Origin of the sequence: Kitasatospora sp. MAA4 (assembly GCF_029893355.1) — a bacterium.
Taxonomy (GTDB): Bacteria; Actinomycetota; Actinomycetes; order Streptomycetales; family Streptomycetaceae; genus Kitasatospora.
Map to the genome: position 1 here is coordinate 1 of NZ_JARZAI010000024.1, position 55,361 is coordinate 55,361.

Consider the following 55,361-nt stretch of genomic DNA (forward strand, 5'->3'; position numbering starts at 1 on the left):
TCTGGCGTTGACTTTTGGCACGCTGTTGAGTTCTCAAGGAACGGACACTTCCTTCGAACTGCCTTCGCAGTATCTCCGGGCGCTTCGTTCGTTCTTCGATCAGCTTATCAGACTTGTTTCACCCCGTTTTACCGGAGTTTCACTTTCCCGACTCGCTTTGCCGCCCCTCTCGGTGCGACTCCGGAACTGTACGGGGATCCGCCCGCCACAAGCAAATCGTCCCTCCCCGGACTCCCGGGAAGGGACGATCGGCACGTCAGAACAGGTACGACGACCCTAGGCCGTGCGTCCCATCTCCTCCTTGATGGCTTCCGCGAAGGCGTCGATGTCCGCCTCCGTGGTGTCGAAAGCCGCCATCCAGCGGACCTCGCCGGTGTGCTCGTCCCAGAAGTAGAAGCGGTACCGCTTCTGCAGCCGCTCGCTGACCTCGCGCGGGAGCAGCGCGAAGACGGCGTTGGCCTGGACCGGGCGGACGATCGTCACGCCGTCGATCCCGCGCACCGCCTCGGCGAGCCGGGTCGCCATCGCGTTGGCGTGGCCGGCGTTGCGCAGCCAGAGGTCACCGGTGAGCAGGGCCTCGAACTGCACGGAGACGAAGCGCATCTTCGATGCGAGCTGCATCGACATCTTGCGCAGGTACTTGATGTTCCGGACCTTCTCCGGGTTGAGCACCACCACGACCTCGCCGAACAGCAGGCCGTTCTTGGTGCCGCCGAAGGAGAGCACGTCCACCCCGGCGTCGGTGGTGAACTCGCGGAACGGCCGGCCCAGCGACGCGGCGGCGTTGGCCAGGCGCGAGCCGTCCATGTGGACGAGCATGCCGCGCTCGTGCGCGTGCTCGCAGATGGCCCTGACCTCCTCCGGCGTGTAGAGGGTGCCGAGCTCGGTGCTCTGGGTGATCGAGACCGCCAGCGGCTGCGCGCGGTGCTCGTCGCCCCAGCCCCAGGCCTGCTGGTCGATCAGCTCGGGGCTGAGCTTGCCGTCCTCGGTGGGGATGGTGAGGAGCTTGATTCCGGCGACCTTCTCCGGCGCGCCGCACTCGTCCACGTTGATGTGCGCGCTGCCGGCCGCGATGACCGCGCCCCAGCGCGGCAGCAGGGCCTGGAGCGAGACCACGTTGGCGCCTGTCCCGTTGAAGACGGGGTAGGCCTCGGCCTGCGGGCCGAAGTGGGCGCGGAAGACGTCCTGGAGGTGCTCGGTGTACTGGTCCTCGCCGTACGCGACCTGGTGCCCGTCGTTGGCGAGGGCTATCGCGGCGAGGATCTCCGGGTGGACGCCGGCGTAGTTGTCGCTGGCGAACCCGCGCACGGCGGGGTCGTGCCGCCGCTGCGCGTCCGTGGGGTGGGTCATCGGGCTGTCAGCCACTGGTGCTGTCCGTTCAGTTCTGCCGCGGGGCGGGACCAGAGGTCCGCCAGGGTGTCGGCCAATTCGGCGGTTTCGGTGTAGCCGGTGAACTTGGCCTCCGGCTTCTCGGCCCGCATCTCAGGACTGAGCAGGGCCTTGATCACCAGGATGACAGCCGCCGCGGTCGGGACGCCGTCCGCCTGGGTGGTCTCCTTCACGAAGGAGTTGGCCATCGCCAGGGTCCAGGCCTCGGTGGCGGCCTTGGCGGCCGCGTAGGCGGCGCCGCCCGAGGTGGGCTTGTGAGCAGCAGAAGCTGAGATCATCGCGAACCGGCCGGCCTCGCTGCGCAGCAGGGCTGGCTGGAAGGCGAGCGAGGTGTGCTGAAGCGTGCGGACCACGGTGTCGTGCAGGAAGTCCCAGTCGTCGATGCGCGACTCGTGGAACGACTTGGCGCCGCGCCAGCCGCCGACCAGGTGGAACAGGCCGTCGACCCGGCCGTGCTCGGCCTCCAGGTGGTCGGCCCAGTCGTGCACCTCCTGCGGGTCGAGCAGGTCGATGACCTGCCCGCTGATCTTGGCGCCGGGGACGCCGACGCGTACCGCGGCGATCGCCGCGTCCAGGCGCCGCTGGTCGATGTCCGCGCCGATGACGGTCGCGCCGCCGGCCGCGAGGCGGCGAAGTGTGGCCTGGCCGGCCGGGCCACTGGCGCCGGCGACCGCGATGACCTTGCCGTCGAGAGTGCTCATGCGGCGACCTCCTGGATACCGGCGCCGGTGATGCCGGTGGTGGCGGCGATGACGCCGCTCAGCTTCTTGGACAGGGCTTCGAAGAACATGCTCAGCGGGAACTCGTCCGGCAGCACGGCGTCGCACAGGGCCTTGTTCAGCGCCTTGCCGTCGGCCGTCGCCAGCGGGAGGGCGGACGGCCCCTTTGCCCAGGTGGAGGCCGGGTGCGGGGTCAGGTACCGCGAGACCAGCTCGTAGGCGGCGATCCAGTGCGCGGTCTTGGGCCGGTCGATGCCGGCGCGGTAGAGCGCCTCGATCTCGCCGCAGAGCGCGTTGGTGACCTCGGCGACGCGGTCCCAGTCGATGCTCAGGCGGTTGTCGCGCCAGCGCAGCGCGTCGTGCTTGTGCAGGTAGGCGAAGAGCAGCTGGCCGCCGAGGCCGTCGTAGTTGCGCACCCGGTCGCCGGAGACGGGGAAGCGGAACATCCGGTCGAAGAGGATCGCGTACTGGACGTCGCGGCCCTGCTCGTAGCCCTCGGCCTCCAGGCGGACGGCCTCCTTGAAGGCGGTCAGGTCGCAGCGCAGCTCCTCGAGACCGTACATCCAGAACGGGCTGCGCTGCTTGATCATGAAGGGGTCGAACGGCAGGTCGCCGTGGCTGTGGGTGCGGTCGTGGACCAGGTCCCACAGGACGAAGGTCTGCTGCGAGCGCTGCTGGTCCTCCAGGAGCGCGGCGGCGTCCGCGGGGATCTCCAGGCCGAGGGTGGCGACGGCGGAGGTGGTGACGGCGCGGAAGCGGGCGGCCTCGCGGTCGCAGAAGATGCCGCCCCAGGTGAAGCGCTCGGGGGCCTTGCGGACGGCGACGGTCTCGGGGAAGAGCACCGCGGAGTTGGTGTCGTACCCGGCCGTGAAGTCCGTGAAGGTGATCGGGACGAACATCGGGTTGTCGAAGCGGGTCCGCTCCAGCTCGGCCAGCCAGTCCGGCCAGACCACGCTCAGCAGGACGGCCTCCAGGTTGCGGTCCGGGTTGCCGTTCTGCGTGTACATCGGGAAGACGACCAGGTGGTCGAGACCGTCGACTCTCTCGGCCGCGGGCTGGAAGGCCAGCAGCGAGTCCAGGAAGTCGGGCTCGCGGTACCCGGTGTCGGCCCACTTGCGCAGGTCGGCCTGGACAGCCTCCAGGTAGGCCGCGTCGTGCGGGAAGTGCGGCGCCAGCTCGCGGACGGCCTCCAGGACGGTGCTGACCAGCGGGTCGACGGTGTGCCGCTGGACGGCGGCGAGGTCGATCGAGCCGTCCTTGGACTGGAGCGGGCGCAGCGCCTCGACGGCCTGCTTCAGCCGCTGCCAGGCGGGGTGGTCCTTGGAGAAGGCCGCTGGGAGGTCGGTCGCCCCAGCCAGCCTCGGCGAAAGATTCTGCACAGGAGACCTACTTCCACAGGAGTAACTGAATCAAGGACACGATAAGGACGAAAGGTTCTCCTGTTCAAGTCGTGTTCTGTGAGAAATTCTGTACGCAGCGTGTCGTCCACCGGGAAGCCTTCCGGTCGTCGGCCTCCCCTCCCCCTCTCCGAGTGAACCCGCCGGACCTGCCCCTCGCCAGGCGTGCAACGGGCTGCGCGCTGAACGGCGCACCTCCGTACGCCCCTGTGCGCGCCCTGCTGGCGGGGCCGCCGAGCGGTGATCGTGGTCGGTATCCCCGTACCGGCGGCGAAGAGGGGGGCCGATGTACGGACCAGCCGTTCTCAGCTGGTTGCTCGCGGCGGTGGCCGCCGTCGCCGGAGGGCTCTGCCTGCTCCGGATGCGCGCGACGGCCGCCGGCCGAGCCGCGCCCGGGACCGGGGGTCCGGACGGACTGGGTCGCGAGTCCGACGCGGCGGAGGCCGCGATGGGCCTGGGCATGGCCGCGATGATCGCGGCCGGCGACCGTCTGCCACCGCCCCTGTGGGCCTGGCTCTTCGGGCTGCTGGCCGCCGTCTCCCTGCTGGCCGCGGCCGGTGGCGGGACGGCCCGGGTGCGGGCGCACCGCCTGCACCACAGCGTCGGGGCGGTGGCCATGGTCTACATGACACTGGCGATGGGCAGCGGACGCCCGCACCCGGGCATGGCGATGCCGATGGGCGCAGCGGTCGGCCTGCCGGCGGTCACCGGCCTGCTGCTGCTCTACTTCGGCGGCTACGCGCTCTGGACGGGCAGCCGTCTGCTCACCGTGACCGGCCAGCACCACGGCGCCGGGCCGGCGGGCTCCCTGCTCGGCGCCGGCGGCCTCCCCAAGGCGTGCCGACTCGCGATGGGCGTCGGGATGTTCGCCATGCTGCTGACCCTCTGACAAGCGCAGGGCGGATGCCGGTGCGTGGCGTTGGTCACTGCGGCGTTGAAGCGGTTCCACGGCGCCCGCGGAGCGCCTAGGTTGAGCCGCAGCGTTACTTGCGCCTTCTCTCCCCTGGGGAGCCCCTGCCATGACGGCCCTGCTCGGCCTGCTGCTGCTCGGTGTGCTGCTGTCCACCGCCGGGCCGGCCGTGCTGGCGCGTGCCCGCTGGGCCGAGCGCGAACCCGTCCTCGCCCTGTTGGTCTGGCAGTGCCTGGTGGTGGCCGTCCTGCTGTGCTGCGTGCTCAGCCTGCTGCTGGCCGTCTCGGCGGCGCTGCCGCAGGTGCGCTCGCTCTTCTTCTCGGGCGCCCCGCACGGGGTGGAGGCCGCCTACGGGCTGGCCGGGGCCGAAGGCTGGGGCCGGTTCTGCGCGGCACTGCTGGCGCTCGGCGGGCTGCGGACCGCGCTCTCGCTGCGCCGGGAGGTCCGCTCGGCACGAGCGTTGCGCGACCACCGGCACGCCGAGCTGTCGCACCGCGCACCGGAGTTGCCGGCCGGCATCGGCGCGCTGCCCACTGAACGCGAGCGGCTCATCGTGCTGGAGAGTCTGCGGCCCGAGGCGTGGTCCCTGCCGGGGCCGGGCGCCCGGCTGGTGGTCACCACCGGCGCGCTGCACCGGTTGTCGGACCGGGAGTTGGCGGCCGTCCTGAGCCATGAGCGCGGCCATGTCCGGGCCCGGCACCACTGGCTCTCGCAGTGCGCCCAGGCGCTGGCGGCCGGCTTCCCCGGGGTCGGGGTGTTCAGCGCCTTCCGGGACCAGGTGGGCGAGTTGGTGGAGCTGGCGGCGGACGACCGGGCCGCCCGCCGGCACGGGCGGCTGACCACAGCCCTGGCGATGGTCGAACTGAACGCCGAGCGGGGGGTGTTCGAGCTCTCCTGCCCCGGGCAACTGGCCCAGGCCCCGCGCCGGGTGGACCGGCTGCTGGCCGGCGAGCCGCGACTGACGGCGCTGCGGCGGCTGCGGCTGACGGTGGTCGGGCTGGCGGCGCCGGCCGCGGTGGTGCTGCTCGCGGTGGCGCCGGGGCTCAGCGCGCTGCACTGAGCAGCCGCAGCTGTTCTCAGGTGGGCTGACGGGCTGTCAGCGTCCGTTCCAGGACCGCGCGGTGGAGCGGACGGGCGGCCTCGTAGCGCTCGCGCCCGGCGTCCGACAGTGAGACGTAGATGCCGCGCCGGTCCAGCTGGCACATCACCCGCTCGACCAGTCCGGCCTTCTCCAGCCGGCCGATCAGCCGGGAGAGCGCGCTCTGGCTGAGGTGCACCGTCTCGGCGAGCTCCTGGACGCGCAGGTTCGCGCCGTCCTGGCCGGGCACCGCCTCGGCGAGCCGTTCCAGCACCTCGAACTCGCTCATGCCCAGGCCGTGGTGCTCGCCCAGCTCGCGATCGAGCGCACAGGTGGTGGCCGCGTGGCGGGCCAGCAGGTCACGCCACTCGCAGACCAGGGAAGCCGTCTCAGCCGAGTCAGGTGTAGACACATCCGCATGCTACCACATGCATGAGCACTATATGTGTTCACATTATAGTTACTTGCATTGAGTGCACATGCATGTAATCTCTGCCCATGACCACAGCGCCGCTCGACGGAACAACCACGCGCCCGCACCGACCTGTTGACGAACCATCCGGCCCGCAACGCTGGAGCCCACGGCTCTGGGGCACCCTCATCGTTCTCTGCACCGCCCTCTTCCTGGACGCGCTGGACGTCTCGATGGTCGGCGTCGCACTGCCGTCCATCGGTACCAGCCTCAGGCTCTCCACCTCCACCCTGCAGTGGGTGGTCAGCGGCTACGTGCTCGGCTACGGCGGGCTGCTGCTGCTCGGCGGACGCGCGGCGGACCTGCTGGGCCGGCGCCGGGTCTTCCTGCTCGCCCTCGGCGTCTTCGCCGCCGCCTCGCTGCTCGGCGGCCTGGTCGACAACGGCGGCCTGCTGATCGCGGCCCGCTTCCTCAAGGGCGTCAGCGCCGCGTTCACCGCACCGGCCGGCCTCTCCATCATCACCACCACGTTCGCCGAGGGCCCGGCCCGCAACCGCGCGCTGTCGATCTACACCACCTGCGGCGCGAGCGGCTTCTCGCTCGGCCTGGTGCTCAGCGGCCTGCTCACCTCGGCCGGCTGGCGCTGGACCTTCCTGAGCCCCGTCCCGGTCGCGCTGATCGCGCTGGTCTTCGCGATCCGGCTGATCCCCCGCCCCAAGGCCGCCGAGCGCGGCTCCGGCGGCTACGACGTGGCCGGGGCGATCACCGGCACCGGCGCACTCCTGCTGCTGGTGTTCACCGTCACCGAGGCGCAGAGCGCCGGGTGGGCGAGCCTGCGGACGATCGGCTCGCTGGTGGTGGTGGCCGTGCTGGGCGCGGCCTTCCTGCTGATCGAGACGCGCACCGCGCACCCGCTGGTGCGGCTCGGGATCTTCCGCAACGGCAGCGTGGCCCGGGCCAACGTGGCCGGTCTCACGATCATGGGCAGCTACGCGGGCTTCCAGTTCATCGCCACCCTCTACCTCCAGCGGCTGCTCGGCTGGTCGGCCCTGGAGATGGCCTTCGCCTTCCTGCCCACCGGCGCGCTGGTCGCGCTCTCCGCCCCCAGGATGGGCGCCATCGTCGACCGCTTCGGGACCAGCAGGCTGCTGCCCGCCGGATCGCTCGCCCTGCTCCTCGGGTACGCGCTCTTCCTGCGAATGGACGCGCACAGCTCCTTCCTGGTCCTGGTGCTGCCCAGCATGCTGCTGCTCGGCATCGGCTTCGCGCTGGCCTTCCCGTCGGCGAACATCGCGGCCACCGACGGGGTGGCCGACGACGAGCAGGGGCTGGCCTCGGGGTTGGTCAACACCGCCTTCCAGGTGGGCAGCGCCCTGGTGCTCGCGGCTGCCACCGCCGTCATCACGGCCGGCAGCCACGGCGGGACCAGCCCGCAGGCCCAACTCGCCGGCTACCGCCCCGCCTTGCTGCTGGTCACCGGCGTCGCGCTGATCGGCGTGAGCGTCACGGCGATTGGTGCCGTGCTGGACCGCCGGCGGGCCGCGGCCGTCCCGACCGCCGCGGTGCCCGACTACGACTACAGCCGGGCCGCCGGCCCCGGCACGCCGCAGGCCGCGCCGCTCGCCGAGGCGGCGGACCGGGTCTGACCCGTCCGCGTCGGGACCGCGTACGTCGTGCCGGCGCCCGCCGGGCAGCCCCCTGCGCTGCCCGGCGGGCGGCGGACTCACCAGTCCCCCCGCGCTGGTGAGGCCGCTGCCGGCTCCGTACCGGGCCGGCGCATGCTCCCAAAACGGGCGAATGCCATCGGCAGCCCGCTTCGAGAAGTATATTGGCCTGGAGCCAATCAACGTACGGAGCTGACACGATGGCACCTCGCGGGGAATCGGTCAACGAGGAGATGCGCCGTCGCTCACGTGTACGCATCATGCGGGCCACTGTGGACCTCGTGGACCAGCGCGGATACGCCGCCACGACGCTCGCGGACATCGCCGAGGAGGCCGGACTCGCCCGCGGCCTGGTGTCGTACTACTTCGAGGGCAAGCGGCTGCTGATGCAGGCGGCGACCCACCGGCTGATGCACCTTCGGCTGGCCGAGGAGCTGGGCAGGCTGGCGCCGAACGCCGCCGCCCGCGAGCGGCTGGCCTGCGTGATCGACACCGTGCTCAACCTGGCGATGGACCACCCGCGGGTGATGCGCTCGCACCTCGCGCTGATCCTGGACCCCGATGTCGGGGGCTTCGTCCAGGATCCCGAGCAGCAGCAGCTCGGCGCGATCCTGCAGGACGTCCTGGCGGGTTGGGGCGTGGCCGAACCGGCCGCCGAACACGCGCTGCTGCGCAGTGCGTTGATGGGCGCCTGCATCGGCCTGCTGCTGCCGGGGGCGCCGACGGCGCTGCCGCCGATCCGGGCCGACCTGTTCGCCCGCTACGGCCTCGCCTGGGAGCTGGGCACGCCCCCGCAGCCGCAGGCGCCGCCCCGGCCGCAGCTGGCGCCCTGGCCGTAGCGGCCAGGGGCCGTCAGCTCTCGGCCAGGATGGTGGTGAGCAGGTCGATGGTGCGCTCCGGGGTGAGGCTGTCCACGCAGAGCCGCTCCATGACCTGGACGTAGGCGTCCACATCGTCGCGCTTGTCCAGGTAGAGCGCGCTGGTCAGCTGCTCCAGGTAGACCACGTCGGCGAGGTCCTGCTCGGGGAAGCGCAGGATGCTGAACGCGCCGCTCTCCCCCGCATGGGCACCGAAGCGGAACGGCATCACCTGGATCACCACGTTGGGCTGCTCGGCGACGTCGATCAGGTACTGGAGCTGACTGCGCATCACCTTGGGCCCGCCGACCGGTCGGCGCAGCGCCGCCTCGTCGATCACGGCCCACAGGCGCGGCCCCTGACCGTCCGTCAGAAGCCGCTGGCGGCGCAGCCGGAGGCCGACCATCCGGTCGATCTCCTCCTCGCTCAGCACCGGCCGGCTCTGCCCGAAGACCGCCCGGGCGTACTCCTCGCACTGCAGCAGGCCGGGAATGAACTGCACCTCGTAGGTGCGGATCAGTGCGGCGGCCTCCTCAAGTCCCACGTAGGTCTGGAACCAGCCTGGCAGCACGTCGTTGAAGCTGTGCCACCAGCCGGACTTGTTGGCCTCGCGGACCAGGCCGAGCAGCGACTCGCGCTCCCCGCCGTCCTCGACGCCGTACAGGCTGAGCAGGTCGGCGACGTCGCGCTCCTTGAAGCTGACGCGGCCGAGCTCCATGCGGCTGATCTTCGACTCGGAGGCGCGGATGGCATAGCCCGCGTCCTCGCGGGTGATGCCATGGCTCTCGCGCAGTCTGCGCAGCTGGGAGCCCAGGAGGATCCGGCGCACCATCGAGCCGCCGCCGGGCTGAACTGTGGTCATGCCGTGGAAACCTCCGACTCGGGAAAACAGCGCACAGTCTGCCATCAACTGGGCGCTCACAGTGCCTGTAGTGGCAGATGGATCTATCAATTCGGCATCGGCACGTCCATCGGCACATCCATCAGCACGGTCAGATGCACGTGCATCCGGCTTCTGCATATGCCAATAGTGCGACTGCACGTGAATCGACTCTTGCATCTGCCGTGAGCGCAGAGCACGATGGTGCACGTGCACATGCACAACCCCTGAGACATCCGCGGGCTTCGCCGTCGACCCCACGCGCGACTTCCGCACACCTGCCGGGCGCGTTCCCGCGTGTCCGGATCGTTGTGCGGCGATCGTGTCGGATCGAGGCGACGGCGCAGCGGCCGAGCGAGTCGGAGGTGACCGGCATGACCCCGCCGGGTCCAGCCGTGTCCGCCCCCTTATGGGAGGAGCTCTTCATGGGCACCGGTACGGCCTTGGCGGTCGATCCCGACGTCGTCACCTGTACGCTCGCGCCTCGCTACGAGGCCGTCAGAACGGCCCGCGACTTCGCCCGAACCACCCTGCGGCAGTGGGGACTCGACGATCTCTTCGACGATGTGGCCCTGGTGGCCTCCGAGTTGGTGACCAACGCGCTGCGGCACGCGATCGGTGAGCCCACCGCCGCCGACCTGCGGACCGGCTGCAGCCCGTCCCGCATCGCGCTCCCGGCCCAGCCGGGGCCCGCGCAGAGCCTGGACAGCCGGCTGCCGATCCGAATAAGCCTGGTGCACCGAGCACCCCAACTCGTCTGCGCGGTGAGCGATCCCAGCAGCGACGGACCGGTGACCCGGGAGGCCGACTTCGTGGCCGAGTCCGGGCGGGGCCTGCACCTGGTGGACTCCTTCAGCCGCTCGTGGGGCTGGCACCCGCTGGCCGGGGCCGGCAAGGTGGTCTGGGCGCTCTTCGAGGCCGACGACGCGCCGGCCACCGGGTCGGAACACTCCCTCGACCCCGCGTCAGCCGGACGCCACCGCCGGTCGGCCTAGGCGCCCCCGCCGTGCAACGAACGCCGCGCCCGTGCGCGGCGTTCTTTTGTTTCCCGCGTCCCACCCGACCCACGGGCAGGGCCGCGCCCCACGGCCGGCCCCCGGCAACGCCGAACGCCGTCGCGGCACCTTCCCCCACGACGGCGTGTCACCCGCCGGCACGCTCAGCCGACCAGGTGGTCGAACTCCCCGTCCTTCACGCCGAGCAGCAACGCCGCTATCTCGGCGCGCGTGTAGATCAGTGCCGGGCTGTCCGGGAAGCGGGAGTTGCGCATGGCGACCTCGCCGCTCGGGAGTGCCGCGAGCTCCACGCAGTTCCCCTTCGAGTTGCTGTACTGGCTCTTCTGCCAGACCACGCCATCGAGGTCCGCAGCCGCCATGCCGTTGTACGTGTGGTGCATAGAAATCTCCCAAGAGCCTGGAGTGCTCGTACCGCTCGGCGACCGCCCGCTCCGTCCGCCGGCCGCCTTCCGGCTCGTGCGGGCAGGGCTGATGCCTCACTTGTCGTGATGATAACTCCAGTGCACGTGCATCGGCATGTGATTTTGCGCGTGCACGCGCTTGTACGGGACGTGACAATCGTTGGCGCCTCGGGTTCACCTGACGGTGCGTAAGTGGACATATGATCACTATTCAGGCAGGAGCCGGTGACCGGCCGTTGATCGCGAAGCATGCGGCACACGAACGGAGCGCGGCCGGGATGGCGATCAAATGATCAACAGTGCAGCGAATTACTCACGCACCGTCACATCGCCCAGGGCGAACGGGAGACTTGATGGCATATGTCTCATTTGTCGGGCAGATGAGGGGGGCCAGGACTGCTGTGGTGGCAGCCGAATGCGGACGACACCCTCCAATGTCCTACGATCTCGCCATGAGCACTGCTGCCACCCCGGGCGCACCACTGCCCGTCCGCACTCCAGGCTCCCGTGCGAGGGGGCGCCACCGTCGGCCCGAGCGGCCGGAGGTGCCGACCGGCGCTCCCGGCCTGGTGCTCGCCGTTCCGGCCGCGACGACGCCCGAGGCGTTCGCCGTGGTGGAGGAGATCCTCTCGGTGATCCGCGGCGAACAGCCGGGCATCGCCGTGGCCGCCGGTCTGCTGACCGTCGCCGAGGCCGATGCCGACGCTGACGCCGTGGACGGCGGCGCGCCGCAGGAGGACGCCTTCGACGCCCTGGACAGCTTCGTGAGCTTCGGGCTGCCGTCCATGGACCGCTCGCTGCCGAGCGTGGCCGAGCTGATCGCCGCCGAGGTCGAGGCGGGGCTGCCCGCCCCGGTGCTCGTCCCGCTGCTGACCGGCCCGCACGACTGCCTGACGGTCCTGCACAAGCTGGCCGCCGAGAGCGGCGCGACGGTGACCGACGTGCTCGGCCCGCACCCGCTGCTCGCGGAGGCGGTGCACGTGCGGCTCTCCGAGGCCGGCCTCGCCCGCGCCGACCGCGCCCGGCTGTTCGCCATCGCCACCTCGGCCGACGGCGTGGTGCTGACCACCGCCGGCGGTGAGGAGGCCGCCGCGGCGGCCGAGATCACCGGCGTGCTGCTGGCCGCGCGCCTCGCGGTGCCCGTGGTGGCGGCCGCCCTGGACGTCCCCGGTGCCGTGCTGGCCGCCGTCGAGCACCTGCGCGCCACCGGCTCGCAGCGCCCGGCGCTGGCGCCGCTGGTGATCGGCCCCGAGGTGGACGCCGAGCTGCTGCTGGCGGCCGGCGAGGAGACCGGCTGCCCGAGCGCCGAGGCGCTGGGCGGCTACCCGACCATCGGTCAGCTGGTGGCCGCCGGGTACCTGGCCGCGGTGGGCGCTGTGGCCGCGGCGGAGGCCGAGCAGGCCGAGGCCGACGAGCAGACGGAGCAGTAGAGCAGCACCTCACGACCCGTAGGACCTGTGGGCCGGTCAGCCGCCGAGCGGACGACCGGCCCACAGTCATATCCGCGCAGGGACAGAACGGACATAGCGCACTTCTCGGGCCCCCGGCGAAGCGTCAGACCGCCCGGCGGGCAAGCCCGGGCGAGGAGTCCTTGGTCCCGAGCCAAGGTCACGAACCGGCCACGGCCGGCGCGGGCGACCCGCCCGCGAGCCGGGATCGGAGGGCTCGGGCCGGATGCGACGTCAGCTGACCTCGGAGCTGAGAGGGCGGCAATTCCGTTGCCGGCGCGACCGGTTGCCGGTGATGGAACGGACCCGAACGACCCTTTCCGCAGACGGCCAGTCAGTTGATCTCCCCCCTGATGCAAAAGGGGCCACTGAGGCCGGTGTGACCGGCGTCACAGGTGTTTGCGGTTTCAACTTAAGTCTGTCTAACGTGCTCCCGTTCGTGGTCACACGGACCCAGCAATCCGGACGCCGAATCCTGCCACCGGACCACTGGCACGCAAGCACGCACCACGGCAGGAGCGGGGGAACCAGGTAAGCCGCCCCGGGCCGGTCCTCGGACCGACGACCCGGAGCTAGGGGTGAAGCCGTGCTCAGCACGGCCGGGCAACTCCAGCCCGAATCCGACAGCTCACCTCGTAGGCGTAGGAGAGGAACGCGACTTCATGCTGCCCATCACTGGTACGAACCGCTCGACCCGCACCCGTCGCGTCATCGCCGCGACCGGCCTCGTGGGACTCGGCCTCAGCCTCCCGTGCATCACCGCCACCACCGCCTCCGCCGCCCCCGTCTCCACCTGGGAGAAGGTCGCCCAGTGCGAGAGCAGCGGCGACTGGAGCATCAACACCGGCAACGGCTACTACGGTGGCCTCCAGTTCAGCGCCTCCACCTGGGCCGCCTTCGGTGGCACCCAGTACGCCCCGCAGGCCAACCAGGCCACCGAGGACCAGCAGATCGCCATCGCCGAGAAGGTGCTCGCCTCCCAGGGCCCCGGCGCCTGGCCGGTCTGCTCCATCCAGGCCGGCCTGACCGCCGGTGGCGCCCCCGCCGCGGTCAACACCGCCGCCTCCTCGACCCCCGCGCCGGCCGCCCCGGCCGCGCCGTCGACCCCCGCCCCGGCCGCCTCCGGCCAGAGCAGCGCCACGCAGCACTCCGGCTGGCAGCACACCGCCGCCCCGGCGGGCGACGCCGACTACACGGTGGCGGCCGGTGACTGGCTCTCCAGCATCGCGCAGAGCCACCACGTCGACGGCGGCTGGCAGCACCTCTACGACCTCAACAAGTCGGTGCTGACCCACGGTCCGAACACCATCTACCCGGGCCAGCACCTCTCGCTCGGCGGCGCCACCGCCACCCCGGCCGCGGCACACCGCAGCGACTGGAACGGCAGCTGGAACGGCTCGACCACCCCCGCCCCGGCCGCTCCCGCGACCCAGGCCGCTCCGGCTGCTCCGGCCGCCAAGACCACCCCGGCCCCGGTCACCGGCAGCATGGCCGCCGCGGTCGCGTTCGCCGAGTCCAAGGTCGGCCAGGCGTACATCTACGGCGGCACCGGCAACGGCGGCTGGGACTGCTCCGGCCTGACCCAGGCCGCGCTGGCCCAGGCCGGGATCTCGATCCCGCGCGTGGCCGCCGACCAGGCCGCCGCCAGCACGCACGTCTCGCTGGACGCCCTGCAGCCCGGCGACCTGCTCTTCTGGTCGAACAACGGCGCCGACTCGGGCGTCTACCACGTCGGCATCTACGTCGGCAACGGTTCGTACGTCGAGGCCGCCAACCCCAGCGTGGGCGTCCACATGGAGACCATCGCCAACTGGGCGCCGGACTTCGCCGGTCGGGTCTGAATCACAACCCGCTGACACGGCTACGGCCCGCCTCCCCCTGGTTCAGGGGGCGGCGGGCCGTCCGTCGTGACCGGGCGTCACGGCTTGCTGGGTTCGCCGGCCACCGCGTCGTAGAGCCGCAGCCGCCGGCGCCGCGATTAGCCCGCGCGGTGCGTGTTGGCGCCCGTCGAGCCGCGCATCACCAGCTCCGGCTGGAACATGAACTCGCCGCGCTGGGCCGAGTTCCCGCCGACCTCCTCCAGCAGGGCGTCCACGGCCGCGGTGGCCATCGCCTCGACCGGCTGGCGGATGGTGGTGAGCGGCGGCTCGGTGAAGGCGATCAGCGGCGAGTCGTCGAAGCCGACCACCGAGACGTCCCCCGGCACGCTCAGCCCGCGCTGGCGCACCGCGCGGATCGCGCCGAGCGCCATCATGTCGCTGCCGCAGACGATCGCCGTGCAGCCCCGGTCGAGCAGCGCGCCGGCCGCCGCGTGGCCGCCCTCCACGCTGAACAGCGTGTGGTGCACCAGCGCCTCGGCCTCCTCGGCGCTCTTGCCGAGCACCGACTGCATGGCCGCCGTGAAGCCCTCGATCTTGCGCAGCACGGGGACGTAGCGGCGCTGGCCGACCGCCAGGCCGATCTGCTCGTGGCCGAGCTCCGCCAGGTGCTGGACCGCCATCCACATGGCGGCGCGGTCGTCCGGGGAGATGAACGGCGCGGCGATCCGCTCGCTGTAGCCGTTGATCAGCACGAACGGCACCTGGCGGCCGGTCAGCTTGGCGTACCGGTCGTGGTCGGCGGTGGAGTCCGCGTGCAGGCCCGAGACGAAGACGATGCCGGCGACCCCCCGCTCGACCAGCATCTCCACCAGTTCGTCCTCGGTGGATCCGCCCGGCGTCTGGGTGCAGAGCACGGGCGTGTAGCCGTGCCGGCTGAGCACCTGCTCGATCACCTGGGCCAGCGCGGGGAAGATCGGGTTGCTCAGCTCCGGGGTGATCAGCCCGATCAGGCCGGCGCTGCGCTGCCGCAGGCGGGTCGGCCGCTCGTAGCCGAGCACGTCGAGCGCCGCAAGGACGGTCTGCCGCATGGTCGCGGAGACGCCTGCCTTGCCGTTGAGGACGCGGGAAACGGTGGCCTCACTGACCCCCGCCTGCGCCGCGATGTCCGAAAGTCGCGCCGTAGTCACGATCCCAGAGCCTATTGCAACCATGTCAGACCGCCCACCAGATGGTGCTGTTCGCTGCCAGAACCGTCTCGCCCTCCACCGCCACGGCCTCGGTGGAGGCCAGCAGGATGCGGCCCGGGGCCGTCATCCGGACCGGCTCGGCGCCGGTGTTGACGGTGCACACGAACGAGCCGGCCGCCGAGTCGCGGCGGAAGACCAGCACGTCGGCGGGGGCGTCCAGCCAGGTCACCGCCGTGCCGGCGCCGAGCGCCGGGTGCTCGCGGCGCAGCGTCAGGGCGCTGCGGTAGAGCTCCAGGGTGGAGGTCGGGTCGCCGGTCTGCACCTCGACGCTGAGTCCGGCCCACTCGGCGGGCTGCGGCAGCCAGCTGGGGCCGCCGGCGGTCGGGCCGAAGCCGTACGGCGCCTGCTCGCCGGACCACGGCAGCGGGACCCGGCAGCCGTCGCGGAAGCCGTCCTGGCCGCTGGCGCGGAAGAACGACGGGTCCTGGCGCACCTCGTCGGGCAGGTCGGTGACGTCCGGCAGGCCGAGCTCCTCGCCCTGGTAGAGGTAGGCGGAGCCGGGCAGCGCGAGCATCAGCAGGGTGGCGGCGCGGGCCCGGCGCAGGCCGAGTTCGCGGTCGCCGCGCTCGCGGATCTGGGTGCCGCCGGGCGGGTTGGCGAAGCGGGTGGCGTGCCGGGTGACGTCGTGGTTGGAGAGCACCCAGGTGGCCGGCGCGTGCACCGGACGCATCGCCGCCAGCGAGGTGTCGATCACCGTGCGCAGCTCGGCGGCGTCCCAGGAGGTGCCCAGGTACTGGAAGTTGAAGGCCTGGTGCAGCTCGTCGGGGCGCACGTAGTTGGCGGTGCGCTCGACCGTCGGGGTCCACGCCTCGGCCACCGCGATCCGCTCGCCCGGGTACTCGTCCAGGATCCGGCGCCAGGTGCGGTAGATCTCGTGCACGCCGTCCTGGTCGAAGAACGGCATCACGTCGTTGCCGAGCAGCTTGAGCTGGTCGTGGGAGCCGAGGTCGGGCAGGCCGGGGGCCTTCACCAGGCCGTGCGCGACGTCGACCCGGAAGCCGTCGACGCCCATGTCCAGCCAGAAGCGCAGGATCGAGCGGAACTCGTCGCCGACGGCCGGGTGGTCCCAGTCGAAGTCGGGCTGCTCGGGGGCGAACAGGTGCAGGTACCAGTCGCCGGGGGTGCCGTCCGGGTTGGTGGTGCGGGTCCAGGCCGGGCCGCCGAAGATGGACTCCCAGTCGTTGGGCGGCAGTTCGCCGTCGGTGCCCTGACCGGGACGGAAGTGGTAGCGGTCGCGCAGCGCCGAGCCCGGGCCCTCGCGCAGGGCGCGCTGGAACCACTCGTGCTGGTCGGAGGAGTGGTTGGGGACCAGGTCGACGATGATCCGCAGGCCCAGCGCGTGCGCGTCGCGGATCAGCGCGTCGGCGTCCAGCAGGGTGCCGAACATCGGGTCCACCGCGCGGTAGTCGGCCACGTCGTAGCCGGCGTCGGCCTGCGGGGAGGCGTAGAAGGGCGAGAGCCAGACGGCGTCCACGCCCAGGTCGCGCAGGTACGGCAGCCGGCTGCGGACGCCCGGCAGGTCGCCCATCCCGTCGCCGTTGGAGTCGGCGAAGCTGCGCGGGTACACCTGGTAGATCACCGCGTCCCGCCACCAGCCTCTCGGCTCACCGGAGTTCGCGTCCGCCGTGCCGAGTGCGGCGGCGGGTGCGGGGGCAGCGGCGGCAGGCCGGGAGGCGTCGGCCAGGTTCTGGGTCATGGACGGGATCCCTTGGGGACTAGGTGTCGCACCGGCCGCCGTAGCGGTGCGGCGGTGCGCGGCAACAGGCAGAGTACTGGGAGGGGCTGACGGTGCGTCAGGGAATTCGGGTCACGACTTCGCGGCACCTGCGGTCAGTCCGGTGACCAGGTGCTTCTGGACCAGGTAGAAGACCGCGGAGACCGGGATCGCGATCAGCACGGAGGTGGCGGCCATCAGGTTCCACTGGCTCTCGTACTGGCTGACGAAGGTGGTCAGGCCCACCGCGAGGGTGTACTTGTCCGAGCTGAGCATGAAGGTGGAGGCGAACGGCACCTCGGCCCAGGCGGTCAGGAAGGTGTAGAACGCGGCCACCGCCAGGCCCGGGCGGGCCAGCGGCAGGATCAGCCGCCAGAAGGTGCCGAACGGCGTGAGCCCGTCGACCCGGCCGGCCTCGTCGATCTCCACCGGGATGGTGTCGAAGTAGCCCTTGAGCAGCCAGGCGCAGTACGGCACCGCGGTGCTCGCGTAGACCAGGATCAGACCGCTGTAGGTGTCCAGCAGACCGAGGTTGGCCAGCGTGTAGTACATCGGCACGATCAGCACGGCGATCGGGAACATCTGGGTGATCAGCAGCGACCACATCAGCGGGCGCAGCCCCGGGAAGCGCATCCGGGAGACCGCGTAGCCGGTGGTGGCGGCGATCAGCACACCGAAGACGGTGGTGCCGCCGGCCACGATCAGCGAGTTGCCGAACCAGCTGAGGAAGTCGGTCTGGCCCAGCACCTTGCCGAAGTTGGCGAAGGTGGCCTTGCCGAGGATGTCGCCCGGGTGCAGGTAGTCGGTCTTGTCCGGGCCGAGCGCGATGAAGAAGAGGTACAGCACCGGGAAGACCGCGACCAGGGCGGCCAGGATCAGGATGCCGTGCGAGAGCGCGGCGGCGGCCGGGCTGCTCTGGCCGCGCGGGCGCACCCGGACCGCCGGGCGGGCGGTGGCCGCGACAGCCGTTGCGGCCTTGGTGGGGATATCGGTGGTGGTGCTCAACGGAGGCCTGCCTTCCATCAGATGACGCCCTGGTCGTTGCGCTTGAGCCAGCGCTGGTAGAAGGTCGTGAAGACGATCAGGATGGAGAGCAGGATGATCCCGTAGCTCGCCGACTGCGCGTAGTCGCGCGGCTGCTGGCCGAAGCCCAGCTGGTAGGCCCAGGTCACCAGGATCTGCACGTCCGGGGCGTTGTTGCCGAACAGCAGGAAGATGATGACGAACTGGTTGAAGGTCCAGATCACGCCGAGCAGGATCACCGTGCTGCTGACCGCGCGCAGGCCCGGCAGCGTGACGTAGCGGAAGCGCTGCCAGCCGGTGGCGCCGTCCATCTCGGCCGCCTCGTACAGCTCGGCGGGGATCGACTGGAGGCCGCCGAGCAGCGAGACCATCATGAACGGCACGCCGCACCAGGTGTTGACCAGGATCGCCGCGGCCTTCTGCGCCAGCGGGTCCTCCAACCAGCTGGGCTGGGGCAGGTGCAGGGCGCCGAGCAGGGTGTTGACCATGCCGCCGTCGGCCAGCATCAGGCGCCAGGAGAAGACGGTGACGAAGGTCGGCACGGCCCACGGCAGGATCAGCAGCAGCCGGTAGGCGGTGCGCCCGCGCAGCTGCCGGTTCATCAGCAGGGCGAGGCCCAGGCCCGAGCCGTAGGTCAGGGTGACGCAGATGACCGTCCACAGGATGGTCCACACGAAGTGCGACCAGAAGCGGTCGTAACTGCCCTGCCCCCAGAGCACGTCGGCGTAGTTCTGCAGACCGACGAACTTGAAGGTGTCGGGGATGTGGTTGACACCCACCGTGTGGCCGACGTTGAGGCTGTTGGCGTCGGTCAGGGTCAGGTAGATCCCGCGGCCGAGCGGGTAGGCGACCAGCACTCCGAGCACGATGACGACCGGCGCGGCCATCGCGTAGGCGTACCAGTGCCTGCTGTACGAGAGCTTGAGGCGCTCCACCATCTGAGACACACCTTTTCCAGAGGTCCGCAGCCTCGCTACGGCGAACGTGCTTGCTGTGCGGGTGGCCGCCCGGCCTGCGGTGCTCGCGGGCCGGGCGGCTGGAGGGGTTCCTACTTGCCGAAGCCCGGGAGGAGCTTGGCGTAGTCGGCCGCGGTGGAGTCCAGACCGGCCTGGGTGCTCTCCTGGTTCTGCAGGATCTTGCCGAGGTTGGTCCCGATCGAGGCGAACAGCGAGCTGTACTCCGGCAGTTCGGGGCGCGGCTGGGCGACCGGCAGGATCGCCTGGAAGCCGGCGATGCCCGGGTCGGCGGTCAGCGCGGGGGTGTAGGCGTCCGAGCGGGTCGGCAGGGTCGAGTTCTTCTGCGCGATCTCGGTCTGGCTGGTGGCCGAGGTCATGAAGGCGGCGAACTTCTCGGCGGCGGCCTGGTGGGCCGCGTCCGAGCCGGCGTAGACGGCGATGTTGTGACCGCCGGTCGGGGCGCCGGGCTTGCCGGCCGAGCCGGCCGGGACGGCGGCGATGCCGAGGTTCGTCTTGTCGGTGAACGCGGAGCCCTGGTAGATGTTGGTGATCTCCCACGGGCCGTTGATGATCGCCGCGACCTTGCCGGTGTTGAAGGCGTCCATCATGTGCGCGTAGCCGTCCGAGGTCAGGTCGGCCTTGACGGTACCGGGCGACGTGAACAGGGACTTGTAGGTCTCGACGGCCGCGGCGGCCTGCGGCGAGTTGATGGTGATCTTCTTCGCCGGGGTGTTCACCATGTCGGTGCCCTCGCCGAAGAGCAGCGGCATCGCGTAGTAGCCGTCGCCGGCCCGCATCTCGAAGCCGTCCACGCCGGTCTTGTCCTTGAGCGTGGCGGCGTCGGCCTTCAGCTCGTCCCAGGTGGTGGGGGCGGCGGTGATGCCGGCCTTGGCGAACAGCGCCTTGTTGTAGAGCAGGCCCAGGGTGTCGGTGACCAGCGGCACGCCGTAGGTCTTGCCCTGGAAGCTGGCCTGCTTGAGCAGGCTGGGCTGGAAGGCGGCGGAGTCGGCCAGCGCCGGGGTGCCGTCCAGCGGGGTGAGGTAGCCGGCCTTGGCGAAGGCGGCGGTCCAGCCGACCTCGGAGCGGAACACGTCCGGGGCGCCCTTGCTGCCCATGGCGGTCTGCAGCTTGTTCTGCGCCGAGTCGAACGGCACGTTGACGAAGTTCACCTTGATGTTCGGGTTGGCGGCCTCGAACTTCTTCGCCAGGTCCTGGTAGGTCGGCGCCTCGTTGGTGGCGTTCGAGGTGTCCCAGTAGGTGATGGTGACCGGGCCGTTGCCCGCGGTGGACGAGCTGGAGCCGCTGCTGCCGCAAGCCGCGAGAGAGACCGCGAGGGCCGCAACGAGGGCAGAGGCCGCGATGCCACGCCGCATGAGAACTCCTTGGAGGGGGTGGGGGTCCCGGGGATGGGTGGGGGACGCGCATAATGGCCGTCCCGTGCCGACCTGACTGGCTGGGCCGTCGGGCTTGTGCAGGAACGTAACAGCGATGCAATCGCTGCTGAAAGTCCTTGCAGCAAGTTTCTTGCAGGATTCCGGGGATCGTTACATCCGCGTGTCCGGAGAGTTGCCGAGGCGCGTCCTGCCGTCTTCGGGCCCTGCCGGCCCAGGAGAAATCGGGCTGTCCTTGACACCACAGGCCCGCTGGCCTTGGGATTGGTCTGTTCGCCCCCACCCAAAGGGCGGACGAAGCCCTGGCCGGCGCAGTCCAGGGCCAGTCGCTCAGGAGGCGCACTATGGCGTACTACCGCACCGTCGGCACGGTGCCGCCCAAAAGGCACACCCAGCACCGGAACGAGGACGGCGGCCTCTACTACGAGGAGCTGATGGGTGAGGAGGGCTTCTCCTCCGACTCCTCGCTGCTCTACCACCGCGCCATCCCGTCCGCGCTGGTGGACAGCCGCATCTGGGTCCTGCCGCAGGGCAAGCCCGAGCCGAACCACCCGCTGAAGCCCTTCCACTTCAAGCTGCACGACCTCTTCCCCGGCGAGGAGTGGCGCCAGACCGACGCCGTGCGCGGCCGCCGGGTCGTGCTGGCCAACGCCGACGTCCGGATCGCCTACGTCGCCTGCGGGCAGCCCTCGCCGCTCTACCGCAACGCCATAGGCGACGAGTGCGTCTACGTGGAGTCGGGCACCGGCACGCTGGAGACGGTCTTCGGGACGATCGAGGCCGGCCAGGGCGACTACCTGATCGTGCCCCGGGCCACCACGCACCGCTGGGTGCCGACCGGCGACCAACCGCTGCGGCTCTACGCGATCGAGGCCAACAGCCACATCACACCCGCCAAGCGCTACCTGTCGAAGTTCGGTCAGCTGCTGGAGCACGCGCCGTTCTGCGAGCGCGACCTGCGCGGCCCGGTGGGACCACTGCTCTCAAACGAGAGCGGTGATATCGAGATCTACGTCAAGCACCGCGGCAACGGCAGCGAGGGCGTGGCCGGCACGGTCTTCGTGACGCCCACCCACCCCTTCGACGTGGTCGGCTGGGACGGCTGCCTGTACCCGTACGCCTTCAACATCAGCGACTACGAGCCGATCACCGGCCGGATCCACCAGCCGCCGCCGGCCCACCAGGTCTTCGAGGGCAACAACTTCGTGATCTGCAACTTCGTACCGCGCAAGGTGGACTACCACCCGCTGTCGATCCCCGTCCCGTACTACCACTCCAACGTGGACAGCGACGAGGTGATGTTCTACTGCGGCGGCGACTACGAGGCCCGCAAGGGCTCGGGCATCGGCCAGGGCTCGATCTCGCTGCACCCCGGCGGCCACACCCACGGCCCGCAGCCGGGCGCCTACGAGCGCAGCATCGGCGCGGAGTTCTTCGACGAGCTGGCGGTGATGGTGGACACCTTCCGCCCGCTGGAGATCGCCGAGGGCGGCCGGGCGAGCGACGACGGCACGTACGCATGGAGCTGGAGCGGGCGCGGCCCGCAGGACGGTGGAAGCAAGTGACGGCCCTTCAGACCTGGGTCCCGGTTCCCGCGGGTTCCGACTTCCCGGTGCAGAACCTGCCCTACGGCGTCTTCACGCCGCTGCGCGGCGGCCACCCCGTGGGCGAGCCGCGGGTCGGCGTCGCGATCGGCGAGCGCGTGCTGGACCTGGCCGCGATCTGGGCGGGCACCTCGCTCGGCGCCGCGCTGGCCACCGGCTCGCTCAACGCGTTCCTGCGCCGCGGGCCGGCCGAGTGGGCCTACGTCCGCGAGCGGGTCACCCGGCTGCTGACCACCGAGGACGAGCGCCGCCTGGTGGAGGCCAACCTGCACCGGATCGACGAGGTGCAGCTGCACCTGCCGATCGAGGTCGCCGACTACGTCGACTTCTACGCCTCGGAGAACCACGCCACCAACCTGGGCCGGATGTTCCGCCCGAACGGCGAGGCGCTGCTGCCGAACTGGAAGCACCTGCCGGTCGGCTACCACGGCCGGGCCGGCACGGTCGTGGTCTCGGGGACGGACGTGCGCCGCCCCAGCGGCCAGCGCAAGGGCCCGGACGACGCGGCGCCGGTCTTCGGCCCGTCCGTGAAGCTGGACATCGAGGCCGAGGTCGGCTTCATCGTCGGCGCGGGCTCCGCGCTCGGCGAGGCGGTGGGCGTGGACGACTTCGCCGAGCACGTCTTCGGCGCGGTGCTGGTCAACGACTGGAGCGCGCGCGACGTCCAGGCCTGGGAGTACGTGCCGCTCGGCCCGTTCCTCGGCAAGTCCTTCGCGACCTCGATCTCCGCGTGGGTGGTCCCGCTGGCCGCTCTGGAGGCCGCCCGGGTGCAGACGCCCGTCCAGCTGCCCGAGCCGCTGCCCTACCTGGTGGAGAAGCAGTCCTGGGGCCTGGACCTCCAGATCGAGGTGGACGTCAACGGGCACACCGTCTCGCGTCCGCCGTTCGCCGGCCTCTACTGGTCCCCCGCCCAGATGCTGGCGCACATGACGGTCAACGGCGCCTCGCTGCGCACCGGCGACCTGTACGCCTCCGGGACGGTCTCCGGCACCGAGGCCGACCAGCGCGGCTCGCTGATCGAGCTGACCTGGAACGGGCGCGACCCGCTGACCCTGCCCGACGGCTCCACCCGGACCTTCCTCGAGGACGGCGACACCGTCACGCTGCGGGCCAGTGCCCCCGGCGCGGACGGCGTGCGGATCGGTTTCGGCGAGGTGGCCGGCACCATCCAGGGCTGAACGAACATGCGTGCGGCCCGCCCCCGTTGTGCTCGGGGCGGGCCGCACGGCGTTGTCAGGAGAGGTTCAGCGCGGTGTCGTCCACCACGAACGAGGTCTGCTTGGTGTAGTCCTCGGTGCCGCTGAACTTCAGGGTGACGCTCTGCCCGGCGTAGGCCGCCAGGTCGAAGCTGTGCTGGACGTAGCCGGCGGCCGCGTTCAGGTTGGAGTAGGTCGCCAGCGTGGTGCCGTTGGCCGTCACCGTGAGCGTGTCGTAGGCCTTGGTGGTGCTGGTCTCGGCGGTGTCCACGTGCAGCCAGAAGCTGAACGTCGCGTTGGTGCAGCCGGTCGGCACGGACACCGTCTGGGCGAGCGTGTCGGTGTGGGCGGTGCCGTGGCCGTCCAGCCAGACGTCCTCGGTGCCGCTGTGCGCCGGCTCGGTGCCGCCGCTGTTGAGGCGGGCCGAGCCGCCGAGCGTCCACGGTGAGGCGCTGCCGCTCTCGAAGCCGGGGTTGCCGAGCAGCTGCGCCGGGGTGCAGCCGCCGCCCCCGGCCGAGCCGACCGTCCAGGTGAAGGCGGCCGAACCGACCACGCCGGTGGTGTCAGTTGCCGTGACCGTGACGGGGTAGCTGCCGGCCGAGGTCGGCGTGCCGGAGATCAGCCCGCTGGCGGCGTCGATCGACAGACCGGCCGGCAGCCCGCTCGCGCTGTAGCTGAGGGTCTGCCCGGCGGCGGAGTCGCTGGCGCCGATCGGCAGCGAGGCCGCGGTGCCGACCGTGCCGGACTGGGCGCCGGGGTTGCTGACCGTCACGGTGTCGCCGGTGGTGGCGGAACCGCCGCCGGCCAGCCAGGCGGTGGCGTTGAGGCCGAGGGCCGCGTTGGTGGCCTTGGGGTCGGCCCAGCCGACGTACAGCGACTTGCCCGACTCGCCGGTGCCGTCGTCGATGGCGGAGCTGTCGTCCCACAGCGCGACCCGGCCCTTGCCGAAGGTGCTGGTGGTGAAGAACGCGCCGGTGGTGCCCGAGGGGGTGGCGGTGCTGAGGTAGACCAGGCCGCGGACGTTGGGGTTGTCGGCCGGGTGCAGGGTGGTGCTGGTGCCGTTGGCGATCAGGCTGTGCGTGACCGTGCCGAACGGGCCGTTGAGGACCGGGTTGGTGCTGTCCTGGATGGCGACCGGGTAGTCGGACACGATGTTGTTGTAGTCCACGCTGAACCCGAAGGGGTCGTTGCTGTCGACGCTGTTCACCGACATCAGGTCGTTGATGATCTTCGGCGAGTCCCAGCCGTCATTGTTGCGGTCGCTGCCGGTGTGGTCGGAGATCAGGAACAGGCCGCCACCGTTCTGCACGAACGTCATCAGCGCGGTCTTCTCCGCGTCGGAGAGCCGGATGTTGGGCTCGGGCAGCACGAAGGTGTCGAAGTTGCTGAGGTCGAGCGGGTTGGCGGAGTTGCCGTAGCTGATGCTGTTGCCGGGCGGCAGCGTCTTGAGGCTGTACTGGCCGGTCTGCTGCAGGGCCACCCCCCAGGAGGAGATCGCGCCGGTCCAGTCGGTCTCGGACTGCGGGTTGGCGTTCTCGGCCAGCGGGTCGGGCATGCTCGTGCTGATGATCCAGTCGGCGTTGCCGGCCGTCTCGGCCTTGGTGTCGTCGAACAGGACGCGGTGCTGCGCGGTCGCTGCCTTGGACACCAGCGGCGCGGCGGTGGCGGCGGTGGCCGGGTGGCCGGCGGCGACCGTGCCGAGGGCAGCCAGGACGGCGGTGGCGGACAGGCCCGCCAGGACCCGTCGGGACCTCTGACCTGCGGACATCCGTGCACTGATCATGCGTCAAGCTCCTCGAGGTGTGGGGACGTTGAGGCGTCGCTACGCGCGTAGGCGGACTGCCGACAAGCAGCATGGGGGCCGCCGTGCGTCGCGTTCCACCATGATCTGGCAACCGAGTCTTGAACGGAACATGTCCAACTGGCGCAATTCGGCGTGTCGGTGACGGCGTAAAGAAGATTTGCATATCCGTAACATCACCCCGGCGGACCCCTCCCCTACTGTTGTCGACACGCCGTCAAAACGGCCCGGCACACCCGATCCCCGAAGCCCGTCGGGTGGGCCTCCCTGCGCCCTCACAAGGGAGTTCGTCATGCCCGCTGCACGTCGCCGCACCCTGGCCGTCTCCGCAGCTCTGCTCGCGGTCCTCGGCACCGCAGGGCCCGCGCTCGCCGCCTCGGCACCCGCGATCGTCCAGGCGCCCAACGCCTCGACGACCCCGCACCTGGTCGGCCCGCACAGCCACGTGCTCAACAGCACCAGCAGCAACTGGGCCGGGTACTCCGCGACCGGCGCCAAGTTCACGAGCGTCACCGCCAGTTGGGTCCAGCCCGCGGCGAGCTGCACCGGCTCCGACACCTACTCCAGCTTCTGGATCGGCCTGGACGGCGACGGCAGCAACTCGGTCGAGCAGACCGGCAGCGAGGTCGACTGCTCCGGCGGGTCCCCGCAGTACTACGCCTGGTACGAGATGTACCCGGCCTACCCCGTGAACTTCAGCAACACCGTGCGCCCCGGCGACCACTTCACCTCGTCCGTCACCACCAACGGCAGCGGCTCGTTCACCCTCAAGCTCTCGGACACCACGCAGGGCTGGACCAAGACCGAGAACAAGACCCTGCGGAACGCGGCGCTCGCCTCCGCCGAGATCATCGCCGAGGCCCCCTCCGACAGCTCGGGCGCGCTGCCGCTGACCGACTTCCACACGGTCTCGTTCACCGGCGCCACCGCCAACGGCCAGCCCATCGGCACCTTCTCCCCCGACGCCATCACGATGGCCTCGGGCAGCACCACCAAGGCCAGCACCTCCTCGCTCTCGGGCGGCGGCAGCTTCTCGGTGACCTGGAAGCACAGCTGACACAGCTGATCAGACCCTGGGGGGCGGCCGGTGCGACCGGTCGCCCCTCTGCGCTGCCCCTCGGTCCCGGTGTCCACGGTTGTCCAGGACTGTCCAGGGTCATTGTCCGGACACCCCGAGCCGCGAAGAGTACGACCACGGCTCGGCCCCAGCTGGGGGCCCGACCGAACACACCACTGGGGGGCCCATGTCCACGTCGAGTACCTCGACAGCACCACCACTTCGCGAGCGCCGCCGTTCGGCAACCGTGGCAGCCGCAGCCGCCCTGGTAGCGCTCGTCGGCTTCGGAGCACCACTGGCCCCGGTCGGCGCCGCCTACGCGGCCACCGTCACGCACGACCACGTGCTCGACTGGAACCAGGTGCTGCGCAACAGCTTCAAGGACGTCTGCGGCGAGTACGGAGCCCCCGGGCCGCTGGCGCGCGCCGGGGCGATGATGCAGGGCGCGATCTGGGACGCCGACAACTCCGTGTCCGGCGGCGGCAACCCCGCCTACGGCTTCTACCTCGGTCGGATTCCCGCCGCAGCGGACGCCAACGCCGAGACGGCGATCGACTACGCGGCCCATGACACCCTGGTCGCGGCCTTCCCCGGCCAGCCGGCGGCCTTCTACCAGCCGATCGACGCCGCGCTGGCCACCGAACTCGGTTACATACCCGGCTCGGTGTCCGCCCAGGCGATCGCGGACGGCAAGGCGGTGGGGCAGCAGGCGGCCCAGGCGATGATCACCGCCCGGTCCGGGGACACGCCCGCCTTCGACACCAGCTACACCGTCAACGCGATCCCCGGCCAGTGGCGCCCCACCGACACCAAGTGGTCGGCGGCGACCCCGAACTGGGGCAAGCTGAAGCCGTTCACGATGAGCAGCAGCACGGAGTTCCAGCCCCCGCTGCCGGCCGGCTACAGCTCCTACGCCGCGCTGCTGGCCAGCCCCGAGTACGCGGCCAACGTGAACGAGGTCCAGCGGGTCGGATCGGCCGACGCCGAGGCCAACGGTCAGCGCACGCCCGACCAGACCCAGCAGGCCCAGTTCTGGGCGAACGACCGGGGACCGGACTGCGGTCCCAACCAGGACACGCTGATCACCCCCGGCACCTACAAGCCCCCGGGGCAGCTGTTCGAGACCACCGCGGCCATCTCGCAGGCGAGGGGGCTGGGCGAGTTCGCCAACGCACGCCTCTTCGCCCTGGTCGGGTTCGGCATGGCGGATGCCGGGATCACCGCGTGGGACGCCAAGTACGACACCCCCATCCAGCTGTGGCGGCCCGTCACCGCGATCCAGAACGCCGACCCCGCCGGCAACCCCGCGCTGACCCCCGATCCGAACTGGGAGCCGCTGTCCCTGGGGGCCGACGGCACCCACTTCACCCCGCCGTTCCCCTCGTACGTCTCCGGGCACGCGACCTTCGCGGGCGCCTGGGCCGGCGTGGTGCGCGACTACTTCGGTGACAACGTCAACTTCACCGCCCACACCCAGGACCCGCAGCTGTCGGACACCGTCACCCGCAGCTTCACCAGCGTCACGGCTGCCGCCGTCGACGACGGCTTCAGCCGGCTCTACCTGGGCGTGCACTACCGCTGGGACACCGAGCAGGGACTCAACGCGGGCTACTCGGTCGGCGACAACGCCTACCGCAGCGCACTGAAGGCCGGCAGTCCCATCGCCTACCAGGGCACGGTGGCCACCGCTGCGGCCGCCGCCAGTGGGACGAGCCTGACCCTGCCGGTCGCCCACCCGGTCCGTGCCGGTGACACCCTGCTGGTCTCGGTGATGCTGACGAACACCAAGTCCGGCACGGTCACCGCCACCGACTCCCAGGGCAACGTCTACACCGCCGTCGCACCCAGCGACCGCACCGACGGCGCCGGCGACCGCACCCTGGTGCTGACCTCGGTCGGCGCCAAGCCGCTGAGCAGCTCCGACACGATCACCCTGACGTACCCGAGCAGCGGCGAACACCACGTCTCGGTCCAGGAGTTCAGCGGCGTCACCGCCGTCGACCAGAGCACCTCGGCCACCGGCGCAGCCGGAACCCCCTTCAACTCCGGTGCCACCGCGACGACATCGGCCGCGGGCGAACTCGTCTTCGGCGTGGCCGGCGTCCAGGGCGGCGAAAACGCCACCTGGACCGGCGACTTCACGCCGCAGCCGACCCTGTTCGTCTCCGAGGACCAGCTCGCCACGGCCTACCAGATCGTCTCCACCCCCGGCAGCTACGCCGCCACCGGCTCCGCCACCCACCAGTGGATGTCCGCGGTGGTCACCCTCCGGTAGACCCCCTCTCGCTGGACCGACGCCCCGACGCACCCGTGCGCCGGGGCTGGGCGCGTTGCCGTCGGCCTACCCGGGGGTCGATTCGTGGAGCCCTTCGAGGAGGGGAATCGTCTGCTCGGCCCCCGGTAGCGCGTTGATCTCCTCGCGGACCCGCTCGGCGGCGCGGCGGTAGGCACCGTCGGCGAGGACAGCCGATACCGTCGTGCGGACTTCCTCCGAGGTGGCGGTCATCGGGTCCAGGACCCGCGCGGTGCCGAGTTCGACGCACCGTCGGGCGTTGTACGGCTGGTCCGCACCCAGGGGGAAGAGGACCGACGGCAGGCCGTGGGCGAGCGCTCCCATCAGGGTGCCGGAGCCTCCGTGCGAGACGACCAGATCGCACTGCGGCAGAAGCAGCTCCTGCGGAACGAACTGTTCGACCCGGACGTGCTCGGGCAGCGGCCCGAGCTCTGCCGGGTCGACCTTCTCGCCGACGGTGACGACGACCTTCACGGGAAGCTCCTGGAGTCCTGCCAGGACCCGGGAGAACAGATCAGTGGTGGTGTTCGCCGTGCCCAGGGTGAAGTACACGGTGGGCGTGCGCGGCGTGGTGTCAGCTGGGACGGCGGCTGTCGGTCGGAACGAGAAGGTGTGGGCGGGCAGGGGGAAGCGCGGGTCCCGGAAGCTCGGCGGGAACGGCGACAGGACCAAGTGCCGGTCCAGCATGGCGAGCTCGGGGTCCGGCGGCAGGCCGTACGCGGACCGCAGCTCGTGCAGCGGCTCGGCAACGACCTCCTTGCGCAGGAAGCCCCCGGCCGCGAGCACCAGGACAGTCGCGCACGGAAGTCCGAGCGACTCGGCCGCGATCGCGGTGCCGAAGTCGACCTCGTCACGCACCAGGACATCCGGCTTCCACGCCTGGGCAAGCTCGAGAACCGCCGCAGCCTGCCGCCGCGCCCCGCGCCGGGCGAAGCCCTCTGCGAGCTGCCGAACCTCCGCTTCCGGATCGGGTGCCTCCACAGTCCTGGGGTCCGCGGCTTCCTGGCGTATGCGCGGCTCGCTGGTGGCGAAGGCGGTGAAACCCGCGGCTGCGATCTCGGGCCCCCTCCCGCCCGCGCCGGCAACGGCAACCGTGTGCCCTGCGGCTTGAGCTGCGCGGGCCACCGGGATGAGAGGACGGAAGTGACCGCTGCCGCCGATGAACGTGAACAGGATTCGCATCGGGCGAGGCTACCTTCCGAGGGCTCGGCGGACGAGCCGGCTAACGCGCCACGCGGTAGCGGAGGTAGACGACGTTCGAGCTGAAGGTGCGGGTCTCGACGAGTTCGAGATCCACCCGGCGCTCGCGTTGGGGAAAGAACGGAATGCCACCGCCGACCAGCACCGGGTAGACCATGGCCCGGTACTCGTCGATCAGATCCGACGCGGCCGCCTCGGCGGCGAGAGTCGCGCCGCCGATCGCGATGTCGCCCTCCCCCGGCTCGGCTCGCAACCGCTCGATCTCCTCCGCCACGCCGCCGGAGGCCAGGCAGGCATGGCCCTGCACCGCCGAGAGCGTGGTCGAGAACACCACCTTCGGGAGCGGCTTCCAGAGCGCGGCCCACTCGAGCATCGAGTCGTCAAGCGATGGATCCTGGTCGGCGGTCTCCCAGTACAGCATCGTCTCGTAGAGCCGTCGCCCCAACAGGTGGACGCCGACCTCTCGAATCTCGTCGATCCAGAAGCGAAAGACCTCCGCGTCCGGCGCCGTCCAGTTGAAGCCGCCGTCCGGCCCGACGATGTAGCCGTCAAGTGAGACGCCCATCGAATAGGTCACGCTGCGCATCAGGAGCCCTCCTCGGTAACGGGTTCCACAGTACGACCGCCGGACGCCGCAGACTCATCGCGGCTCGCGGGACACCCAATCGTCCGGTCCCCCAGCAGCTGTACGGAGTCGACATCGACCGAGAGCGACGCAAGCTGGCCCTCTCCCGGCGACAGACTGCGTTGGGCGGGTGACGGCTCGGCGCGGCAGCGTGGGCACTGGCAGCGGGGCCAGGTGAGCGGGTTGTAGGACGGGCTGTCCGCCTCCACCACCTCGCGGGGTGACAGCTCGACGCGGCGGCCGTCGCCGGTGACGCGGTAGCTCGTGATGGTCATGGCGCTGCTGCGCGGCTTTCTCACGTCAACTCGTTTCGCACAATGGGCAGTTCGGCCATCCCAGTGGGCACGGCCTCGCCCCGGACGACCCGGCCCAGGCAGGCCGCGTGAGCGGCGATGTAGTCGGCGATCGCCTGAAGGGTCCGGACGTTGCAGCCGCCGATCTCCACATGGACGCCCTCGGGGAGGAGGCTGATGCGCCCTGCGGCGAGGGAGAGCAGTGGCGGTAGCCCAGCCAACGCGAGGGCGTCCACCATGGCGTCGACAGCCTGCTCGGCAGCTTCCCGGAGCTCGCGGGCCATCCGGGCGTCGGGGCTCTCAACTCGACCGCTTGCCACGGGCGTCCAGTCCCTCCTGGAGCAGGCCGACCAGTTCCATGACGACGTCGGCGCGGGCCCGGCCCAGGTCGATCAGGACCTCGCCGGTGAACCAGCCCTCGTGCCAGTCGACGCCGATCGACGGCAGCGCGAGTCCGGCTTCGGCGAGGAGGGAGGTCAGCGCGGCGGCGGCGTCGGCCGCTTTCTGGCGGGCTGCTGCTGTGAGTCTTGAGAGTTCCGATGCCATGGGGCCCATTCGTTCAGCTGGCTTACTGTGACCAGTTGGTGACTTTGTGCTTCCAGCATCGGCAGATCGGCGTAGCCTCGCTAGGGGTGAGATCTTGACCGATCCGCCTGAGCACGGACAGATCCAACGAGACACACGGCACGATGGGGGCCCGCCATGGCTGGTCGAAAGAACACGCTGGACCCGAGCGAGTCCCCCGGCTCGCTGTTCGGCGGGATGCTCCGCCACTACCGGGAGTTGCGGGATATGTCGCAGCCTCAGCTCGCGGCCAAGGTCCCGTGTGATGCGAGCTTCATCAGCAAGGTGGAGAGCGGCACGCGCCCGCCGAAGGACGACCTCGCCGAGCGCTGCGATGTGATCCTGCGGACCGGCGGCGCCCTCACCTACCTCATGCCGTACGTCAAGAAGCGCCTGGAGCTGGTCTTTCCGGAGGGGTTCATGGACTACGTCGCCGAGGAGGCCCGGGCCACCGAGCTGCGAACCTTCGAGACCACCTATGTGCCAGGACTGCTCCAGACGCCCGCCTATGCCAGCGCTCTACTCGGCTCTTCGAGCGCTAATCTGACCGACACCCCTGACACGGTTGAGGAGCGCCTCGCGCTGCGTCTCGACCGCCAGCAGATCCTCACGGCTGAGACGCCGCCTTTCCTCTTCGCCGTGATCGATGAGAGCGCACTGCGGCGGCCAATCGGCGGGCCAGCGGTGATGCGAGAACAGTTGGATCAGCTCTTGACGGCTGCCGAACGTCCCAGCATTGCTCTACAGGTGGCGCCGCTGGCGCTCGGCGAACGAACGGCGCTGACCTCGTCGTTGATTATTCTGACTCTCCCTGACGGTTCGACAGTGGGATACTCAGAGACGATGGGACGCGGCGTGCTCGAACGGGACCCGATGCTCGTTGCATCACGGCAGCGCTTGTTCACCCTGCTTCAGATTGCAGCCCTCTCGCAGGATGCCTCCATGGACCTGATCCGCAGCATCAGACAGGAGTTGTACTCATGACCGTAGATCTGACCAGCGCCCGGTGGCGCAAGTCGAGTTACTCAGGAACAGACGGCGGAGCCTGCGTCGAGGTGGCCGACGGTCAGTTCATCGACACGGTCCCCCTCCGCGACTCCAAGGACCCCGAGGGCCCCGCCCTCCTCCTCCCCCTCACCGCGTTCACCGCGTTCGTGGCAGGCATCAAGGCTGGCGACTTCGGAACGGTCTGTCCGCTGCCGTGAACGCCCCATCGACAAGCACCGGAACAACGCCGCAGACATCCAACTCGCTCGCGATGCCCACATCCTCGCCGAAGCCGCCGTACGCCAGTTCCCGGCCCGACGCGCTGTCAGCGACCGCAGCCGCGACATCCGGCGTCGCCTCGTAGCACGCAACCGCAGCGGCCGCCTCGGCCGACATGGAACCCCCGCCCTGCTTCCGCAGCGCCGCGAGGACCGCACCCGCGCCGAGCAGGTCCTCCAGTGCGGGGCGCAGGCTGCCGTCCGGCCATCGCTCACCGGCGGCGATCACCGCAACCGGACGTTCGGGAGTTCCGTAAGCCTGCTGCGCGAGCCAGTTCCCCACCGCCGTCGCGTTGCGCAGGCAACCGGCGACGACCACCGACGCGCCCGCCGCCGCAGCGATGGAGGAACCGTTCGGGGAGGGCAGGACCAGGCGCGGGGTGAACGGCGCGCTCCTCAGCGCCGCCGGCGACAGCGACCACGGCGAGTCCGACGTGGCCGCCCGCCGCCCAGCGGCCAACCGCGCGTCCATCGCGTCAGCGAACTTCACGGCGGATTCGTCGTGCCAGGCATAGGGAAAGACCCGCGTCCCGGACTCCACCGCCACCGTCACCGAGGTCGTGAACGACAACACGTCCACCACCACCAGACACGCGACATCCGCCGCGAGCCGCTGCGCGCCGACCGGTCCCCAGTCGAACCGCGCCCCGCTGCCTGTCTGCACGTACCAATCGTCCACAGCAATAGCCATGGCCGACCACCCTGCCGTAATTCGCTTGCCCTGGCAACGGATCAACGCTGCACTGTGGCGGGACACCACGCGTCGTGGTGCCGCGCACCCCGGGAAGGCAGCTACAGCAGCAATGGAGATCCGTACCACGACCGACCAGGACCTGGAGGTCTTCGTCGACACCATCTTTGCCGCGTTCGGGCGCTTCCGGGACTCCCCGGCCGAGGGCGAGGGGAAGTTGTGGTCGGCGTACGAAATGGACCGCAACCTGCTCGCCGTGACAGCGGACGGGCGGCCCGTCGGCACCGCTGGTGCGTACTCCTTCGAACTCACCCTGCCCGGTGGGATCATCGTCCCGGTCACCGGGGTGACCGCCGTCGGCGTCCTGCCCTCGCATCGGCGCCAGGGCGTGCTCAGTGCGATGATGCGGCGTCAGCTCACCGAGTTTCGGGGCCGCGGGGAGTTCCTCTCCGTGCTGCTGGCCTCCGAGGCCCTGATCTACGGCAGGTTCGGCTACGGACCGGCGACCTACACGCGGCGCCTGACGGTGCCTCGCCACCAGGCCGCCCTCACCCTCCCCCGGGCGCGCAGCGCGGCCGACGACCCAGCGCCCGGCGCGGACAGCGGCTCGATCGAGGTGCTGCGGCGTGCCGAGTGCGGCGAGATCCTGGAGGCGGTCTACGACCGCTATCGCCGCGCACAGCCCGGCGCGGTGTCCCGGCCGCACCGCTGGTGGGCCTCGCGCGCGGGGCAGGCCCCGATCTCGCCGGCGCAGCGCTACATCGCCGTCCACCGTGACGGCAACGGCGTCCCGGACGGGTACGCCAGCTACTCGGTCGACGATTCCGAGACCTTGACGGTCGACGAGACCATCGCCACCGACGACGCCGTCCTCACCGCCCTGGCCCGGTTCGCCCTCGGACACGACCTGGTCACCAAGGTCGTGTTCAAGCACGTCCCGGCCGACCACCCGCTGCGCTGGCAGCTCGCGGACTTCAACGCCGCCCAGCTGAGCAGCGAGACCGACTGGCTCTGGGTGCGGCTGCTGGACGTCCCGCGTGCGCTGTCCGCGCGCGGCTGGTTCGCGGACGGCGAGCTCGTCCTCGACGTCGAGGACCCGTTCCTCGGCGAGCACGGCCGCTACCTGCTGACCGTTCGGGACGGCAGGGCCGAGTGCGTCCCGACGGACCGGGAGCCTGACCTGTCCCTGGACGTGCGCGACCTGGGCTCGATCTACCTCGGCGGTACCGCCCCGAGCACGCTCGTACGTGCCGGACACATCCGCGCCCACCGCCCGGGCGCGGCCGCCCTCGCCGACGCGCTCTTCCGCGCCGAGCGCTCCCCGCACTGCCTGCACTGGTTCTGACCGTGCGCTCGGGCCTGTCCGGCGGATCCCGCCGGACAGGCCCCCGCTCAGGGCTCAGCGCTTGAGCGTGAAGGCGAAGTCCCCGGAGAGCTTGCCGCTCAGCCGGACTGCCGACACGAGGCTCCCCTCCGTGATCAGTCTCCCGACCTCGGCCCGCGAAAGACCGCAGCCTTCAGCGATCAGTCGCACCGGCCGGACAGGGATCGGCGCGGCAAAGCGGACCGACACGTCGATCACCTCGCGGTCCAGGTGATCCGAGCCGCCGGTGTCGAGGCGCCAGGCACCGTCCCAGTCGAGGGCGATGCGATTGCGGCGCTGCACGACCGGATCCTGGAGCAACTCAGCTGTCAGGCCAGGGTCGTTGTCGTGCAGCCGGTCCAGCAGCTCAGGTCGTACGGATCGCACGTTCATCCGCTCCAGGAGCGTGAGCTTCGCCGTGTCCCCGCAGGCCGTACAGAGCACGAGGAGCCAGGCGTCGATGAGCTTGTGGTTGGCGTTGACGCGGAACTTGCCGCTTGCCCGGAAGCGTTCGGACGCGCACGCGTGGCAGCGGCGGCGAACGAGAGGCAGGCAGGTGGGCGCGACCGCCCAGGTTTCGAGCAGCACAGAAGTACACCGGTTTCAGTGTGAGAAGACCGCAGCTAAAAGGAGCGCGGCGCAGATGCGCGACGCGCGACGATTCATCGCTCGGGAGGTCTCACAGGGTGTACAACGGGACGTCCTTGCGTAGACGACTTGGTCCGGCAGCACGGTAACGGCGCACAGCGGCGCTGTGCCACTGGTTTTCGTGCCACTGGTTTTCGACGTCAGGCCAGGACTGGCTGCGGTGCCGGAAGGTTCATCAGATGGTCGACCAGGGCGAGCAGCAGGTCGCGGCCGAACTCGCGTTCGCGGACGTCGCCGAGCAGCATCGGGACCTGCGGGTCGAGGTCGAGCGCGGCCCGGATCTCCTGCGGGCTGCGGGTGTTGCGCCCGTGGAAGCAGTTGATCGCCACCACGAACGGGATCGCGCGGCTCTCGAAGAAGTCGATCGACGCGAAACTGCTGTCCAGCCGCCGGGTGTCGGCGATCACGATCCCGCCGAGCGCGCCGTTCACCAGGTCGTTCCACATGAACCAGAAGCGCTCCTGGCCCGGGGTGCCGAACAGGTAGACCACCAGCTCGGTGCCGATGGTGATCCGCCCGAAGTCCAGTGCGACCGTGGTGGTGTCCTTCTCGTCCACGCCGTCGAGGTCGTCGATGCCGACGCTGGCGCGGGTCAGGTACTCCTCGGTGCGCAGCGGGGCGACCTCGCTGACCGAGCCGACCAGGGTCGTCTTGCCCACGCCGAAACCGCCCGCAATAAGGATCTTCACTGCCGCAGGAGCGGCCTGAGTGGTGCTCATGTTCAGAGTCTCCGGAGTCCGTCACGTACGGCGGTCAGCAGGCCGATGTCCATGCCGCCGCTCGCCCGGGCGACCGAGAGCGGGGCGCGGGCCAGCAGCAGGCCCTGGGCGATCAGGTCGCCCAGCAGGATCTTGGTGACCGAGACCGGCAGGTCGAGGTCGGCGGCCACCTCGGCGACAGCCGCGGGGTGGCGGCAGCGGTCCAGGATCACCCGGTGCTCGGGCTGGAGCCGCGCGCTCTGCCGACCACCTGGGTCGGCGGGGTCCTGCACCGTCGTCAGGACGGTGATCAGGGTGAGATCGTCCCGCTCGGGGGCGGTGCGGCCGCGGGTGATGGTGTACGGGCGGACCATCGAGTCCGAGCCGTCGTCGGCCGCCTGCTCCTCGCTCCAGTGCGGGGTCGTCACTCCTCGCCGCCTCGGATCGCGGTGCCGAGCTTCTGCCCGACCTGCTGGACCAGGGTGTGCATGGCCACCGACATCACCTCGGCGTCGACGTCCTGGGAGGCGATCACCGCCAGGTGGGTGCCCTGGCCGGCCGCGGTGACGAAGAGCCAGAGGTCGGCCAGTTCCACGATCACCTGGTGGACCTGGCCGCCGTCGAAGAGCTGGCCGACGCCGCGGGCCAGGCTCTGCTGGCCGGTGGCCACCGCGGCGAGCCGCTCGGCGTCCGCGCGCTCGATGTCACGGGAGTGGCTGACCACCAGGCCGTCGTCGGAGAGCAGGACCGCGTGGCGGGTGCCGACCACCCCGTCGACGAGTCCGTCCAGCAGCCAGTCCAGATCCTGGTGGGTGGCAATGGTGCGCGTCATGAGGAGCGGTCCTCCGTCGTGGGGGTGTGGGGTTCGGGAGTGGGCTCGGCGGGGAGCGGGATGCCGGGGCTCGTGTCGCTGGAGCCGTCGCGGGCCGCCCGGGACTGCCGCTGGAAGGCGCCGATCGCCGCACCCGACCGGGTCGGCAGGCCCTCCGGCCGCCCAGCAGAGGCAGACGTGCTGGGTTCAGCAGACGTGCGCAGCTCGGCGACCAGGCTGGCCTGGCGCACCCGCTGCGGCAGCGGCGGCTCGGGGGCCTCGGCGGTGTGCCCGTGGTCCTCGGTCCGCGCCGCCCACGAGGGCCGCGACGCCGGTTCGGGTTCGACGGGTTCGACGGGCGCGGCCGGCAGCGCCGCCGGAGCCGCGACCACCGTGCCCGCCAGCGCCCGTCCCCGCGTCCGGGCGGGCAGCGCGGCCGGCTCGACCAGCACCGCCGGCTCCACCACCGGCGCGGCCGCGGGGCCGTCCGTGACCAGCTCGGCCGGGATCAGCACGACGGCGCGGGTCCCGCCGAAGGCGGAGGGCCGGAACTCCACCCGCAGCCCGAGGCCGTCGGCCAGCCGGGCGACCACGTAGAGGCCGAGCCGGACGTCGTCGGCCTGCTCCAGCACGTCCATCCGGGGAGGACGGCGGATCAGCTCGTTCGCCGCGTCGTACTGCTCGGGCTCCATGCCCAGGCCGCGGTCCTCGATCTCGATCGCCAGCCCGCGCCCGACCAGGGCGGCCCGGACCTCCACCGGGGTGGGCGGCTTGGAGAAGGTCGCGGCGTTCTCCATCAGCTCGGCGAGCACGTGGACCACCGGGCCCACCGCCCGCTCGGAGATCCACGGGCTGCCCTGGACGTCGAGCACGATCCGCTTGTAGTCCTGCACCTCGCCCTGCGCGGCGCGCAGCACGTCCAGCAGCGGGACGGGCTTGCGCCAGCGGCGCTGCGGCTGGCCGCCGGCGAGGATCACCAGGTTCTCCTCGTAGCGGCGCAGCCGGGCCGTCAGGTGGTCGAGGTCGAAGAGGCCCTGCAGCACCTCGGGGTCCTCGTGGCGGCGCTCCATCTCGTCCAGCTTCTTGAGCTGGAGGCCGATCAGCAGCTGGGTGCGGCGGGCGATGCGCTGGAGCAGCCGCTCGAAGCCGCGGTGCTGCTTGGCCTGCTGGACGGCGGCCTGGAGCGCGCTGTCCCGGGCCAGGTTGAGCGCCCGGCCCAGTCGGCTCAGCTCGTCGCCACCGCCGTCCTCGCTGATGGCCGGCTCGGTGTCCACCTGCTCGCCGCGGCCCAGCCGCTCGACGACCTCGGGCAGGGTGCGCTCCAACTCCTCGGCCCGGTCGTGCAGGTCGAGGATCCGGCGGCGCAGCGAGCGGACCAGGCGCCAGGAGGTGATGATCACCGCGATGACCGCGAGCAGGCCCACGACGCTGGTCAGCACGACCCGCAGGAGCAGCGAGAGGACGCTGTCCTTGCCGGTGGAGACCACGGCGTCGGTGCGGCTCTGCATCAGCGCGACCACCTGCGGGGTGACCAGGTCGACGGCCTGGCGCCACTGGGCCTCGTCCGGCGGCAGCTGGACGTTGCCGTCGCCGTCCACCGCGCCGGGCCGCATCAGTTCCTGCTCGACGGCGGCCTTGGCCTGCCAGGCCGTGCCGGCGGTGAGCCGCTGCCAGATGGCGCGCTCCCCGGCCGGCAGGTAGGGCGCGACCATCTCGGTGTAGAGGAAGGCCTGGCTGCCGATGGCCTGCTGGACCTGCTGGTAGTCGGCGCTGCTGAGCTTGCCGGACGGCCAGCCGCGGGCCAGCAGCGCGTCCTCGCGGGCGATCATCTCCTTGGCCCAGAAGGTGTCGACGAGCGTGCGCGAGATGTAGGTGACCTCGCCGTTCTCCACGTGGCTGAGCGCGCTGAAGAGCTGGAGGTCGACCGTGATCAGGTCGGTGTAGTAGGTGAAGGTGGTCTGCTGGTCGGCGATGCCCTGGTCGACCGCGGCGCGGTGCTGCGGGAGTTGGGTCATCGCCTGGCGCGCCTCGGACACCGCGTTGCGGATCTCGGTGGGGGCGCCCGAGGAGTCCACGTCGGAGAGCGACTGGAAGGTGCGCACCGCGTCGTCGGTCAGCCGGCGCTGGTTGACCAGCGCGTCGGTGACGCTGCCGGGCCGGGCGAGCTGCTCGGCGCTGAGCCGGCGCTCTTCCTGGAGGTTGTAGTAGACGATGTTGGACGGCTGGCCGGCCTTCTGCGCCAGCAGCCCCTGCGCGGCCTGATGGTGGAAGTCGAACATGGTCTGGCCTGTGGTGACCGCCCAGAGCGCGGCCAGCGCGATGCTCGGGACGAGCGCCAGGACGAGCAGGGCAGTCCGCAGGGAGAGGCGCGAACGCCTGGGTTTGGAGGCTCCACGCGCGCGCAGGGGACTCTCCTCGGGGAGGGCGGCGGCCGGGGACGACCATCCGTCTGTGGCGGGACCTTTGACGCAGTGATACTAGTCATACCGCATGTCCGAGGGGGAAACAGGGGCTGAAGCGCAACACGGTGATCGAGCGGAACTCCTCGCCCGGGCGCAGCACGGTGGACGGGTACTCCGGGTGGTGCGGCGAGTCGGGGTGGTGCTGGGTCTCCAGCGCGACGCCCGAGAACGGTCCGTACGCGACGCCGCTCTCGCCGGTCACCGCGCCCTGGAAGCTGTTGGCGGTGTAGACCTGCAAGCCGGGCTCGGTGGTCAGCACCTCGAGCGTCCGCCCGGAGACCGGGTCCTCCAGCAGGGCGGCCCGGCCCGGCGAGCCGTCCGCCGGGCGGGGGCGCAGCACCCAGTTGTGGTCGTAGCCGCCGGGACCGGTCAGCTGCGGGTGGTCCTCGGCGATCCCCTTGCCGATCGGCGTCGCGCTGGTGAAGTCGAACGGGGTGCCGGCCACCGGCTCGTACGGGCCGTAGGGGATCTGCCGCTGGTCGGTCGGGGTGTACGCGTCGGCGTCCAGCGTGAGCAGGTGGCCCAGGACGTCGCCGCTGCCCTCGCCGGCCAGGTTGAAGTAGGCGTGGTTGGTCAGGTTGACCACCGTGGGGCGGGTGGTGACGGCGTGGTACTCGATGCTCAGCTCGCCGTCCGGGCCGAGCAGGTAGTCGACGCTGACGTCCAGCGCGCCGGGGAAGCCCTGGTCACCGTCGGGGCTGTGCAGGCTCAGCCGCACGCCCGCTCGCTCGCCGTCCCCGACCGGCTGCGCCGACCAGATCCGGTTGGCGAAGCCGTCCGGGCCGCCGTGCAGGGTGACGCCGTTGCCGGTGGGGGCGAGCGGGTGGTCGACGCCGTCCAGGGTGATCCGGCTGTCGGCGATCCGGTTGGCGTACCGTCCGACGGTGGCGCCGTAGTGCCGGGCCGGGCCCAGGATCGCGCTCAGCAACTCGGAGCTGAGCAGGAGTTGTGCCACCGCGCCGGTGCGGTCCGGGGTCCGGACGGTGTGCAGGGTCGCGCCCAGCGTGAGGACGGTGACCTCGACCGCGCCGGCCCGCAGCGTCCACCGCTCGATCGCCGCGCCGGCGCCGCCGGCCTCCAGGGGTGCGTGCGAGACCTCGACCGGTGTCAGCGCCATCTGCTGCTCCTCTTATCTGCACGGCTGGATGCGACGGGGGGTGCGTGTCCATTTCGTGATCAGTGATCACTGATCAGAGTAGAGTGTCCCGCCCGAATCCCGGGCGATCCCGGGCGGGACACAGGGCGCTACCGAGCGGTGTCGTCCGGGCGGTTCTTCTTCAGGCCCAGCGCCGCGGCCAGCCCCTCGTGGTTGGTGCCGGTCTTGCGGTGGACGGCCGCCAGGCGGCGGTTGACCAGGCTCAGCGGGAGGTCGAGGCGCTCGGCGATCTCCAGCGCGGAGAGCCCGCCCACGACGAACTCGGCCACCTCCCACTCCCCCTGGCTCAGCGCGTCCTTGCTGGTGGTGCGCAGCCGGTTGGGCCGCAGGCCGGAGGCCTTGAGCTCCTCGCGGGCCCGCGCCACCAGCCCGTCGGCGTTGCACTCCACCGCCAGTTCCATGCCCTGGTGCAGATGCTCGGTGGCGTCCCCGAGCCGGCCGACCCTACGCAGCGCCGCACCCAACTCCACGAGTGCGTACGCATGTTCGTACCCGACCGGGGACCGGCCGAGCTGCCGGACGGCCTCCTCCAGGAACTCCACCGCCCGCTGGCCCTCGGTCACCGCGGCCGACATCCGCAGCGCGGTGCCGATCGCCGAGGCGGTGCCGAAGCGCTGGGCATCCGCCAGCCCCTGCTCGGCCAGCTCGCGCGCCTCGACCGGGTCCACCGGGTGGACCGCGACGGCCAGATGACCGACCCAGGGTGCCCAGATGGTGTTCCGCCAACCGCGGCCCGTCAGTTGCGCACCCACCCCGCGCAGCACCCCGGCCGCGGCCACCCGGTCGCCCTGGGCCAGCAGCAGCTTGCCGTAGAGCGTCGGGGCATCGGGCAGCACCATCGCGGTCGGGTGGTACGGCGGCGCGAAGCCGTAGTCGGCGGCCAGCTTGCAGGCCTCCTCGGTCCGGCCGCGGGCGAGCAGGGTGTCGGCCAGCACGCCGACGGCGTCCCACTGCAACGGCAGATCGCTGCCGAGGCGGCGGGCGATCCGCAGGGCACTGCGCAGGAACTCCTCGGCCTCGGCGAGCGCACCACGGCGGAACCGCGCCAACCCCATCAGGAAGTGCGCGAATCCGAGATGGCCGCCGCCCCAACCGGCCACCTCGAAGGACCGGATGGCGTCCTCGAAGAGCCGCTCGGCACGGTCCAGGCGGTCGGTGTAGACATAGGTCAGGCCGATGATCCCGGGCAGCTCCAGACCCCAGTTGCTGTTCGTCCAGGCCAGGCCCGGCGGCAGCCGACCGTCCAACAGCGCGGAGTCGACCAGTTCCAGCGCCTCGGTGGAGCTCTGGCCCTGCAGGGTCAGATCCCAGGCGCGCAGCGCGCGGGCGGCCCGGGCGTTGACGTCGTCGCCGGTCAGCTCGGCGCTCAGCCGGCCGAGCCGGGCCGAACGGCCGGGGCCGTCCTCCTCCTCGCGCTGGAAGGCGGCCCAGATGTAGTGCGCCACCTCCAGCCGCAGCCGGCCGTCACCGGGCGGGGTGTGCTCGGCCGCGTCCAGGGTGAGCCGGGCCGCCTCGACGAGTTGGCCGCTGTGCGCCAGCACCTCGGAGAGCCGGAAGGTCGCATCCACCCGCAGTTCGTCCGACAGGCCGTCGGTCTCCAGCGCGATGCGCAGCTGGCGGACGGTGGTGACCGGGTCGGTGAGCAGCGCCGAGCAGCCGAGCTCGTAGATCACCGCGGCCCGGTCCTCGTCCTCCGGCGGCTCCTCCAACGCGCGCTCCAGGCAGCGCTTGGCGGCGGCGGGGGCGCCGACGGCCAGATGGTCGCGGGCCGCCCGGCGCAGCTTGGCGACCACCTCGGGATCGCCCTCGCCGTGGGTCTCCAGCAGGTGGCGGGTGGCCTCGGTCAGCGGTCGCCCGGCGAGCTCCACCTCGACAGCGGCCTTGCCGTGCATGGCGGTGCGGGTGCTCTGCCAGCTGGACCGGTAGATCGAGGTGGCGACCAGCGGGTGGACGAACTCCAGCGGACCGTCCGCAGGCCCGGTCAGCACCTGGTGGCGGCGCAGCTCGGAGATCGCCTCGCTCGCCACGGCCGGGGTCTGGCCCGCGATCCGGGCCGCCACGTTCGGCAGGATCTGGGTGCCGAGGATCGAGGCGGCATGGGCGAAGGTCAGCGTGCTGACGCCGAGCTTGGCGAGCCACAGTTCGCGGGTCATGCCGTTGGCCTCGGCGGCCAGGTCGTGCAGCAGCGGCACGTTCTCCTCGACCGGCTCGATGCCGCGCTCGCGGACCTTGGCCAGCAGCGCGTTGACGAGGTACGGGCTGCCCGCGGTGACCGCCCAGACCTGGCGGCAGAAGTAGTCCTCGGCGGTGTCGGGGTAGGCCGCGTGCACCAGCTTCTCGACCGAGGCGGGGGTGAGGCCCTTGAACTCCAGGTGGCGGTGCGGGTTCGAGGCCACCAGCGTGCGGAACGCCTGGGCATCCTCGGGAAGTTGGCCGGACCGCCAGGCGATCACCAGGAGCACCGGCAGCTCCGGGGAGCGCACCGCGAACGACTCCAGCCAGGCGAAGGACTCCGCGTCGGCCCACTGGAGGTCGTCCACCAGCATCACCAGCGGTGCCTTCAGCCTTGCGAGTTGGGTGACCACGTAGTCCAGCCCGGCGCGCACGCTCTGCGGGTCGGGCTCGGCGGCGGTGGGTTTCGCCATCCCCACGGCCGGGCCGGCGATGTCGATCCAGTGGCCGAAGACCTCCTTGCGCTGAGCGGGCGTCAGCGCCAGCAGCGTGGGCTGGAGCAGCTGGGTCAGCACGTGGAAGGGCTCCTTCACGCGCTGCTCACCACCCCGGGCGCTGAGCACCGTACAACCGCCGCGCCGGCCGGCCAGTGTGCGGACCCGTTGCAGCATGCTGGTCTTGCCCAGACCGGCCTCACCGCTGTAGAGGAGCAGCGACCCGAGTTCGACGCCGCCGGCCGCGAACTCGCGGCAGAGCGTGTCGACGGCCTGCTGTGCCACCCGGGTCGCCTGCTCCCGCTCGTGCAGCTCCGGCAGGCCACCGTCGGGCTCCTCCGGGCCCGGCCGCTCAGCCTGCACCACCCAGTCGCTCCCCTGTTCGGTCACTGTCGGTCCCTCCACCTCACCGCTCTGCGATCCTCCAGCGAGGTTATCGTCCGATCGGCCCGCGTGAGCACCGTTCGCGCAGGCCCGGGGGTTGATAAGGATTCAAGCCCATATACCAAGGGCAATTGCTGCGACAGTCATGCCATCCGATCGTGTGATCAGATACTCTGCGGCCCGGGGGGACCCAGTGGATCTTGACACAATGAACAGCAGCATCAGAGCCACCAACAGCGTCAACCACCTTCTCCTCCCCGGGAGTCCGATGTCCGATGCGCCCGCACTCGAGCTGCCCTTCCCGTCACGCCTCAGCCCGCACCGCGCGGACGCCGAGGCACGCCACCGGCGTTGGCTGGACGCGCACGCCATGCTCGGCAGCCGACTCGGTGCCGCCGGGTACACCCGCTGGGACGTCCCCGGCCTGGCCTCCCTCAGCTACCCCGACTGCGAGCCCGACGAACTAGCCCTGGCCACCGATCTGATGGGCTTCTACTTCCTCTTCGACGACCAGTTCGACGGACCGCTCGGACGCCGCCCGGCGCAGGTGGCCGCTATCTGCGACGAGCTCACCGGCGTCCTCCAGGGCCGCCACCCGAGCCACCTGCTCTCACCCTGCACGCGCGCCTTCGAGGACCTCTGGCAGCGGATCACCGACGGCATGTCGGACCGCTGGCGGGCCCGCGCCGCCTACAACTGGGAGTGGTACTTCGCCAGCCACCCGGCCGAGGCGGCCGGTCGGCTCGGCGGCCAACCACCGGACCGCGAGGGCTACCTGATCCTGCGCCGGGGCACCGCGGCGATGGAGACCGTGCTCGACATGGTGGAACGGGTCGGCCGCTTCGAGGTGGCACCTGCCGCCTTCCACTGCCCGCAACTCAGACAGCTGCGCCAACTGGCCGCCGACATACCGTCGCTGACCAACGACGTGCGCTCCTACCCGCAGGAGGCCTCGCGCGGCGACGTCAACAACCTGGTGATGATCGTCCAGCGCGAACGCGGCTGCACCCTGCAGGAGGCCGGCTCGGCGGTGCTCGCCGAGGCGCAGCAGATGGTCCGACGCTTCACCCAGCTGACGGACGAACTTCCGCGCACGTACCGGGAACTGGAGCTGAGACTGGACGAACGCCAGACGGCGCAGCGATACGCCGACGGGCTGAGCGCCTGGCTGACCGGCTACCTGGACTGGGAGATGAGCACCGGCCGTTACCGAGCCGCGTAGTCGGCTCTCCACGTACCGTAGCCGATCGCGACCCGCGGGGCTAGGGTGTCGAGGGCGCGCCAACGAACACCCATCCGGCACACGGGAGAAGAGACTTGACGATCTTTCAGCCCCCGACGACGACCTTCAAGGCCCGCTACGAGAACTGGATCGGCGGCGCCTGGGTCCCGCCGGTCCGCGGCCAGTACTTCGAGAACCCCACCCCCGTGACCGGACAGGTGTTCTGCGAGGTGGCCCGCGGCACCGCCGAGGACATCGAGCTGGCGCTGGACGCCGCGCACGCCGCCGCCCCCGCCTGGGGCCGGACCGCGCCCGCCGCCCGGGCCCTGGTGCTGACGAAGATAGCCGACCGCATCGCCGAGAACCTCGAACTACTGGCCGTCGCCGAGAGTTGGGAGAACGGCAAGCCGGTGCGCGAGACGCTGGCCGCCGACATCCCGCTCGCGGTGGACCACCTGCGCTACTACGCCGGCGCGATCCGGGCCCAGGAGGGCGGCCTCTCCCAGATCGACGACGACACCGTCGCCTACCACTTCAACGAGCCGCTGGGCGTGGTCGGCCAGATCATCCCCTGGAACTTCCCGCTGCTGATGGCGATCTGGAAGCTGGCGCCGGCGCTGGCGGCCGGCAACGCCGTGGTGCTCAAGCCCGCCGAGCAGACCCCGGCCACCGTGCTGGTGCTGATGGAGCTGATCGCCGACCTGCTGCCGCCGGGCGTGGTGAACGTGGTCAACGGCTTCGGCGTGGAGGCCGGCAAGCCGCTGGCCTCCAGCAGCCGGATCCGCAAGATCTCCTTCACCGGGGAGACCACCACCGGCCGACTGATCATGCAGTACGCCAGCGGCAACCTGATCCCGGTCACCCTGGAGCTGGGCGGCAAGAGCCCCAACCTCTTCTTCGCGGACGTCGCAGCCGAGCAGGACGCCTTCTACGACAAGGCGTTGGAGGGCTTCGCGATGTTCGCCCTCAACCAGGGCGAGGTCTGCACCTGTCCCAGCCGGGCGCTGATCCAGGCCCCGATCTACGACCGCCTGCTCTCCGACGGCCTGGAGCGGGTCCGGGCGATGCGGCAGGGCAACCCGCTGGACACCGACACCATGGTCGGCGCCCAGGCCAGCAACGACCAGCTGGAGAAGATCCTCTCCTACATCGACATCGGCCAGGCCGAGGGCGCCAAGGTGCTGGCCGGCGGCGAGCGGGTCGACCTCGGCGGCGACCTCTCGGGCGGCTACTACGTCGCGCCGACCGTCTTCGAGGGCGACAACAGCATGCGGATCTTCCAGGAGGAGATCTTCGGCCCGGTGCTCGCGGTGACCCGCTTCGAGGACTTCGAGGACGGCATCGCGATCGCCAACGACACCCTCTACGGGCTGGGCGCGGGCGTCTGGAGCCGGGACGGCAGCAACGCCTACCGCGCCGGGCGGGCGATCCAGGCCGGCCGGGTGTGGACCAACTGCTACCACGCCTACCCCGCACACGCGGCCTTCGGCGGGTACAAGAACTCCGGCTTCGGCCGGGAGACCCACCAGATGGCCCTCCAGCACTACCAGCAGACCAAGAACCTGCTGGTCAGCTATGCGCCCAAGGCCCAGGGCTTCTTCTGATGCCCGCGCTGAAGCCGATCTCCCAGGTGGCGGTGACCGAGGCCGCCGCCGAGCTGCTGCGGGAGCTGACCGCCGAGCACGGGCCGCTGATGTTCCACCAGTCCGGCGGCTGCTGCGACGGGTCGGCGCCGATGTGCTTTCCCGCCGGGGAGTTCCTGACCTCGGACAGCGACGTCCTGGTGGGAGAGCTGGCGGTGCCGGGGCTGGCGCCGGTGGCGGTGTGGATGGCGCGCGACCAGTTCGCCTACTGGTCGCACACCCACCTGACCATCGACGTGGTGCCGGGCCGGGGCAGCGGCTTCTCCCTGGAGTCGCCGACCGGGCGGCGCTTCCTCACCCGCTCGCGGCTGCTGACCGACGAGGAGAGCGCGGCGCTGGGCCCGCGCTGAGCACCCTCCGCGCCTGCCTGACTCAGGTCAGGCAGGCGCGGACCGCCGCGATCAGGTTGCGCGAGCGGATGTCGCCGGTCACCCCCGGCTGCATCCCGTTGGTCACGTACCCGAAGCCGATCCCGAGCTCCGGATCGGCGAAGCCCAGCGAACCGCCGCGCCCCGGGTGCCCGAAGGCGGCCGGCGAGGACATCGGCGAGGTCGGGCCGTGCCGGAAGAACCCGTGCCCGAACCGGGAGTTGACGATCAGGACGCGGTCCGGACCGTCCGAGGCCGGCCCCGCCGCCTCGGCCAGCGTCCGCTCGTCGAAGAGCGCCGGCAGCACCTCGCCGGGCCGGCCGCCGTGCCGGTCCGCGACCCCGATCAGCGCCGCGTAGAAGCGCGCCACCGAGCGGGCCGTGCCGATCCCGTTGGCGCCGGGGATCTCCGCAGCCTGGGCCGCCGGGTCGTTCAGGTCCAGCGCCGGCCGGACGACCGCGAAGGCGCGCGCGGTGAGCGAGGCCGGGTCCTGGTAGGCGTCCACCACCGACTGCTTGGGCCGCAGCCGCAGCCCGCTCGGCCCCGCCTGCGCGGCGGCAGCGGGCGCCGGCAGGTCCACCAGCCGGCCGACCCGCGGCGCGGCCTCGGCGGGCAGGCCGATCCACAGGTCGAGACCGAGCGGCCGGGCGATCTCCTCGGTGAAGTAGCGCCCGACGGTGCGTCCGCTGACCCTGCGGACCACCTCACCGACCAACCAGCCGAAGGTGTACGGGTGGTAGCCGTGCGCGCTGCCCGGCTCCCAGGCCGGCGCCTGCGCGGCCACCGCGGCGACCGCCGGCTCCCACGCGAGCACGTCCTCCACCCGCAGCGGCACGTCCAGCGCCGGCAGTCCGGCCCGGTGCGAGAGCAGCCAGCGGACGGGCACGCGCTCCTTGCCCGCCGCCTTGAACTCCGGCCAGTAGGAGGCCACCGGCGCGTCCAGGTCGAGCTGTCCGCGCTGGGCGAGCAGCAGCGCACTCGCCGCCGTCAGACCCTTGGTGACGGAACGCAGCAGCTGCGCGGTGTCCGCCGTCCAGGCCACCGCCGGAGCCGGCCGCCCGCCGACCTCCGGCCGCGCGTCCCCGCCCCACAGGTCGACCGTCTTGCGCCCGCGCACGTAGAGCGCGAATGCGGCACCGAGTTCGCCGTAGTCGGAGAAGTTCCGCGCGAACGCCTCGCGAACCGGCTCGTACCCCTCGGCCGTCTCACCCCAGATCTCCACCACCGCGCGCCGCCTTGCCTCGGTTCGTCACACCCCTACGTGCTTCGAACCTTAGTCTGATCATCATGAGTGATCCTTCAGAGGAACTGCTGAACGTCGTCGACCACCAGGACCGGGTCATCGACACCGTGGCCAGAGGCGAGGTCTACCGGCGGCGACTGACGCACCGGTGCGTGATGATCCTGGTCCGAAACGCCGAGGGGCGGATTTTCGTGCACCGGCGGTCGTCCGACAAACTTTTCGCGCCGGGGGCGTACGACATCTTCGTAGGGGGCGTGGTGGGCGCGGGCGAGACCTACGCCGAGGCCGCCGTCCGCGAGGCGGAAGAGGAACTCGGGGTCAGTGGGATCCGGCCCGAGCCACTCTTCAAGTTCCTCTTCGAACAGGAGAACTATTCCTGGTTCTGCGATGTCTACCGCGCCGAGTGGACCGGCGCGGTCTCCCCGCAGGCCGAGGAGATCGACTGGCACGACTGGCTGACCGACGAGGAGGTCGCCGAGCGCCTGCGCAGCTGGGACTTCGTCCCCGACAGCCGCGAGGCCTACCGCCGCTACCTCGCGGCGGACTCCGCGTCCGGCTCCTCGTCCGCCTCCTCGTCCTCGTAGGGGTCCCACTCCGGGTGCTCGGCGGTCGCCCAGAGCGGGTCCACGCTGCCCGTGCGCATACCCAGCCGAGCCCCCGGATCCTTGGACGCCATCCAGACGTGCCCCGCGACCACCACGCCGACCGCCAGCGCCAGCCAGTCGTGCACGAAGCTCGCGCCGACCCGCCAGGAGAGCGGCGACAGGTCGGTGAACCACATCAGCAGCCCGGTCCCGAGCATCACCAGCGCGGCCCCCGCGATCCACCCCGCGAAGACCTTCTGCCCGGCGTTGAACTTCCCCGCCCGACGCCGGTGACTGCGCCGCAGAGCCGCCCGCAGCCAGTCCCAGTCGTACGGCGCGAAGCGGTTGAGCCGGCCCAGGTCGCGCCGCAGCGCGCGCGAGGCGAGGCCGACCAGCACCGGCACCGGCAGCAGCAGCCCGGCCCACTCGTGCACGACCACCAGCAGGCGGCGCCGCCCGACCAGCACCGCCAGCTGCGGCAGGTAGAGGAAGGCCGCGGTGATCACGCAGGTCATCATCAGGGTCGCGGTGGCCCGGTGCGCCCAGCGCTCGGCCGGGGTGAAGCGGGGCAGCCGCGCCGGCCGCCCGGGGTCAGCTGGTCGGGGCATCGTCGCGTCCGTTCGACTTGCCGACCCAGGCGTCGGTGTCATAGCCGAAGTCCTCCCAGTAGCCGCGTTCGACGGTGGAGGTGAGGGTGATGCCCGAGAGCCACTTCGCCGACTTGTAGAAGTACATCGGAGCGACGTAGAGCCGCACCGGTCCGCCGTGGTCGTGGGTGACCGGCTTGTCCTGCATCCTGAGCGCGACCAGCACGTCGTCACGACGCGCCTGGTCCAGCGTGAGGCTCTCGCGGTAGGTGCCGTCGAAGCAGCTGAACTTCACGGCGGTGGCGCCCGAGCGCACCCCCGCGGCGTCCAGCAGATCGGCCAGCTTCACGCCCTCGAACGGCGTGCCGGGCACCCGCCAGCCGGTCACGCACTGCACGTCGTGGACGATCCGGTGCTGCGGGAGGGCCTGGAGGTCGGCCAGCGCGTAGCTGGCGGGCTTGTCCACCAGGCCGTCGACCGTCAGCCGGTAGTCGGTGGGGGCGTCGACCGCGCCGGTGACCGAGTAGTACTCGAAACCGCCGGAGTCGGGCAGCAGACCGGTCAGGCCGGTCGGATCCTGCCGCGAGACGGCGGAGATCACCGAACCCACCGCACGTTGGAGGACCGGACCGGCGGCGACCCCGGCCGCGCCGAGTCCGAGCATGCCCAGCACCAGCCGTCGGCCGATCGGGGTACCGCTGGTCGGTGGATTGTCGTTCACACGGCAATTGTCGTCACAGCGGTACCGATCCGAACACCTCTGGGTGGAAACGTCAGACTTTCTTCATCTTTGCCGATCCCGTCACCGGTCCCCGCGCCGAACTGACGCCCGACTAAGGTGAGCAGCTATGGCTTCCCGTACGCCCGCAGCGGCACCCAGGTCCCCGCAGCGGCGCAGGCTCAGCGTGGACGAGCGCCGCGAGCAGCTGATCGCCGTCGCCCTGGAGCTGTTCAGCGCCCGGCCGCCGGAGGAGGTGTCGATCGACGACATCGCGGCCGCCGCCGGCGCCTCCCGACCGCTGGTGTACCACTACTTCCCCGGGAAGCAGGCGATCTACGAGGAGTCGCTGCGGCGGGCCGGCCAGGAGCTGGCCGGGCGCTTCGAGGAGCCTGCGGTCGGACCGCTCTCCGAGCGGCTCTACCGCGTGATGGGCCGCTACCTGGACTTCGTGGAGAGCCACGGCCCCGGCTTCGAGGCGCTGCTGCGCGGCGGCTCGGTCGCCGCCAGCCCGGGCACCAACGCGGTGATCGACGAGGTCCGGCGGGCCGCGCACGACCAGATCCTCGCGCACCTGGCGCTGGCCCGGCCCAGTGCCGCACTGCGCCTGACGGTGCGGGTCTGGATCGCCAACGCCGAGATCAGCTCGCTGGAGTGGCTGGCCGCCGAGCAGCGCCAACCGCGCGAGGAGCTCCAACTGCGGCTGGTCCAGGACTTCGTCGCGGCGCTGACGGTGACCGCCGCACGGGAGCCGGATCCGGCACTGGCGCAGGCCATGGTCGGCTTCCTGAGCGCCGAGCGCGTCGGCAGCCCGACCGGTTCCCTGGTCGGCGCCCTGGCCGCGCTGCTCGCGGTCCCCGGGCTGGCCGAGGCCGTCGGGCCGCTGCTGGAGCGTGTCTGATAGAAAAGCACCGGTACGTCGAACAGGGCAGAACGGGGGGCTCCGGACCATGACGCAGGACGGCTACGCCGGCGGGGGTACGGCGACAGCAGCCGCCGCCGACCGGATCTCAGCAAGTGTGGACTCGCTGGCACAGGCCCTGCTCGGGACGGACGTGACCCGCCAGCCGCTCAGCGCGCTCACCGGGTTCCGCGCGCCCGGCGCGCCCTCCCCCGCGCCCGCGCTCTTCGACCACTGGCTCACCGTCTCCGGCCCCGGACGCCTCGCGGTGCGCGGCCTCGGCACGCTGGTCGCGGCCGACCCGGCCACCGCGCCCGCGGCAGGGGACGCGACCGCGACCGTCGAACGGCTGCTGGCCCGCTACGGCCACGCGCCGGTGCGCGGCGTGGCCCTGCCGGCGGACGCGGCGGCCTTCCAACTCCCCGTCAGCGCCGAGCCGTCGGGGGCGCAGCTGCGCCCCGAGTTCTCCGCTCCGCTGGCCCGCCTGGCCGCCGGACGGCAGACCCTGACGCCCGCCGAACTGTCCACCGGCAGCGGCGTGCAGGTCCGGCTCGCGGTCCCGCCGGCCTTCCACGCGCTGACGGTGCGCGGCGGCACCGAGGAGCTGGCCGAGCAGCTCGCCGAGGTCGCGGACGAGCTGTTCGCCTCCGCCGGTACGGCCGCGCGACGGGACTGGGCGGTGGTCGGCGCGCTGCTGGCCGACGCGGTGGAGGCGGCCGGCGTGCTCTACGCCGGGGTGGCGGCGGTGGAGATCGAGGGACGGCCGAGCAACGCCTCGCTCGTCGTCGCGCTGCACCGCGACCCGAACCCGATCACCGAGCTCGCCGCCGAACTGGCCAACTCCCGCCCGCACGCCGAGGTCTGGACGGTGATCCTGCCCTCGGGGCCGGCCGCCGTGCTGGTCCAGGGGCGGACCTCGGCGGTCCCCGGCGCCCTGAGCGAGGACGGCGCGCGCCGCTGGACGGTGGCGTCCGTGGTGCAGGCGTTCCTGCCGCTGCCGGACGGCGCCTCGGTGCTGACGGTGCAGCTCGGGACGGCGCAGCGCGAGGACTGGGCGCTGTACACCGAGGTCTTCGCGGAGCTGCTGCAGAGCATCGAGTTCGGCTGGGACGGAGTCCCGGCGGCGCCGCCGCTCCCGACGCCCACACCTGCACCCGCCCCCGCGCCCGCACCCGCGCCGCTCCCCGCAGCTCCGGTACTCCCGCCACCGCCGCCGACCGCCCCGCCGACCGCCCCGCCGGCCACGCCGCCTGCGCCGCCCGCACGCAGCAAGGGCACCCCGGTCAACATCCCGCCGCCGGACTTCGACCCCTTCGCCCCCCAGCCCGAAACCCCCGCCGCACCAGCCGGCACGGCACCGCCCGCACCCGTGCGGGACCCGTTCTCCTGACCGGTCAGCCGTCTCAGCCGTCTCAGCCGTCCGCCTCGCACACCGGCACCCGGTACACCCGCCGGATGCTGCTCCCCAGCCGGACCACGTCGGCTCCGTAGACGTGGATCGAGATCGCCGTCGCCGTACAGGAGTTCTGCACCCGGTGGATGTCACCGGGCGGGGCGAAGCCGCAGACCGAGCCCTCGGGGTTGACCACGTCCTCGGTCGCGGTCAGCCGGGCGCCGTCGCCGGCGGGCACCAGCCGGTAGCGGCGCTCGCTCTCCACCCCCTGGTGGACGCCGGTGACGCACCACGAGACGTGGTCGTGGATCGAGGTCTGCTGGCCGGGCAGCCAGACCAGCGCGACGACCGAGAAGCTCCCATCCGACTCGGCGTGCAGCACGTGCTGCCGGTAGCTGTCGGGGTTCCCCTCCTGCTGCTGCCCGGTCAGCAGGTCCGCTCTGCCCAGGTACGGCCGCAGCCGCTCACCCACCAGGTAGGCGGTCAGCTCGGGGGCGTCGCCGCGGGCCACCACCGCACGGATCTCGGAGACGAGCGCGTCGGTCAGCACCGTGGTGCGGACGGAAAGGGTCGGCACGGTCATGCCGCCAAGCCTGCGGCCGACCGGGCGGCGCCGTCCAAGGAGGGTTTCTTCGCCTCACCCAACTTGCCCTTATGACCGGGTGCCTGACATCACGTCAGCAGCCGACCCGGGCGGCCGCAGCCGCCTTCAGCTCGTTCAGCACCAGGGTGGTGGCCGGCAGCGGCAGGTGCTCGCGCAGCACGTACGCGAAGACCTCGCGCCGCACGTGCGGCTCCAGCGCCCGACCGGTGACCTTGCGGTGGTTGAGGAAGGAGAGCACCAGCGAGGGGACCACCGCCAGGCCGACCCCGACCGCCACCAGGCTCTGGATGGCCAGGTTGTCGTCCGTGGTGAAGACGATGTCCGGCTCGATGCCCTCCTCCGCGCAGACGTGCAGGAAGTTGGCCCGGCAGCGCGGACAGCCGGCGATCCAGCGGGCCCCGGCGAGCTCGGTCAACCGGACGGCGTGCCGGCGGGCCAGCGGGTGCCCGACCGGCAGCAGGACCGTCAGCAGGTCCTCCATCAGCCGTATCTCGACCAGCTCGGGCGGCACCTCGGAGTTCATCCCCGGGTAGCGGAACGCGAGCGCGATGTCGCACTCGCCGGCCAGCAGGCGGTGCAGCGACTCCGGCGGCTCGGCCTCCAGCAACTCGACCCGCACGCCGGGGTTCTCGGCCAGCAGCCGGGCCATCGCCTCGGGGATCAGCGTGGCGTTGGCGCTGGGGAAGGCGCAGACCCGGACCCGTCCCGCGCGCAGCCGCGACAGCGCCTGTAACTGCTGCTGCGCGGCGCCCAGGTTGCCGAGGATCACCTCGGCGTGCCGGGCCAGCGTCTCGCCGGCCTCGGTCAACCGCATCCGCCGCCCGGCGCGGGCGAACAGCGGCAGCCCGACCTCCCGTTCCAGCGCCTTGATCTGCTGGGTGACGGCCGGCTGGGTGTAGCCGAGCGACTTGGCCGCCCCGGTGTACGAGCCGGCGTTCACGACTTCGTGGAAGGTCCGGATGTGCCGGGTGTCCAACATCGCTGAATCATAAGCAGAACTTGGGATGCTGGGACACTCCATCGGCTCAACCGATCATCAGTCCCAGTGGACGCATCACCGGTTCGCCTCTCGGCGCCCCTTGAGCAGATACCCCAGCACCCCGCCGGCCAGCAGCGTACCGGCCAGCGCGATCCACAGCGGCGCGGTCACCGTGAAGAACCAGAACTGGATCCGCACCGGGTTCAGGTTGGCCAGCAGGAACCAGAGTGCCAGCGCGGCGATCACCACGATGACGACGACCCGGGTGGGGATCCCCGCGATCTCACTCTTCTTCTTCTGGCCGGAGAAGGACGCACCGTCCGGGTTCTTGGTCACAGCGGCAGTCTGCTCGCGCCGCCCGCGGCCCGCCCGCCGCTACGCGCAGCGCTGCGCCGGACAGCGCAGTCGTGTCCCTCCTTCAGGTGAGCTCCACTCAGCCCGACCAGCACATTCGTCCCCTGCGACGGGAACACTCGCGTGGACTGGCAGGTTCACCCAGTGGCAGCACTGGACAAATCCGGAGGCAGTTCTTCCTGTGAGCACCATTCCCACCGTCACCCTGAACAACGGCGTGCGGATCCCGCAGCTCGGCTTCGGCGTCTGGCAGGTCCCGGACGACGAGGCGGCCGCCGCCGTCCGCACCGCCATCGAGGCCGGCTACCGCAGCATCGACACCGCCGCGATCTACGAGAACGAGGTCGGCACCGGTCAGGGCATCCGGCAGGCCGGCGTGGCCCGCGAGGAGCTCTTCGTCACCACCAAGCTGTGGAACAGCGGCACGGCCGACTGGACCGGCCAGGCCGGCCGCGACGCCGTGCTGAGCGCATTCGACGACTCGCTGCGCAAGCTCGGCACCGACTACGTCGACCTCTACCTGATCCACTGGCCGCGCCCGATGCACGGCAGCTACGCCAACGTCTGGCAGGCCTTCGAGCAGCTGCTCGCCGACGGCCGGGCGAAGGCGATCGGCGTCTCCAACTTCGGCCAGGAGCAGCTGACCCGGCTCTTCGAGACCAGCTCGGTGGTCCCGGCGCTGAACCAGGTCGAGCTGCACCCGCACTTCCCGCAGCACGAGCTGCGCGCCTTCCACGCCGAGCACGGCATCGCCACCGAGGCCTGGAGCCCGCTGGGCCAGGGCAAGGAGCTGCTGGCGGAGCCGCCGCTGGTCGCCATCGCCGAGAAGCACGGCCGCACGGTGGCTCAGGTGGTGCTGCGCTGGCACCTGCAGAGCGGCGTCATCGCGATCCCGAAGTCCGTGACCCCCTCGCGGATCAAGGAGAACCTGGACGTGGCCGGCTTCGAGCTGGACGCCGACGACCTCGCGGCCATCGCCGCCACCGAGACGGGCAAGCGGCTCGGCCCGGACCCGCAGGGCTTCGACTGGAACTGATCCCGGCCCAGTGGTGAAGGGGTCCGCACCATCAGGTGCGGACCCCTTCACCACTGACGCGAAAACCACGCAGAACCTGTGGCGAATCGTTACGCCACGGACTCCAGTCGGGCCGCCTTCGCCAGCAGGATGAGCGCCTTCTCGTGGTCGACCTCCTCCAGCGGCGAGAGCAGCAGCCGCTGCACCTGCGCCACCGCGGCGGAGGAGCTGTGCAGCAGCTCCTGGCCGGTCGGGGAGAGCGAGAGCAGGTTGCGCCGCCCGTCCGAGGGGTCGCGCCGACGCAGCACCAGGCCGCGCCGGACCAGCCGACTGACCATCTCGGCCATCGTCGCCTTGTCCAGCGACGCCAGCTCGCCGACCGTGCGCTGGTCGGCACCCGGCTCGGTCTCCAGGGCGTCCAGCACGGCGTACTGAGGCGCCGTCAGATCCGATCCGATGTACTCGGACCAGAGCTTGGTGTGCACCTGCTGGCCGACCCGGATGAGGTAGCCGACCGCCCGCTGGGCGTCCAGCAGCGGCCGCGCGTCGGTGAGCGCGGCCACTGCGGCCGGCTCCAGCCTGGCTATCTTGGCGAGCACCCGGACGAGTTCGAGCTGCTCCTCGGGCGCCAGCGGCTCGAAGAGGGTCCGC

The 55,361-nt window shown here is 71.3% G+C and carries 52 protein-coding genes and 1 riboswitch (1 of these 53 running past the window's edge); of the genes, 21 read left to right on the forward strand and 31 right to left on the reverse strand.

Annotated elements, in window-relative coordinates:
- Positions 1 to 276: 276 nt before the first annotated feature.
- Genes P3T37_RS27470 through P3T37_RS27480 form a run of 3 tightly spaced genes read right to left on the reverse strand, consistent with a single transcriptional unit; the run spans position 277 to position 3,466 of the window.
- Entirely contained in the window at positions 277 to 1,350 is a 1,074-nt protein-coding gene (locus P3T37_RS27470; RefSeq protein ID WP_280726589.1) for a low specificity L-threonine aldolase, read from the reverse strand.
- Positions 1,347 to 2,090 (reverse strand): SDR family NAD(P)-dependent oxidoreductase, encoded by a 744-nt coding sequence (locus P3T37_RS27475; protein WP_280726590.1) that lies wholly within the window; start codon positions 2,088 to 2,090, stop codon positions 1,347 to 1,349. Before P3T37_RS27475 ends, P3T37_RS27470 begins: the two co-directional genes overlap by 4 nt.
- Entirely contained in the window at positions 2,087 to 3,466 is a 1,380-nt protein-coding gene (locus tag P3T37_RS27480) for a DUF6421 family protein (protein WP_280726684.1), read from the reverse strand. Before P3T37_RS27480 ends, P3T37_RS27475 begins: the two co-directional genes overlap by 4 nt.
- 325 nt (positions 3,467 to 3,791) lie before the next feature.
- On the opposite strand from P3T37_RS27480, the gene P3T37_RS27485 reads away from it, so the two are divergent.
- Positions 3,792 to 4,394: a DUF5134 domain-containing protein gene (locus P3T37_RS27485; RefSeq protein ID WP_280726591.1), complete on the forward strand. Its 603-nt coding sequence runs from the start codon at positions 3,792 to 3,794 to the stop codon at positions 4,392 to 4,394.
- A gap of 130 nt (positions 4,395 to 4,524) precedes the next feature.
- The gene (locus P3T37_RS27490; protein ID WP_280726592.1) at positions 4,525 to 5,475 is read left to right on the forward strand and encodes a M56 family metallopeptidase; all 951 of its coding nucleotides are present in this window, start codon (positions 4,525 to 4,527) and stop codon (positions 5,473 to 5,475) included.
- Between the two features lie 16 nt (positions 5,476 to 5,491).
- On the opposite strand, the gene P3T37_RS27495 is transcribed toward P3T37_RS27490, so the two are convergent.
- Positions 5,492 to 5,905: a MarR family transcriptional regulator gene (locus P3T37_RS27495; protein WP_280726593.1), complete on the reverse strand. Its 414-nt coding sequence runs from the start codon at positions 5,903 to 5,905 to the stop codon at positions 5,492 to 5,494.
- 86 nt (positions 5,906 to 5,991) lie between these two features.
- Here P3T37_RS27495 and P3T37_RS27500 point away from each other — a divergent pair, with 86 nt between their 5' ends.
- Positions 5,992 to 7,551 carry an MFS transporter gene (locus P3T37_RS27500; RefSeq protein ID WP_280726594.1) on the forward strand — a complete coding sequence of 520 codons (1,560 nt, stop codon included), beginning with the start codon at positions 5,992 to 5,994 and terminating at the stop codon, positions 7,549 to 7,551.
- Between the two features lie 278 nt (positions 7,552 to 7,829).
- A complete protein-coding gene (locus P3T37_RS27505) occupies positions 7,830 to 8,408 on the forward strand; it encodes a TetR family transcriptional regulator (protein WP_280726595.1) in 579 nt (192 codons plus the stop codon).
- Between the two features lie 13 nt (positions 8,409 to 8,421).
- Here the strand turns inward: P3T37_RS27505 and P3T37_RS27510 are convergent, their stop codons facing one another.
- Positions 8,422 to 9,288, reverse strand: a complete 867-nt coding sequence (locus P3T37_RS27510) for a helix-turn-helix transcriptional regulator (RefSeq protein ID WP_280726596.1) — start codon at positions 9,286 to 9,288, stop codon at positions 8,422 to 8,424.
- 443 nt (positions 9,289 to 9,731) lie between these two features.
- Between P3T37_RS27510 and P3T37_RS27515 the strand changes: the two genes are divergently transcribed.
- Positions 9,732 to 10,301, forward strand: coding sequence for an ATP-binding protein (locus P3T37_RS27515; RefSeq protein ID WP_280726597.1), 570 nt, complete (start codon positions 9,732 to 9,734; stop codon positions 10,299 to 10,301).
- 164 nt (positions 10,302 to 10,465) lie between these two features.
- On the opposite strand, the gene P3T37_RS27520 is transcribed toward P3T37_RS27515, so the two are convergent.
- Positions 10,466 to 10,702, reverse strand: coding sequence for a DUF397 domain-containing protein (locus P3T37_RS27520; RefSeq protein ID WP_035804396.1), 237 nt, complete (start codon positions 10,700 to 10,702; stop codon positions 10,466 to 10,468).
- A 473-nt stretch (positions 10,703 to 11,175) separates the two neighbouring features.
- Between P3T37_RS27520 and P3T37_RS27525 the strand changes: the two genes are divergently transcribed.
- Complete coding sequence (locus P3T37_RS27525; RefSeq protein WP_280726598.1) at positions 11,176 to 12,153, forward strand: hypothetical protein; 978 nt, start codon at positions 11,176 to 11,178, stop codon at positions 12,151 to 12,153.
- Between the two features lie 474 nt (positions 12,154 to 12,627).
- Positions 12,628 to 12,826, forward strand: a riboswitch (cyclic di-AMP (ydaO/yuaA leader).
- Positions 12,827 to 12,833: 7 nt separating this feature from the next.
- Positions 12,834 to 14,012, forward strand: a complete 1,179-nt coding sequence (locus P3T37_RS27530) for a transglycosylase family protein (RefSeq protein ID WP_280726599.1) — start codon at positions 12,834 to 12,836, stop codon at positions 14,010 to 14,012.
- A gap of 137 nt (positions 14,013 to 14,149) precedes the next feature.
- On the opposite strand, the gene P3T37_RS27535 is transcribed toward P3T37_RS27530, so the two are convergent.
- The 5 genes from P3T37_RS27535 to P3T37_RS27555 form a co-directional block, all read right to left on the reverse strand.
- A complete protein-coding gene (locus P3T37_RS27535) occupies positions 14,150 to 15,202 on the reverse strand; it encodes a LacI family DNA-binding transcriptional regulator (RefSeq protein WP_280726600.1) in 1,053 nt (350 codons plus the stop codon).
- A gap of 1 nt (position 15,203) precedes the next feature.
- Entirely contained in the window at positions 15,204 to 16,934 is a 1,731-nt protein-coding gene (locus P3T37_RS27540) for a glycoside hydrolase family 13 protein (protein WP_280726601.1), read from the reverse strand.
- A 111-nt stretch (positions 16,935 to 17,045) separates the two neighbouring features.
- Positions 17,046 to 17,957 (reverse strand): carbohydrate ABC transporter permease, encoded by a 912-nt coding sequence (locus P3T37_RS27545; protein WP_280726602.1) that lies wholly within the window; start codon positions 17,955 to 17,957, stop codon positions 17,046 to 17,048.
- 17 nt (positions 17,958 to 17,974) lie between these two features.
- On the reverse strand, positions 17,975 to 18,913 hold the full coding sequence (locus tag P3T37_RS27550; protein WP_280726603.1) for a sugar ABC transporter permease: 939 nt from the start codon (positions 18,911 to 18,913) through the stop codon (positions 17,975 to 17,977).
- Positions 18,914 to 19,023: 110 nt separating this feature from the next.
- Positions 19,024 to 20,304: an extracellular solute-binding protein gene (locus P3T37_RS27555; protein ID WP_280726604.1), complete on the reverse strand. Its 1,281-nt coding sequence runs from the start codon at positions 20,302 to 20,304 to the stop codon at positions 19,024 to 19,026.
- Between the two features lie 362 nt (positions 20,305 to 20,666).
- On the opposite strand from P3T37_RS27555, the gene P3T37_RS27560 reads away from it, so the two are divergent.
- Together P3T37_RS27560 and fahA are read left to right on the forward strand one after the other, a co-directional pair.
- Positions 20,667 to 21,887 (forward strand): cupin domain-containing protein, encoded by a 1,221-nt coding sequence (locus P3T37_RS27560; RefSeq protein ID WP_280726605.1) that lies wholly within the window; start codon positions 20,667 to 20,669, stop codon positions 21,885 to 21,887.
- The gene (gene fahA, locus P3T37_RS27565) at positions 21,884 to 23,104 is read left to right on the forward strand and encodes a fumarylacetoacetase (protein WP_280726606.1); all 1,221 of its coding nucleotides are present in this window, start codon (positions 21,884 to 21,886) and stop codon (positions 23,102 to 23,104) included. The genes P3T37_RS27560 and fahA overlap by 4 nt, the downstream gene beginning before the upstream one ends.
- Before the next feature lie 55 nt (positions 23,105 to 23,159).
- Here fahA and P3T37_RS27570 read toward each other — a convergent pair whose 3' ends face one another.
- Entirely contained in the window at positions 23,160 to 24,905 is a 1,746-nt protein-coding gene (locus P3T37_RS27570; RefSeq protein ID WP_348533289.1) for a putative Ig domain-containing protein, read from the reverse strand.
- Between the two features lie 310 nt (positions 24,906 to 25,215).
- Between P3T37_RS27570 and P3T37_RS27575 the strand changes: the two genes are divergently transcribed.
- Together P3T37_RS27575 and P3T37_RS27580 are read left to right on the forward strand one after the other, a co-directional pair.
- Positions 25,216 to 25,980 (forward strand): G1 family glutamic endopeptidase, encoded by a 765-nt coding sequence (locus P3T37_RS27575; protein ID WP_280726607.1) that lies wholly within the window; start codon positions 25,216 to 25,218, stop codon positions 25,978 to 25,980.
- A gap of 247 nt (positions 25,981 to 26,227) precedes the next feature.
- A complete protein-coding gene (locus P3T37_RS27580) occupies positions 26,228 to 28,255 on the forward strand; it encodes a vanadium-dependent haloperoxidase (RefSeq protein ID WP_280726608.1) in 2,028 nt (675 codons plus the stop codon).
- A 66-nt stretch (positions 28,256 to 28,321) separates the two neighbouring features.
- Here the strand turns inward: P3T37_RS27580 and P3T37_RS27585 are convergent, their stop codons facing one another.
- The 4 genes from P3T37_RS27585 to P3T37_RS27600 all read right to left on the reverse strand — a co-directional run bounded on the left by P3T37_RS27585 (position 28,322) and on the right by P3T37_RS27600 (position 30,937).
- On the reverse strand, positions 28,322 to 29,131 hold the full coding sequence (locus P3T37_RS27585) for a nucleotide disphospho-sugar-binding domain-containing protein (RefSeq protein WP_280726609.1): 810 nt from the start codon (positions 29,129 to 29,131) through the stop codon (positions 28,322 to 28,324).
- 364 nt (positions 29,132 to 29,495) lie between these two features.
- Positions 29,496 to 30,059, reverse strand: a complete 564-nt coding sequence (locus P3T37_RS27590) for a dihydrofolate reductase family protein (protein WP_280726610.1) — start codon at positions 30,057 to 30,059, stop codon at positions 29,496 to 29,498.
- 334 nt (positions 30,060 to 30,393) lie between these two features.
- A complete protein-coding gene (locus P3T37_RS27595; protein ID WP_280726611.1) occupies positions 30,394 to 30,711 on the reverse strand; it encodes a hypothetical protein in 318 nt (105 codons plus the stop codon).
- Complete coding sequence (locus P3T37_RS27600) at positions 30,692 to 30,937, reverse strand: hypothetical protein (RefSeq protein WP_280726612.1); 246 nt, start codon at positions 30,935 to 30,937, stop codon at positions 30,692 to 30,694. Before P3T37_RS27600 ends, P3T37_RS27595 begins: the two co-directional genes overlap by 20 nt.
- Positions 30,938 to 31,093: 156 nt before the next feature.
- Here P3T37_RS27600 and P3T37_RS27605 point away from each other — a divergent pair, with 156 nt between their 5' ends.
- Both P3T37_RS27605 and P3T37_RS27610 read left to right on the forward strand, forming a co-directional pair.
- Positions 31,094 to 31,939, forward strand: a complete 846-nt coding sequence (locus P3T37_RS27605; RefSeq protein ID WP_280726613.1) for a helix-turn-helix transcriptional regulator — start codon at positions 31,094 to 31,096, stop codon at positions 31,937 to 31,939.
- Positions 31,936 to 32,160, forward strand: a complete 225-nt coding sequence (locus P3T37_RS27610; protein WP_280726614.1) for a DUF397 domain-containing protein — start codon at positions 31,936 to 31,938, stop codon at positions 32,158 to 32,160. Before P3T37_RS27605 ends, P3T37_RS27610 begins: the two co-directional genes overlap by 4 nt.
- Here P3T37_RS27610 and P3T37_RS27615 read toward each other — a convergent pair.
- Entirely contained in the window at positions 32,120 to 32,911 is a 792-nt protein-coding gene (locus P3T37_RS27615) for a 2-phosphosulfolactate phosphatase (RefSeq protein WP_280726615.1), read from the reverse strand. The two genes, P3T37_RS27610 and P3T37_RS27615, sit on opposite strands and share 41 nt — an antisense overlap.
- 112 nt (positions 32,912 to 33,023) lie before the next feature.
- Between P3T37_RS27615 and P3T37_RS27620 the strand changes: the two genes are divergently transcribed.
- The gene (locus tag P3T37_RS27620; protein ID WP_280726616.1) at positions 33,024 to 34,256 is read left to right on the forward strand and encodes a GNAT family N-acetyltransferase; all 1,233 of its coding nucleotides are present in this window, start codon (positions 33,024 to 33,026) and stop codon (positions 34,254 to 34,256) included.
- A 54-nt stretch (positions 34,257 to 34,310) separates the two neighbouring features.
- On the opposite strand, the gene P3T37_RS27625 is transcribed toward P3T37_RS27620, so the two are convergent.
- The 7 genes from P3T37_RS27625 to P3T37_RS27655 all read right to left on the reverse strand — a co-directional run bounded on the left by P3T37_RS27625 (position 34,311) and on the right by P3T37_RS27655 (position 43,105).
- Positions 34,311 to 34,859, reverse strand: coding sequence for a DUF1062 domain-containing protein (locus P3T37_RS27625; protein ID WP_280726686.1), 549 nt, complete (start codon positions 34,857 to 34,859; stop codon positions 34,311 to 34,313).
- A gap of 203 nt (positions 34,860 to 35,062) precedes the next feature.
- A complete protein-coding gene (locus P3T37_RS27630; RefSeq protein ID WP_280726617.1) occupies positions 35,063 to 35,641 on the reverse strand; it encodes an ATP/GTP-binding protein in 579 nt (192 codons plus the stop codon).
- Between the two features lie 2 nt (positions 35,642 to 35,643).
- Entirely contained in the window at positions 35,644 to 35,994 is a 351-nt protein-coding gene (locus tag P3T37_RS27635) for a DUF742 domain-containing protein (protein WP_280726687.1), read from the reverse strand.
- Between the two features lie 50 nt (positions 35,995 to 36,044).
- Positions 36,045 to 36,452 carry a roadblock/LC7 domain-containing protein gene (locus P3T37_RS27640; RefSeq protein ID WP_280726618.1) on the reverse strand — a complete coding sequence of 136 codons (408 nt, stop codon included), beginning with the start codon at positions 36,450 to 36,452 and terminating at the stop codon, positions 36,045 to 36,047.
- Positions 36,449 to 38,710: a nitrate- and nitrite sensing domain-containing protein gene (locus P3T37_RS27645; RefSeq protein ID WP_280726619.1), complete on the reverse strand. Its 2,262-nt coding sequence runs from the start codon at positions 38,708 to 38,710 to the stop codon at positions 36,449 to 36,451. Before P3T37_RS27645 ends, P3T37_RS27640 begins: the two co-directional genes overlap by 4 nt.
- A 202-nt stretch (positions 38,711 to 38,912) precedes the next feature.
- On the reverse strand, positions 38,913 to 40,010 hold the full coding sequence (locus P3T37_RS27650) for an aldose epimerase family protein (protein ID WP_280726620.1): 1,098 nt from the start codon (positions 40,008 to 40,010) through the stop codon (positions 38,913 to 38,915).
- 128 nt (positions 40,011 to 40,138) lie between these two features.
- Positions 40,139 to 43,105 (reverse strand): AAA family ATPase, encoded by a 2,967-nt coding sequence (locus P3T37_RS27655; protein ID WP_280726621.1) that lies wholly within the window; start codon positions 43,103 to 43,105, stop codon positions 40,139 to 40,141.
- 262 nt (positions 43,106 to 43,367) lie between these two features.
- Here P3T37_RS27655 and P3T37_RS27660 point away from each other — a divergent pair, with 262 nt between their 5' ends.
- The 3 genes from P3T37_RS27660 (at position 43,368) to P3T37_RS27670 (ending at position 46,314) form a co-directional block, all read left to right on the forward strand.
- Positions 43,368 to 44,321: a terpene cyclase gene (locus P3T37_RS27660; RefSeq protein ID WP_280726622.1), complete on the forward strand. Its 954-nt coding sequence runs from the start codon at positions 43,368 to 43,370 to the stop codon at positions 44,319 to 44,321.
- 95 nt (positions 44,322 to 44,416) lie between these two features.
- Positions 44,417 to 45,925 carry an aldehyde dehydrogenase family protein gene (locus P3T37_RS27665; protein WP_280726623.1) on the forward strand — a complete coding sequence of 503 codons (1,509 nt, stop codon included), beginning with the start codon at positions 44,417 to 44,419 and terminating at the stop codon, positions 45,923 to 45,925.
- Positions 45,925 to 46,314 (forward strand): DUF779 domain-containing protein, encoded by a 390-nt coding sequence (locus tag P3T37_RS27670; protein ID WP_280726624.1) that lies wholly within the window; start codon positions 45,925 to 45,927, stop codon positions 46,312 to 46,314. Before P3T37_RS27665 ends, P3T37_RS27670 begins: the two co-directional genes overlap by 1 nt.
- Before the next feature lie 22 nt (positions 46,315 to 46,336).
- On the opposite strand, the gene P3T37_RS27675 is transcribed toward P3T37_RS27670, so the two are convergent.
- Complete coding sequence (locus P3T37_RS27675; protein ID WP_280726625.1) at positions 46,337 to 47,557, reverse strand: serine hydrolase domain-containing protein; 1,221 nt, start codon at positions 47,555 to 47,557, stop codon at positions 46,337 to 46,339.
- 62 nt (positions 47,558 to 47,619) lie between these two features.
- Here P3T37_RS27675 and P3T37_RS27680 point away from each other — a divergent pair, with 62 nt between their 5' ends.
- A complete protein-coding gene (locus tag P3T37_RS27680) occupies positions 47,620 to 48,159 on the forward strand; it encodes an NUDIX domain-containing protein (protein ID WP_280726626.1) in 540 nt (179 codons plus the stop codon).
- Here the strand turns inward: P3T37_RS27680 and P3T37_RS27685 are convergent.
- Positions 48,105 to 48,767, reverse strand: coding sequence for a cytochrome b/b6 domain-containing protein (locus tag P3T37_RS27685; protein ID WP_280726627.1), 663 nt, complete (start codon positions 48,765 to 48,767; stop codon positions 48,105 to 48,107). The genes P3T37_RS27680 and P3T37_RS27685 overlap by 55 nt on opposite strands.
- A complete protein-coding gene (locus tag P3T37_RS27690) occupies positions 48,751 to 49,410 on the reverse strand; it encodes a molybdopterin-dependent oxidoreductase (protein ID WP_280726688.1) in 660 nt (219 codons plus the stop codon). Before P3T37_RS27690 ends, P3T37_RS27685 begins: the two co-directional genes overlap by 17 nt.
- 184 nt (positions 49,411 to 49,594) lie before the next feature.
- On the opposite strand from P3T37_RS27690, the gene P3T37_RS27695 reads away from it, so the two are divergent.
- Positions 49,595 to 50,365, forward strand: coding sequence for a TetR/AcrR family transcriptional regulator (locus tag P3T37_RS27695; protein WP_280726628.1), 771 nt, complete (start codon positions 49,595 to 49,597; stop codon positions 50,363 to 50,365).
- Positions 50,366 to 50,414: 49 nt separating this feature from the next.
- The gene (locus P3T37_RS27700; protein WP_280726629.1) at positions 50,415 to 51,755 is read left to right on the forward strand and encodes a hypothetical protein; all 1,341 of its coding nucleotides are present in this window, start codon (positions 50,415 to 50,417) and stop codon (positions 51,753 to 51,755) included.
- A gap of 22 nt (positions 51,756 to 51,777) precedes the next feature.
- On the opposite strand, the gene P3T37_RS27705 is transcribed toward P3T37_RS27700, so the two are convergent.
- The 3 genes from P3T37_RS27705 to P3T37_RS27715 all read right to left on the reverse strand — a co-directional run bounded on the left by P3T37_RS27705 (position 51,778) and on the right by P3T37_RS27715 (position 53,677).
- Positions 51,778 to 52,341 carry a cysteine dioxygenase family protein gene (locus tag P3T37_RS27705; RefSeq protein ID WP_280726630.1) on the reverse strand — a complete coding sequence of 188 codons (564 nt, stop codon included), beginning with the start codon at positions 52,339 to 52,341 and terminating at the stop codon, positions 51,778 to 51,780.
- 94 nt (positions 52,342 to 52,435) lie between these two features.
- Positions 52,436 to 53,341 carry a LysR family transcriptional regulator gene (locus P3T37_RS27710; protein WP_280726631.1) on the reverse strand — a complete coding sequence of 302 codons (906 nt, stop codon included), beginning with the start codon at positions 53,339 to 53,341 and terminating at the stop codon, positions 52,436 to 52,438.
- Positions 53,342 to 53,416: 75 nt separating this feature from the next.
- Entirely contained in the window at positions 53,417 to 53,677 is a 261-nt protein-coding gene (locus tag P3T37_RS27715; protein ID WP_280726632.1) for a LapA family protein, read from the reverse strand.
- A 199-nt stretch (positions 53,678 to 53,876) separates the two neighbouring features.
- Between P3T37_RS27715 and P3T37_RS27720 the strand changes: the two genes are divergently transcribed.
- Positions 53,877 to 54,731: an aldo/keto reductase gene (locus P3T37_RS27720; RefSeq protein WP_280726633.1), complete on the forward strand. Its 855-nt coding sequence runs from the start codon at positions 53,877 to 53,879 to the stop codon at positions 54,729 to 54,731.
- Positions 54,732 to 54,820: 89 nt separating this feature from the next.
- On the opposite strand, the gene P3T37_RS27725 is transcribed toward P3T37_RS27720, so the two are convergent.
- On the reverse strand, positions 54,821 to 55,361 hold the 3' portion of the coding sequence (locus P3T37_RS27725) for a MarR family winged helix-turn-helix transcriptional regulator (protein WP_280726634.1). It continues 296 nt past the right edge of the window; the window shows 541 of its 837 coding nt (coding positions 297-837); its start codon lies off the right edge, out of view; the stop codon is at positions 54,821 to 54,823.

Bases quoted from the DNA above. Each gene is read 5' to 3' on its own strand.
- P3T37_RS27475 (WP_280726590.1), bottom strand. From the start codon at position 2,090: ATGAGCACTCTCGACGGCAAGGTCATCGCGGTCGCCGGCGCCAGTGGC.
- P3T37_RS27535 (WP_280726600.1), bottom strand. From the start codon at position 15,202: ATGGTTGCAATAGGCTCTGGGATCGTGACTACGGCGCGACTTTCGGAC.
- P3T37_RS27515 (WP_280726597.1), top strand. From the start codon at position 9,732: ATGGGCACCGGTACGGCCTTGGCGGTCGATCCCGACGTCGTCACCTGT.
- P3T37_RS27470 (WP_280726589.1), bottom strand. From the start codon at position 1,350: ATGACCCACCCCACGGACGCGCAGCGGCGGCACGACCCCGCCGTGCGC.
- P3T37_RS27575 (WP_280726607.1), top strand. From the start codon at position 25,216: ATGCCCGCTGCACGTCGCCGCACCCTGGCCGTCTCCGCAGCTCTGCTC.
- P3T37_RS27520 (WP_035804396.1), bottom strand. From the start codon at position 10,702: ATGCACCACACGTACAACGGCATGGCGGCTGCGGACCTCGATGGCGTG.
- P3T37_RS27540 (WP_280726601.1), bottom strand. From the start codon at position 16,934: ATGACCCAGAACCTGGCCGACGCCTCCCGGCCTGCCGCCGCTGCCCCC.
- P3T37_RS27510 (WP_280726596.1), bottom strand. From the start codon at position 9,288: ATGACCACAGTTCAGCCCGGCGGCGGCTCGATGGTGCGCCGGATCCTC.
- P3T37_RS27645 (WP_280726619.1), bottom strand. From the start codon at position 38,710: ATGTTCGACTTCCACCATCAGGCCGCGCAGGGGCTGCTGGCGCAGAAG.
- P3T37_RS27635 (WP_280726687.1), bottom strand. From the start codon at position 35,994: ATGGTCCGCCCGTACACCATCACCCGCGGCCGCACCGCCCCCGAGCGG.
- P3T37_RS27610 (WP_280726614.1), top strand. From the start codon at position 31,936: ATGACCGTAGATCTGACCAGCGCCCGGTGGCGCAAGTCGAGTTACTCA.
- P3T37_RS27490 (WP_280726592.1), top strand. From the start codon at position 4,525: ATGACGGCCCTGCTCGGCCTGCTGCTGCTCGGTGTGCTGCTGTCCACC.
- P3T37_RS27695 (WP_280726628.1), top strand. From the start codon at position 49,595: ATGGCTTCCCGTACGCCCGCAGCGGCACCCAGGTCCCCGCAGCGGCGC.
- P3T37_RS27710 (WP_280726631.1), bottom strand. From the start codon at position 53,341: ATGTTGGACACCCGGCACATCCGGACCTTCCACGAAGTCGTGAACGCC.
- P3T37_RS27550 (WP_280726603.1), bottom strand. From the start codon at position 18,913: ATGGTGGAGCGCCTCAAGCTCTCGTACAGCAGGCACTGGTACGCCTAC.
- P3T37_RS27650 (WP_280726620.1), bottom strand. From the start codon at position 40,010: ATGGCGCTGACACCGGTCGAGGTCTCGCACGCACCCCTGGAGGCCGGC.
- P3T37_RS27600 (WP_280726612.1), bottom strand. From the start codon at position 30,937: ATGGCATCGGAACTCTCAAGACTCACAGCAGCAGCCCGCCAGAAAGCG.
- P3T37_RS27630 (WP_280726617.1), bottom strand. From the start codon at position 35,641: ATGAGCACCACTCAGGCCGCTCCTGCGGCAGTGAAGATCCTTATTGCG.
- P3T37_RS27555 (WP_280726604.1), bottom strand. From the start codon at position 20,304: ATGCGGCGTGGCATCGCGGCCTCTGCCCTCGTTGCGGCCCTCGCGGTC.
- P3T37_RS27560 (WP_280726605.1), top strand. From the start codon at position 20,667: ATGGCGTACTACCGCACCGTCGGCACGGTGCCGCCCAAAAGGCACACC.
- P3T37_RS27685 (WP_280726627.1), bottom strand. From the start codon at position 48,767: ATGCCCCGACCAGCTGACCCCGGGCGGCCGGCGCGGCTGCCCCGCTTC.
- P3T37_RS27590 (WP_280726610.1), bottom strand. From the start codon at position 30,059: ATGCGCAGCGTGACCTATTCGATGGGCGTCTCACTTGACGGCTACATC.
- P3T37_RS27680 (WP_280726626.1), top strand. From the start codon at position 47,620: ATGAGTGATCCTTCAGAGGAACTGCTGAACGTCGTCGACCACCAGGAC.
- P3T37_RS27570 (WP_348533289.1), bottom strand. From the start codon at position 24,905: ATGATCAGTGCACGGATGTCCGCAGGTCAGAGGTCCCGACGGGTCCTG.
- P3T37_RS27605 (WP_280726613.1), top strand. From the start codon at position 31,094: ATGGCTGGTCGAAAGAACACGCTGGACCCGAGCGAGTCCCCCGGCTCG.
- P3T37_RS27525 (WP_280726598.1), top strand. From the start codon at position 11,176: ATGAGCACTGCTGCCACCCCGGGCGCACCACTGCCCGTCCGCACTCCA.
- P3T37_RS27690 (WP_280726688.1), bottom strand. From the start codon at position 49,410: ATGCTCGGACTCGGCGCGGCCGGGGTCGCCGCCGGTCCGGTCCTCCAA.
- P3T37_RS27485 (WP_280726591.1), top strand. From the start codon at position 3,792: ATGTACGGACCAGCCGTTCTCAGCTGGTTGCTCGCGGCGGTGGCCGCC.
- P3T37_RS27615 (WP_280726615.1), bottom strand. From the start codon at position 32,911: ATGGCTATTGCTGTGGACGATTGGTACGTGCAGACAGGCAGCGGGGCG.
- P3T37_RS27705 (WP_280726630.1), bottom strand. From the start codon at position 52,341: ATGACCGTGCCGACCCTTTCCGTCCGCACCACGGTGCTGACCGACGCG.
- P3T37_RS27530 (WP_280726599.1), top strand. From the start codon at position 12,834: ATGCTGCCCATCACTGGTACGAACCGCTCGACCCGCACCCGTCGCGTC.
- P3T37_RS27700 (WP_280726629.1), top strand. From the start codon at position 50,415: ATGACGCAGGACGGCTACGCCGGCGGGGGTACGGCGACAGCAGCCGCC.
- P3T37_RS27505 (WP_280726595.1), top strand. From the start codon at position 7,830: ATGCGGGCCACTGTGGACCTCGTGGACCAGCGCGGATACGCCGCCACG.
- P3T37_RS27500 (WP_280726594.1), top strand. From the start codon at position 5,992: ATGACCACAGCGCCGCTCGACGGAACAACCACGCGCCCGCACCGACCT.
- P3T37_RS27640 (WP_280726618.1), bottom strand. From the start codon at position 36,452: ATGACGCGCACCATTGCCACCCACCAGGATCTGGACTGGCTGCTGGAC.
- P3T37_RS27620 (WP_280726616.1), top strand. From the start codon at position 33,024: ATGGAGATCCGTACCACGACCGACCAGGACCTGGAGGTCTTCGTCGAC.
- P3T37_RS27660 (WP_280726622.1), top strand. From the start codon at position 43,368: ATGTCCGATGCGCCCGCACTCGAGCTGCCCTTCCCGTCACGCCTCAGC.
- P3T37_RS27670 (WP_280726624.1), top strand. From the start codon at position 45,925: ATGCCCGCGCTGAAGCCGATCTCCCAGGTGGCGGTGACCGAGGCCGCC.